Consider the following 57,671-nt stretch of genomic DNA (forward strand, 5'->3'; position numbering starts at 1 on the left):
TGGAGCAGTGGTAGCTCGTCGGGCTCATAACCCGAAGGTCATCAGTTCGAGTCTGGTCCCCGCTACTAAAAGAAGCCCAATCGAGAGATTGGGCTTTCTTAATTTAATAGCGTTATGTTTACAGTTTACGTGCTTTATTCTCCTGCTTATGATAAGATCTATATCGGATTCACTAGTGATTTAGAATCTAGGTTAAAAAGCCATAATGAGTTAGCAAAAAAAGGTTGGACTATTCGTTTTAGGCCTTGGGAACTCTAATGAAGTTTATTGTGATAAACCAAGTGCTATGCAACGTGAAAAGGAATTGAAAAGTTCTCGAGGACGAGTGTATATAAGGAGTCTTATTGATTCGGGCTCTAATCCGCCAGCTGGCGGACATCAGTTCGAGTCTGGTCCCCGCTACTAAAAGAAGCCCAATCGAGAGATTGGGCTTTCTTGTTTTAAGGTTATTGAGCAGGGGTTTACGTAAGGAAGATGGTGTTGTAATTCCGACTCTAATCCTTTATCTGATGGGCATCAGTTCGAATCTGGTCGCCATTACCAAAAAAAAAGCTTAATCGGAAGACTAGGCTTTTTTTGGCGGTCACATCTAAAGTTCGTTTTGGAACTAGTTTTATCATTTATCAATAAATAATTGTCTTAAATGGATTTATCCGCAGTTTTGTTGCTGTAACTTTTTGGTTGTTAATGCAAACGATTGTCTAATTTACGCAAACGTTTGATGTTAATGTAGAGTTCTTAATCCTGTAACATTAAGTTAATTTGGAGCCATAAAACTAGATTGTGGTATCTGACTAGTTTACCGAGTACCTTAAATTAAAATTTATGAAAAAATGTTTTTCAAAGCCTTTTTTTGTAGCTGGATTCTATCCAATTACATCGGCTTTAATGTTGGCTCTCATAACACCTGGTTCGACCCGAGCAAATGCCTTTGCCGCAGAGCTAAGTATTCGTGTTGAGGAAGGACAGCAAAAGATTACTGGTAAGATAACTTCCAGTGCAGGTCCTGTAAGTGGTGCAACAATTACAGTGAAAGAGAATTCAACGTTGACAACTTCTTCCGATCAGGATGGTAATTTTTCTATCTCGGCGGTAACGGGACAGACTTTGATTGTCACGGCGGTCGGCCACGAGAAGGTAGAACAGAAAATTGTGGGTGGAACGATTCTGATTACATTGTTAGAATCTAGTGAAGCATTAGAAGAAGTTGTGATTGTAGGCTACGGTGTGCAGAAAAAAGAAAGTCTGACTGGAGCGTTGCAGGTTGTTTCTGGAGAGAAACTTCGTGATGTCACTACGCCCAACGTAGAGAATATGTTGAACGGTAAAGTCTCCGGAGCTTTTGTGGCTCCAGGTTCTGGACGTCCGGGATCAGGTGGTGCTGTTGTGATTCGTGGGCAAGCAACCCTAGGAGGGAATAAGAATCCAATATGGGTCATTGATGGTGTTATTGTGGGATTTGGTGCTGGGGATTTGAATCCCGATGATATTGAGACAATGACAGTATTGAAAGATGCCGCTTCTACTGCGATCTACGGTTCACAAGGTGCGAATGGGGTGGTCGTTGTGACGACGAAACGTGCGAAATCAGGAACATCAGATATTACGCTCTCCACAAGAATGGGTTTTAATCAGTTGACAAATGGTAATCTACAAGTGATGAATGGTCAAGAGCTTTACGATTACTATGCTTCCTTTTCAAATGCAAATACAATAAAGTTCCCCCGTTGGAATGAAGAATTACGAAATAGTAATTTTGATTGGTGGGATTTAGCAACTCAAAATGGGTTTGTACAAAATCATAATATTTCTGTTTCCAGTGGAACGGAAAAGTTACGTTCTTATTTATCCGTAGGGATGTATGATGAAAAAGGGGCGGTAAAAGGGTATGATTATAAAAGATATAATGTTCGCCTTAATCAGGAATATAAGCCATTTGATTGGTTGACAATTAAACCTTCAATTGTTGGCTCACGCCGTGGTGTGGAAAATCGTGAGTATTCTGTAGGAGCTATGTATTCTAATCTGCCTTGGGATAGCCCTTATGATGCAAATGGTAACTTGGAGCCGCATCGTTCGAGCAACTGGGTGAATAGTGCAAGTACTAATTATTTGTACGATTTGCAATGGGATCATTCCTCTGGTGTCAAGTATGAATTAATGGGTAATTTGGACTTTGTCGTGAAATTGACGGATTGGTTGACCTTTAATTCCGTGAATAATTATCGCTATATAAATGATGCCAGTGCCGGTTATACCGATCCTAGATCCAATGGTGGGTTGAGTGTTCAAGGTCGGATTACAGATTATAGAGGTGAAGTGGCTAGACGTTATACGAATCAGATGTTGACAGTGAATAAGTCTTGGGGAAAGCACACCGTGTTTGCTGTCGGAGGATACGAGTTTAACGACTATTGGTCTAAGAGTTTAGATGTTTATGGTACCGGTTTTATTCCAGGGTTTGAAATTTTAGACGTGGTCAGCAAACCTGAAAGAACAAAAGGTAAAATTGAGGAATGGGCAATGCAGTCTGTTTTGTCAAAAGCGAACTACACGTACGATAATCGCTATTTGGTAGAAGCGTCGTTGCGTCGTGATGGAGCTTCTAATTTCGGAGATAATGCAAAATATGGTAATTTCTTCTCTTTTAGTGGGGGCTGGAATATGCATAATGAAAGTTGGTTTAATGCACCTTGGGTAAATACCTTAAAGCTGAGAGCTTCTTACGGTTCTAGTGGAAATAGACCTAGTCGACTTTATCCACAATATAATCTATATTCTGTTTCTGCGGGTTATGATGAAAATCCTGGTGCATTGATTTTCAGAATTGGGAATAAAGACCTGACTTGGGAAAAAACAATGACAACTGGTCTGGGGTTCGATGCGACATTTTTGAATAACCGCATCCGTACGACTTTTGATTATTATAATAAAAAGTCGGATGATATTTTGTACGATCGTACCATCAGTCTAATGACTGGAGTAGGCGCTATCTATCAGAATATTGGAGCGATGAATAATAAAGGGATTGAATTGTCTATTGGGGGAGATATAATCCGTACAAATGATTGGTTGTGGAGTTTAGACGTTAATCTAGGACATAATGTTAATAAGTTAGTTGACTTAATTCCGACAAGAAATGCGGATGGTTCTTATTCTACAAAACCTCTCTTTATTGGAGATGGGGCTAACATCGCGGGGTCTGCCCAATATGTGTTAGAGCCAGGTCGATCTGTGGATACGTATTATATGAAGGAATGGGCGGGGGTCAATCCAGAGAATGGGAAGCCAATGTGGTATATTGTGAAGAGAGATGCTGATGGTACAGAAACATCCAGAGAAACTACTTCGGACTACTCTAAAGCAACGAACGAAAAGCTTGGGAAATCCTCACCGAAGTTGTTTGGCGGTTTTTCTACTGCAGTGCAATATAAGCAATTTGACTTAGGCGCGACGTTTGGTTATTCTATAGGCGGACATTTCTACAATTATTCCCGTCAAGAATATGATTCAGATGGAACTTATACCGATCGTAACCAGATGAGATTAATGGATGGTTGGAAGCGTTGGGAGAAACCAGGAGATATAGCGACACATCCTGTAGCGAGTTATAATAATCAGGATAAGGGAAATCAGGTGTCTTCACGTTATATTGAGAAAAACGATTTTTTACGCTTACGTTCGTTGACTTTAGGCTATAATTTGAAGTTGAATCAGTATGGAATGAAAAATGTGCGTTTGTTCTTCTCGGGTGAGAATTTATTTGTTTTGACAAATTATTCGGGAGTTGATCCAGAACTTCCTGCAAATGATGGATCCGTGTTGTCGTCGACAGGACCAGCAGTATATCCTGCTACACGCAAATATATGTTTGGACTTAATGTTTCATTTTAAAAAGAAGAAAAAAATATGAAAAAGATATTTATAGCATTATTGGTCTCAGCCAGCTTTGCGTCTTGTGATATAGAGCGTTTACCATATGGCGAAATGGATTCAGAAACTATTGTAAAAGATCCTGAGGGTGTTTTAGAAGGGCTTATGAATGGAACCTATGCCCAGTTGAAGTCTTGGTCGGATCCTATGCATAGAGCTGGCGAGTATGCGGGGGATAATATGATGATTCGGGGATCTTCTACAGATGCTTTCTATGAATTTATATCCTATGCCCGTACGCCTAACAATGGACGTTTGTCTCAGTTTTGGGATGCGAGTTATAAAGCGATTGCACAGTCTTCAAACATCATAAAGATGATTAAAGAAGGACAAAGCCCTGAAATTGATAGTAAGCTGGGCGAATGTTACTATATTCGTGGGATGCTGTACTTTTATTTAGTACGCGCTTATGGAAGACCTTATTATCAAAGTCCAGAAACGAATTTAGGGGTGCCGATTGTAAATGGTACACCAGATAATGTATTGGATATGACGCTCCCAGACCGTTCTACGGTAAAGGTTACTTACGAACAGATTATAGCGGACTTGAAGCGGGCAGAAGAGTTGATTGCCGACGGAGAAAATCATATTAAGGCTAGCAAGGAAGCTGCCCAAGCGATGTTGTCCCGAGTGTATCTGTATATGAGTGGTACATATGATAATCCTAACAAAGAGTATGCGCAGTTGGCAGTTGATTATGCAGATAAAGTAATTGGTTCTGGAAAATACAGCCTATTGTCACGTGCTGACTTTATGAAGTATAATACATTTACGCCGGAAAACAATAACGAAACGATATTTGCCATCAAGCGGGTAGCTTCTGAGTTTTCAGGTTATGATCACTACTACGGTGTAGGTGGGATGTATGCGAATATAGGTGGTATGGGCTGGGGAGAGATGTATGCTAGCGCGAAATATATTGATTTATTGAACGAGACAGGGCGTAATGATTGGCGACCTGCGAAATATAAAATGGTAGATGCACGTGCAAGTTTTATCGAACCTACTTATGCAAAGGATGCAACTACTAATAATTATAGGGAAGTTTTTCGTTTTATTAAGGAGGATGGTGTAAATATATTAAACTATGTTCAGGCTAATATTACACGTAGCGGGAATACCATTACGTGTAAAGATGGAGACGATACTTATACCCTAACAGTGGTGGACGCGTCACAAGAGATTTACTCTATAAAATATAAAGATGGGAAGACCTACACAGGTGTAATTGATAATTTTATTTCTTTAAACCGTGTTTACCCTCAATTCTATATAACGAAATGCTCGCGTGAAGGAGAAGATACGCACCTGCACTCTCCGGTTATCAGCCGTTTGGGTGAGGTTTATTTAAATCGTGCCGAGGCTTATGCAAAATTAAATAATTATGGGGCAGCATTGACGGATCTGAATATTATCCGTACGAGATCCATTGTAGGTGGTGGCTACGCATCCCTTGATGCAAGTAACGCGAGTGCGCGAATAGATAAAGAGCGTCAGTTGGAATTGGCTTATCAAGCTGAACGTAGTTATGATGTGTTTAGAAATGGCAAGGAGTTGACTCGCCAATATCCAGGGCCTCATAAGCAGTTTGAAATAGTGAATCCGACAGATTTTAGGGTTATATATTTTATTCCACAATCTGCAATTAACACGTACCCAGGGCCGTTGACGCAAAACCCAACAAGTTAATTAGTCTTTAAAGATCAAATTACTTCAATTAGAGCTCCGCTGGTTTCCTGCGGAGCTCTATGTTTTAATGCGGTATAGAAAAGAATAATACCAGTGATTTTACGTAACTTTGTCGCTTCTATTTATTGTTTAATAAAAGATTAGTTGCCGAGAGGGTAACGCGCGAGAAAAAAATATATAAGATATGGCAAACATTGTTGCAATTGTAGGTCGCCCCAACGTAGGGAAGTCGACCTTGTTTAACCGCTTGACGGAGAGTCGCAAAGCGATAGTAGATGATTTTAGCGGCGTGACACGCGACCGTCATTATGAAGTGGCAGATTGGATCGGTAAAAAATTTACTGTAATCGATACTGGTGGTTTTGTCCACGGGTCCGACGATGTTTTTGAAGAAGCTATACGCGACCAGGTCCATATTGCTATCGAAGAAGCTTCGGTTATTATATTTATGGTAGATGTGACGACAGGAATTACGGATTTAGATGATGAGATAGCGGACCTATTACGCCGTACCTCCAAACCAGTATATGTTGTCGCTAATAAGGTGGATCATGCCAAATTACATCATGATTCAGCAGAGTTTTACGCTTTTGGTCTGGGTGAAATCTATAATGTGTCTTCGGCTACGGGTTCTGGTACTGGAGAACTGTTGGATGCAGTCGTTTCTAATTTTCCGGAGGAAGAAGAAGAAGAAGATACACCACTACCTAAAGTTGCAATTGTAGGTCGCCCTAATGTAGGGAAGTCATCTATGACCAACGCATTGCTGGGAGTAGATAGAAATATTGTTACAGATGTTGCGGGTACTACAAGGGATTCTATCCGAATTCACTACAATCAGTTTGGACATGAGTTTTTATTGATAGACACAGCTGGACTTCGACGTAAAAGTAAGGTAAGCGAAGATATTGAATTTTATTCGGTCATGCGGACGATCAAAGCTTTGGAGGATTCCGATGTTGTCGTTTTGATGTTGGATGCTAACGATGGGATAGAAGGACAGGATATTAATATCTTTCATTTAGCAGAGAAGAATAAAAAAGGAATTCTTATTGTGGTAAATAAATGGGATACCATCGAAAAAGACCACAAGACGATGAAAGAATTCGAGGCTAGAATTAAAGAGAAGATCGCTCCGTTTACAGATGTGCCTATCTTGTTTACTTCTGTTACAGAGAAGCAACGTATTTTTAGAGTTGTGGAAAAAGCAATGGAGGTCTTCCAGAATAAAACAAAGAAAATCCCTACGTCTAAATTGAATGATGTGATGTTGGAAATTATAGAGAACTATCCTCCTCCAGCGATCAAAGGGAAATATATTAAGATCAAGTATGCAACACAGTTGCCAGGTCGTAGTCCGATGTTTGCTTTTTTCTGTAACTTGCCTCAATATATCAAAGAACCTTACAAACGTTTTGTAGAAAACAAATTACGGGAACACTTTGATTTTAGTGGTGTTCCTATTCAAGTGTATTTCAGACAAAAATAATTAGATCACTCCATATATTATCTGTTCTATATGCAACACAATCTAGCGGTATACAATACCCTTACGCGCAAAAAGGAAAAGTTTGAACCTATTCATCCTAATCTTGTCGGTATGTATGTATGTGGACCTACTGTCTACTCGGATGTACATTTGGGAAATTGTAGAACTTTCGTGTCCTTTGACCTGATCTTTCGGTACCTTTTGCATTTAGGTTATAAAGTACGTTACGTACGTAATATCACTGATGCAGGGCACTTGGAGGGTGATAATGATGAGGGTGATGATAAATTCGCGAAGAAGGCCAAGCTTGAGCAATTGGAACCGATGGAGATTGTGCAGAAATATACGCTCGGATTCCACGATGTATTGCGGATGTTCAATACCTTGCCACCAAGTATAGAGCCAACTGCAACGGGGCATATATCCGAACAGATTGAGATGGTGAAGCAGATCATCGATAATGGATATGCTTATGAAGTAAATGGAACGGTGTATTTTGATGTGGATAAGTATGTCAAAGCGCATAACTATACGGTTCTGACCAACCGTAATTTGGAGGATATGTTAAATAATACCCGTGAACTGGGGGGGCAGGACGAGAAGCGTGGCCGATTGGATTTTGCGTTATGGATCAAGGCCAAACCCGAGCACATTATGAGATGGCCTGCACCATGGAGTGTGGGGTTTCCGGGTTGGCATATTGAATGTTCGGCGATGAGTCGCAAATACCTAGGAGATCAATTTGATATACATGGTGGGGGGATGGACCTAGCAGCGACACATCATACCAATGAAATCGCGCAATCCGAAGCTTGTAATCATGTTCAGCCGGCTAAATATTGGATGCATACGAATATGTTGACGGTAAATGGAGCACGTATGTCCAAATCAGCAGGAAATGGATTTCTACCCGGCGAATTATTTACAGGCAATCATCCCCTTCTTGAAAAGGGATATTCTCCAATGGCTGTTCGTTTCTTTATGTTACAAGCACATTATAGAAGCACATTGGACTTTTCAAATGAGGCGCTAGATGCTGCGGAAAAGGGATACAAAAGACTAATGTCCGCTATAGCGCTATTGGATAAAATTACGCCAGTCGGTAAGACGAAGATAGACGTGGATCTGGACGAGCTGCGGAAGCGTTGTCATGCTGCAATGGATGATGATTTTAACAGTCCGATATTAATAGCTGAGCTTTTTGATGCTGTTCGCCTTATTAATTCTATTTATGATGGCAAACAACAGGTTAACGCACAGACGTTGGATTCCATTAAGCAACTGATGCAAGAGTTTGTATTTGATATCATGGGGTTGAAAGATGATCAGATTGCTGGCGATAGTGAGAGCATGGATGACTTGATGGAGTTGGTGATTAATCTTCGAAATGAAGCTAAGCAAAATAAAGATTTTACCACCTCTGATCGTATTCGGCAGGAACTGTCTGCAATTGGAATTCAGTTGAAAGATAGTAAAGAAGGAACACTTTGGAATAAGATTTGATATTGTAGGTTCAAATTGTTTTAAATGAAGTATAATAGGTTTTTAACCAGCATATCCCTTAGTTGTTTGATGTTGCCGGCGCAGGTATTGTTTGCCCAATTGCCGGACAAGGTGGGAGGCTTGATAGCAGCCGATAGAAATGCGGCCACTATTTCTAGAACACAATCTCCCCATGCGGCATTTTCTTCAATTATAGATAAGGAGTCCGTCTTTTATGTGCCTTCGGCTGTAAACGCATTTAACTACCTAAATAATCGACCAAATATTCCGGACGTATTGTCTTGGGATCCTAATTTTGCTGTTGTTTCGAAGAGCTTGGAATGGGGTGTCACTTCTGGTAAGATGGAATTCCAAAAGGTCGGAGCAGTAAAGCGCAATGGTCAATACTTGACCATTTGGAAGCGTGGTAAAAAAGGAGACTGGAAAGTTGAGTTACGGGCCGAAGTGGAGAATTATGGTAAGAACGCGGCTAAAGAAATGTGGTACCACGAACCAGATGATTCTTGGTATCTCAAACACCGCTCGAAGGTGCGTCTTCAACAGCGAGAAGATGTCGTTATGTCTACGGATAAACTGTTCTCTACGGTGCTGAAAGCAAATAATGAGACCGCTTACTCCGAGTTTCTAGCTGATGACGTTCGTTTTTATTACCCTTGGCAAGAAGAAATTTCAGGCAAGAAGAATGTATTGTCTTTTCTCAAGAAACAACGGATAGACATCGTCACAGAACCTACTGATGTGGGGAGGGCTTATAGCGGAGAGTTTGCATATTCTTTGGGTACTGCAATGGTTCATTCCAAAGAAAAGGATGTTAAGTTTAACTACATACGGGTATGGCAGCTAAAAGATGATTATCAATGGCGGGTTATTCTAGAGATGTTGTTTGAGCGATAAGATCTAATAAATTATTAAAAAAAGAAGGGGAAAGTTTAACTTTCCCCTTCTTTTTTTAATTGCCTTTAGCAATTTTGTCTTTATCGTTGATCCAGACTTTTAGTTCATCACATGACATGAACTCTGGATTTATATCAATGTAAGTTGTTTCTCTTCGGGATTCAAACCATTCACTCAGGGTACGGTTTACTTTGTCCTGACGTGCAGCTTCTTTGATCTTGGCAAAGTCCTGATCCAAGTTCGCTTTATGGGGAGCTATTCTTGATTTAAGATAATATATGCGGTAAGATGTTTCGCCAGTTCTTTTATCTGTATACAAAGTAGCTTTAGAAATATCGCCCTCTTTTAGTGGGTCTATTGCATTAAATACCGCGACATCATCTAATTGATCGACTGGTATTAAAGTAGAACGATCTTCCATATTGGTTACTACACCGCCATTATATTTGGTTTCTTTATCATCCGAATATATCGATGCTGCGGTATTGAAGTTCATTTTCTTTAAGTCAACAATAAGATTGTAAATACTATCTATTTTGCCTTTAGCACGGTTGAGTGCAGCCTGAGTAGGTTTACTCTTAACAAGAATATGACGCACATTTACCTCTTCCCCACGTCTTTCTAGAACCTGAAGAAAATGGAATCCAAATTGTGTTTCGAATACAGGGGATATTTCTCCCGCTTTTAGTCTAAATGCTTGTGCTGAAAATTCCTTTACCCAAGCATCCCGCGTGTTGAAGCCTAATTCCCCACCATATGGAGCAGAGCCATCTTCAGAGTGAAAACGCGCAATGGTTCCGAAATCTGAACCATCTAGTATCTGCTTGCGATATCCTTCAGCTTTTGTGCGGAACTGTTCTTTTTCTTCTTTCGTCAAAACAGGGTTGATAACCAATTGCGCATATTCAATCTCTGTATTGAAATAAGGCAAGCTGTCTGCATTTAGACCTTGGAAATATTTTTTTACCTCTTGAGGTGTTACATCTACTTTAGAAACCAATTGTCCCTGCATTTTGTTTCCTTTTAATTGCTCGGCTACAGCTGGGCGCATTTCTTCTTTGTGTTGTAGGATAGACCGGTTTAAAAATTCTTCCAATCGCTCCTTGCCACCAGCTTTTTGAATCATCGAGCGGATACGGAAATTCAACTGATCGTCGATTTCACTTTCTGAGACTTCGACCGAGTCAATTACGGCTTGTTGCGCCAGTAGCTTTTGTGTTAACAATTGCTGAAGTATATAACATTTTATTTTGTCGTTAGGAGGGTTTCCTTGTGCTAGAAACTGCGTGTACTCCAATTCCAGATCCGACTGTAATATATGACTTGACCCTACGGTCGATATTACGCGGTCTACTAGTTTATCTTGTCCAATGACAGGTGAGAAGTATGTCGATAGAATAAGGAGTATCCCTAAGATTTTTTTCATGTTTGATTGTAGCTCAATATTTGTTTACAAAAATATCAGAATAATTTGTAAAAGTTGTATTTTTCACCTGAATAATCATTCTAAGGTTTTATATTCCAGCTTTGTCTGATGTTTTTTTACGAATATAGCTTTTTGGTGAGCGTAAACATGGTTTTTAACGAATTTTAACTTGACTGAAATATGTTTGATTTGAAGAAGATAGTATCATTTATGACTAGTTTATTAACTGTTGGTTTGTTTTCCACGGCTGTAGCACAGAAGACAACTCTTTACGTAGGCACGTATACTGGAAAAGGAGGAAGTGATGGCGTGCAGTGCTATGAGTTTGACGAGTCTAACGGACGTACAAGCTTTAAGTCAACCTTGAAAATGAGCAACCCATCTTTTTTGGTAAAAAATGGACAGGTATTATATGCTGTGAATGAGGATAATGAAGGAACGATTTCAGCGGTGGATTTGCAAACGGGAACTCTTTTAAATCAACTACCTACAAAAGGCGCACATCCTTGTCATGTTGCTATTAGCCCAAATTTGCCTGTTCTTGCAGTATCCAATTACTCTGGAGGCTCTCTTATATTATTCTCTATTAAGGAAGATGGAAGACTGAATCAACAGGAGGATTTTATTCAGTTTGAAGGGAGTAGTGTCAATACAGAAAGACAGTCAAAATCGCATATTCATTCCGCTTTTTTTTCAAAGGATGGGAAAAGACTTTTTGTATCTGATTTAGGTGCAGATTTGATTTATGTGTATGAAGTAAAAGAGAAGGCCGGGCGATTTACGTTGCATCGCATGGATGTGATTTCGGTGAAAAAAGGAGGGGGACCCAGACATGTTGTGGTTGCTGCTGATGCAAAGACTATTTATTCTGTATTAGAATTGACTGGAGAGTTGGCTGTATTCCAACAGAAAGATGGAGAATGGAAAAACACACAGACACTGCCTATCTATAAAACAGGTTTTGTGGGTGAGCATGGTGCCGCTGATATTAAAATCTCAGGAGATGGAAGGTACGTGTACGCTACAAACCGAGGCGATGCCAATGTGATAGTCTGTTATGACGTGCTAAAAGATAAATCTTTACGCGTCAAAGATGTTAGTTCTACGGCGGGGATCTCTCCTCGAAATTTAAATATTTCGAAAAGTGGCAAGTGGGTGTTTGTAACGAATCAGGTAAGCAATGCGATAACCGTTTTCAAACGCAATCCTAAAAAGGGTACGCTTCATGCGGTGGATTCTTCAATGATATCTGTGCAAAAGCCTGTTTGTGTCATTTATTAAATCTATTAACCAGAGGTTGATTCATTCACTAGCTGTGCATCTTAGTTGAATACCTTTATTCGGGTATGTCGTAATGCCCCAAGTAACGTACAATACTGTTTGCCCTTGAGTTGACGTAGTTCGACGGACGTCGCGCATCCCATTGTCTAGGATTTGGAAGAATTGCGATAATTAAAGCGGCTTCCTTCTTTGTTAAGCTTTTAGCTGATTTGTTGTAGTAATAATGCGACGCGGCTTCTGCCCCATAGACACCTTGTCCCATTTCAATAACATTAAGGTAGACTTCGAGGATACGTTTTTTACTCCATAGGATCTCGATGAGAAATGTAAAATAAGTCTCAAGACCTTTTCTTAGCCAAGAACGTTCTGGCCATAGAAATACATTTTTTGCGACTTGCTGACTAATCGTGCTTCCGCCGCGTAAGGGTTTCCCGGATTTATTTTTTTCTAGGGCCTGTTTGATGGCATTGGTGTCAAATCCATTGTGAGTCATAAAATGTGCATCTTCGCCGGCTAGGGCTGCTCTTTTTAAATTGTTTGATATCTCATCATAAGGCAGCCAAGCTTTTTCTATTTTAAAGCCTTTACCTTCGGACTGCCATTGAAAGCCTCTTTTTATCATCAGATAGGTAATAGGGGGATTTATAAATTTAAGACACAGTACCCAGAAAATGGTCAGGACAAAAAAACCTCCGATAATACGGATCGACCATTTTTTTAGTTGTGCCTTCCATTGTACTGGAACTGTTTTCTTCTTTTTGTAGTTGTTGCGTTTTATTGCCATGACCTAAACTGAATTTCGATGCAAACCTAAATAAAAACAGAGACCTTGCCAAATCCCCACAATTCTCTTATTTTTACACCTCAACAAAAAAAGATTCCCATTGGCAAAGGCAAAGAAAGAAACCCCTCTAATGCAGCAATACAATAGTATTAAGACGAAGTATCCTGGTGCATTATTACTATTCCGTGTAGGTGATTTTTATGAAACTTTTGGCGAGGATGCGATCAAAGCTTCCGGTATATTAGGTATTGTCTTAACTAAGCGTGGAAATGGTTCCGAATCCGAGACTGCGTTAGCTGGTTTTCCGCATCATTCTCTTGAAACTTACTTGCCGAAATTAGTGCGTGCGGGACAAAGGGTAGCGATATGTGATCAGCTAGAAGACCCTAAACAGACGAAAACAATCGTTAAGAGAGGGGTGACAGAGCTTGTCACACCGGGGGTATCTTACAACGACAATATCGTACAGCAAAAATCCAATAATTACCTAGCCTCTGTCTATATGGACAAAAGCTCGATTGGAATTTCTTTTTTAGATATTTCGACCGGAGAGTTCTTGGTAGCACAGGGAAATGCCAATTATATCGACAAGTTACTGCAGGGGTTTAAACCTACCGAAGTGATTATGCCCCGTAAGCAGGCTAAAGAATTTGTTTCGCAATTTGGTAGTCAGTATTATACCTACTCGCTGGAAGAGTGGCCGTATACTGGCGATTATGCCGAGGAAAGTTTGTTGAGACATTTTGAGGTAAAGTCATTGAAAGGATTTGGGATCGATCGCATGCCTACTGGGATAATTGCTGCCGGAGTCTCCTTGCACTACCTAAATGAAACTGAACACCGTAACTTACAACATATCACACATATTGCTCGGATTGAGGAAGATCGATATATGTGGTTGGATCGTTTTACGATTCGTAATTTAGAACTTATCGGTTCGGCAAATGAAAACGCTATTACGCTATCCGATGTATTAGATGAAACCGCGTCACCGATGGGGGCTCGTTTGTTGAAACGTTGGATTGTAATGCCATTAAAAGATAAAAAATCGATACAGGAACGGCTGAATGTTGTTGACTATTTTTATCAAAATCGGGAATTGCGCGATGAACTGGTACGCGAGATTAAGCAGGTCGGGGACTTGGAAAGATTGATCAGTAAGATCGGGTTGCAAAAGGCAAATCCACGAGAAATATCTCAGCTTAAGCGTTCTCTATATGCTGTAGAGAAATTAAAGACCCTGACTAATATTGACGCATCCGAATCTTTATCTATGATTTCGGAACAGTTGAATCCCTGCTCTATTATTAGGGACAAAATAGAGAAAACAATTCAGGCTGAGCCACCCGTTGCGTTAAATAAAGGGAACGTTATTGCGGATGGCATTGATGAAGATCTGGATAAATTACGTAAAGTTGCCTTTGGCGGCAAGGGCTACTTGCTGGAAATACAACGACGTGAATCTGAAGCTACCGGTATTCCATCCTTAAAGATAGCTTTTAATAATGTATTTGGTTACTACTTAGAGGTAACAAACACACACAAAGACAAAGTTCCGACATCTTGGATACGAAAACAGACTCTGGTAAATGCCGAACGATACATTACGGAAGAACTTAAAGAATACGAAGAACAGATTTTAGGAGCTGAAGAGAAAATACAGGCTATTGAAAACCGTATTTATGGCGAATTACTAATAGCCATAAGTGAATACATAAAGCCTATACAGCTGAATGCACAGTTGATTGCTAAATTGGATGTCTTGCTCAATTTTGCGGTCATTGCAGAGAAAAACTATTACATTAAGCCGGAGATCAGCGATACTAAGATTCTAGATATTAAAGGTGGGCGTCATCCTGTGATCGAACGTAATCTTCCTGTAGGGGAAGATTATATAACAAATGACACCTACTTGGACCCAGAGACACAGCAGATCATCATTATAACGGGACCCAATATGGCGGGTAAGTCAGCATTATTACGACAGACTGGCTTAATCGTTCTGATGGCTCAGATTGGAAGTTTTGTGCCAGCGAAGGAAGCGCATATTGGGCTGGTAGATAAAATTTTTACTCGTGTAGGAGCCTCTGATAACATCACATCAGGAGAGTCTACTTTTATGGTGGAGATGAATGAGACCGCGAGTATTATGAACAATCTATCTGACCGCAGTTTAATTTTGTTGGATGAAATAGGAAGAGGGACTAGTACTTACGATGGTATCTCTATTGCTTGGGCTATTGCCGAGTTTTTACATACACACCCATCCACACGAGCTAAGACGCTATTTGCTACGCATTATCATGAATTGAATGAGCTTAGTACATCTATGCCTCGGATCAAAAACTTTAACGTATCTGTCAAGGAGGTAAATAATAAAGTAATCTTTTTACGTAAACTGGTGCCAGGTGGTTCTGAACATAGTTTTGGTATACATGTCGCCAAGTTGGCCGGGATGCCTCCAAGATTAATTGGTCGGGCCAATGAGATTCTGAAGAGATTAGAGCAGGAGCGTACAGGAGGAGAAAAAATTAAAGACAGTATGCGGAAAATCCAAAAGCAGGCATATCAGTTACAAATGTTTGCCATCGATGATCCTATCTTGGAGAAAATAAGGGATATGTTGAATAATTTGGATGTCAATACGTTGACTCCAGTAGAGGCACTTATGAAATTGGATGAGATACAGCGGTTGTTGAAAAATTAGATAGTACATATTCAGGGGTAACTTTTGCAGTCTATGGGATCGGTGTTTAAGTTTAAAGAGTTTGAGGTGAACCAAGAGGGCTGTGCGATGAAGATCAACACGGATGGGGTTTTATTAGGGTCATTAGTAGAAGCAGCGTGCCCCGTTCGGATCCTTGATGTTGGTTCGGGGACGGGCGTGATAGCAATGATGTTGGCACAACGTTTTCCAGAAGCTCTCGTGGATGCTATAGATATCGATGAAGTAGCATTTTTTAGGAGCGAAGAAAATTTTCTAAAATCACAGTTTGCTGATCGTATGACTGCTTATTGTGGTGATTTCGAAACTCTGGAACCAAGCAATAGATATGATCTTATTGTGAGTAATCCACCCTTTTATATAAATACACTTCATAATCCGGATCAACGAAAGCGGTTAGCCCGTCATACCGATCTGGATTTTTTTAAACGATTAATACGATTCTCCAAAGAACGGTTGGTAGAAGGGGGTACATTACAGCTCATTTTGCCTGCGGATCTGAGTGATGAGATAAAAGTTTATACGGATTCGGAAGAACTAATACTAACCAGAACGGTAAATGTGCAGTCGTTTAGCGATACAGAGATTATCCGTAAAGTTTTGACTTTTAGCAAATCAGAAAATGACAACAAACAATGTAGTAACTTTGTGATTTACCATCAGAAGGGGATTTATTCAAAGGATTATAGGTCGGTTCTAAAGCCGTTTTTTCTGGCTTTTTGATAATTTGAGGATCAATAGAAATATATTATGAAGATAGGTCTCTTATCCGATACACACAGTTACTTGGACGAAGCCGTCTTCAAGCATTTTGAAAATTGTAATGAGGTCTGGCATGCAGGTGATTTTGGCAATGTAGCTATTATAGATCAGTTGAAATCGTTTAAACCTTTTAGAGGTGTCTATGGTAATATAGATGGAAAAGATGTTCGGGTAGAATGCCCAGAGCACTTACGTTTCGACTGTGAAGGCGTGGATGTTTGGATGACACATATCGGAGGGTACCCTGGGAGGTATGCCGCAGCAGTCAAACCAACAATTCTAGAAAAACCTCCCAAATTATTTATTTGCGGACATTCTCATATTTTAAAGGTTCAATATGATCCAAAGCTGTCTCTATTGCATTTAAACCCGGGTGCAGCAGGAAAACAAGGCTGGCATAAAGTGCGTACCTTGATGCGGTTTGAGCTTAATTTGGGTAAAATTGAGAATTTGGAAATAATAGAGTTGTTTAATCGGTAAATATTTTCATATTTTTGTTTTTTATAAAAATAAATTATGAAATCCTTAAAAACTTTAGGTCAGTTTATTATTGAAAAACAAACGGATTTTCCTTATGCAAAAGGAGAGTTATCCCGCTTGTTGCGTGACATTGGAATCGCAGCTAAGATTGTCAACCGTGAGGTCAACAAAGCTGGATTGGTCGATATTTTAGGTACAGTTGGAAACAATACCAACGTATTTGGAGAGAATCAAAAAAAGCTAGACGTTTATGCCGATGAACAATTTATAGCAGCGCTAAAGGACGGAGGAGAGTGTTGCTTCGTAGCTTCTGAAGAACAAGAAGAAGGGGTAGAGCTGACGGACGCTGGAGTTTCTAAAAATGCGAAGTATATTGTTTGTATAGATCCTTTGGATGGTAGTTCGAATATAGAGGTGAATGTCTCCGTGGGGACTATCTTCTCGATATATCGACGTATCAGCCAGGTAGGTGAGGCTTTGACTCAGGAAGACTTATTACAGACAGGCCTACGTCAGGTGGCAGCCGGTTACATCATCTATGGCTCGTCAACGATGTTAGTGTATACAACAGGTAAAGGAGTTAATGGATTTACATTGGATCCTTCTATAGGTGAGTTTTGTCTATCACACCCAAATATGAAGATTCCTACCCAAGGACATATTTATTCGGTGAATGAAGGGAACTATCTGAAGTTTCCACAAGGTGTCAAGAATTATATCAAATACTGTCAGGAGGAAGATGCCGCAAGCAACCGCCCCTATACATCGAGATATATCGGGTCTATGGTTGCAGATATTCATAGAAATCTTCTCTTGGGAGGAGTTTTTATCTATCCCCAGACATCGTTACAGCCTAAAGGTAAGTTAAGATTGATGTATGAATGTAATCCAATTGCTTTTATTATAGAACAAGCGGGAGGAAAGGCGACCACTGGGACGCAAAGGATACTGGAAATTATACCAGAGGAACTTCACCAGCGTGTGCCAGCTATATTAGGTAGTACCGATATGGTGAATAAAGTATTGGAGTTTATGGACAAATCATAAACTATCTCTTACTTCCATTAAAAAAGATTTCAATCGCTCTAGAGAATCAATAACACGTTGGTTCTCTTTTGCTTCTGTCTTATTCGTGCGTAAATAGTCTCTAGCACCTTGTAGGGTATAGCCTTTCTCTTTGACTAAGTTGAAGATGATTTTAAGATTAGCAATGTCATTTTGTGTAAATAACCTATTTCCCTTTTTATTCTTTTTGGGTTGAAGAATATCAAATTCACGTTCATAAAAACGGATTTGAGAGGCGTTCACGTCAAACATCTGGGTTACTTCGCCCATTGTATAATACAATTTGTTGATTTCGCGTTCTTTGTAAGGCATACTAAATAATCTGTTTTGAACCAGTAACAAACTTAGACAAAATGCTTGGCATTCACGAATACCTAATTAAAAAAAACAAGGTTTATTACGGTTATGTGGGGGCTATGGTTATCTTGATTGGTTTGTATATTTTTGTGTTATGAAATATTCATGTAGCAAAACCGCACAAACACGAATGAATATAATTTGGATATTCCATATGGCAGCTGAAAATCAAGTCATATACATATGAAAGGTAAAGTAATTGTTAGCTCGTTTCTCACCCGTTTGTTTTCAGCAGGAAGAGCGAGTGCTGTGACTATTTTCCCTTTCATTTTTGTGAAGACGAGGAAGCTACGAGAAGATGTGGTGTTGATTAATCATGAGCAGATACATATCGCCCAAGCGTTAGAATTGTTCGTATTCCCCTTCTATCTGCTTTATCTACTCGAATTCTTGATCCAGCTAGTGCGCCATAGAGATTTCCATCGTGCCTATAGGAATATAAGCTTTGAACGGGAAGCCTATTATAATGAGACGGATTTAGACTATATGAGGTATAGAAAGGTCTGGAGTTTCACCAGATATTATATTCAACAAAAAGGCTCTTAGAATTCTAAGAGCCTTTTTGTTAGGGGGTAATGTTTTATTTGACAAGTTTCAAAAATGTAGAAACCTTCTCTTTAAGTTGTCTACGATCGACGATGAAGTCTAAAAATCCATGCTCCAAAACAAATTCGGAAGTTTGGAAACCTTTAGGTAGATCTTTCTTGATAGTCTCTTTGATGACACGAGGTCCAGCAAACCCAATGAGTGCGCCAGGCTCAGCAATGTTAATATCTCCTAACATCGCATAAGACGCCGTAACACCACCTGTTGTTGGATCTGTCAAGAGGCAGATGTAAGGGAGTTTTGCTTGGCTCAAAAGAGCTAATTTCGCAGAGGTTTTTGCCATCTGCATTAATGAAAAAGCAGCTTCCATCATACGTGCTCCGCCTGATTTCGATATCAACATAAATGGTAGTTTATGTTCGATACAGTAATCAATAGAACGGGCTATTTTTTCACCTACAACAGACCCCATAGAACCACCGATGAAATTAAAGTCCATACAGGCAATCACAATATCTTGGCCATCTAGCTTGCCGTGTGCACTCCGAAGAGCATCTTTTAAGCCTGTTTTAGCTTGGCTTTCTACCAATCGTTCACTGTACGGCTTGCTGTCTACAAAATGTAAAGGGTCACCTGCAGTTAAATTAGGGAACAGTTCGGTAAAGACGTTGTCATCTAATAAAATAGAAAAATAAGCAGCAGATCCTATACGGATATGGTAACCGCAATATTGACAAACGTAATTGTTTTCAATTTGTTCTAAGTTTAAAAGAGGCTTTTTACAAGAGGGACATTTATTCCACATCCCATCGGGAGCTTCTTTTTTATTTTCTGTTGCGGTACTAATACCAGCTTTGTTTCGTTTAAACCAACTCATACATTCGTGTTAATTCGAACTGCAAATAAACGAAAAGAAAGTTAAAACTTAAAAGTTAATGATAGGTAATGTGATAATTGACCTAGAAATAGACCGGCTTAGCCGTAGGAAAGAACCGGGTATAAGGCACTTCAAGGGACTTTAACGGACTTGAGCAGACTTTAACGGACTAGCTGGTTTTTTTAGAATAAGATGTAGAAAGTTTTTGTAGAGTATACAGGAAGGTAAATTTTAGGCAAAAAAAATGGGTAAGCTCCCTTTATCGCACCGCTCAACCAAATACCCTTGCTTTGTTCCCAACCTGGGGGAGTCAATGGGAGCTGGTCGTAAAGGACTTACCCACCACAAAAGTAGGAAAAAAAACCATTTACAAAAAACTAAAATCCGTTTAAATCATACGATTCTGATAGTCAGCTGAAAAGAATTCTATTTTTTTGCTGTTAGAGTTATTTATGAGGAGGTAATACTGCAATATGCGTCAGCAAGTAACGATAACTGGAGTCTATAATAAACAGAATGTTGCTAGATTCATTAGATTAATTTAAATACTTTCCCTGGTAAAGAGAGTAGGTGTCCTTTTATTTCCATCTCCAATAAAATGATTGCTAATTTGCTTTGTGGCCAATCGCAGTAGTTTGCAATTTGATCTATTGTGCTCTGTTCAAGTTCTTGTTCGGCAAGAAAGCTATGTACTTTTTGTTCGTCACGACTTAAATCCGGAGGTGTGATAACGAGTTGTTTCTCAGTTTTACTAGGAGATTTTTCCCAATTCATTAGGTAGCACAGGTCATCGGTGTGGCGAATGAGGTGAGCTCTGTTTGTCTTTATCAAATAGTTGCATCCAGCAGAGTACTCCTGCTCTACAGAGCCTGGAAATGCACAAACATCCCTATTGTAGCTATTTGCTATCTCTGCGGTAATGAGCGCACCACCTTTCATCGCGGCTTCTATTACGATTGTGACATCGGACAGGCCAGCAATGATTCGGTTTCGCATCGGGAAATTTGGCCTATCTGGATTAGTGCCCGATGGGAATTCCGTTAGTAATCCGCCATTATCCAACATTCTAGATGCGATCTCCCGGTGAGTGGCGGGATAAATCCGGTCTAGGCCGTGTCCTAATATGCCTATTGTTGGGATTTGCTGGTTCACCGCATTTCGGTGCGCCAATACATCTATTCCGTAGGCTAGGCCGCTTATCACCTGTACGTTTAGTGTACGGAGTCCTTCGATCAATTGCTCGCATATACGTTTGCCATAATGAGTCGCATTGCGTGTCCCGACGATACTGACAGCCCGAGAAGGATTAAGCGTTGCATTGCCTTTGTAATACAGTAATATTGGTGCATCTTCACAGTTTTTGAGTCGACGTGGATATTTGTCGTCTTCTATCCAAATAGCCTCAATCTGATGTTTTTCGATGAATGCCAATTCGGATTCAGCTTCTTGGATATAATCTCGGGATAAGATGCTGTCAACGGCAGAAGGCCCGATGCCCGGAATGGATAGTAATTCTTTTTTCGAACTATTGAAAATAACATCTACTGACCCGCAGTGGTTCAAAAGGTTTCGGCTCAGTTTCGGGCCTATTCCCTTAATTTTTGTTAAGGCAATTTTATCTAGTATGTTCATAATCGGTACTTAAACTTAAGGAAATTCTATCGTATATCCAATATAATTCTTCCAAAGTATAAGGTGTTACTACATTGATATTGCTAACTTTGTGGTTTAAAAGTAGGGAATAATGGAAATGCAAGAGCCTTTTGATATTGAAATTGGAGATACTGTATACTCAGTTTTTCCAGATGAGAAAGATACTTATACTGTTTTTAAGGATGGTAAGGAGTACGTTCAGATTATTAGAGATACGGATACCCAGTGGTTGAAACTACATCCTGAAACCGGCTTGCCTATGTTTGGAATGGACGAAGAAGTTAACATTATTGGTAAACGAATTTCTGAGGAAATCGATAGTTAAGTTGATGGGGTATACTACATTAAAACAGGGCTGTTTTTTTGACGCAGCCCTGTTTGATATTTTCATTGTGAGGATATTACATTGGTACGTATACAACATACTTCGTGTCAAAAAAGTCTTCTTTAAAATACGATGATAGCGGATGTAATTCGGCCTTCAACTTAGATTCCTTTATTTCTTCTTTTAGATCGCCGCCTTTAAGATATAATATGCCATTTGGTATTCCATTTTTATCCTTCTTTTCAAATTTGTTTCTGATCCAAGGAGCGAAGTCAGCAAGTCTGGTCACAGCGCGAGAAACCACAAAATCATATTTGTAGTCCAATTGTTCTGCACGAATATGATCTGCTTCTACATTAGTTAGGCCGATTGCTTCAGCGACACCGCGTACAACTTTTATCTTTTTACCGATGGAATCAACAAGATGAAATTGGACTTCAGGGAATAGTATGGCTAACGGTATGCCTGGAAAACCACCCCCTGTCCCCACATCAAGGATTCGTGTGCCAGCGACAAACTCATGTGCAAATTTTGCTATACCCAATGAATGTAGCACATGTTTTAGGTATAGACTCTCTATATCTTTCCGGGACACAACGTTGATTTGGTCATTCCAAAAAGGATAAACTTCCTCCAGTTTGGCAAATTGTGCTTTCTGGGGTTCTGTAAGATTTGGAAAATATTTATATATAATATCTACTGTAGGATTCACGATTTTTATAAATTATAATATATGATGTAATACGATCTTTAAACAAAAAGGTTTTGAACTATTTCCAGGACCTTTGTTTCTTCCCTCTATTAAACAGACCATTGAGGCAGATGTAGAAGTAGAAGAAACAGTCTAACACGGGTAGCCAAAACAAGAGATCCGTGACTTGCAATTTACGGAAGATTGGACGGAACACAATAATTTGACACAAATAACGTAACAAAAAGGCTCCCAATGCCAAATACCATAATCCAGGAAACAATGCAACGCAAATAAGAAGTGTTGTGTAAAATAAGAATGCGGTTGCCAGTTGAGTGCCTAGCATACGCTGATGAGATTTTTTGTAAGCTATCGATGCACCAGAATGCCGTGCTTTTTGTTTGTAATAGGTTTTCCAGCTGTCTTTAGCAACAGAGTAAATATGTGCATCAGGGTGTATAGCGATATTTGCATTGTTCTTCGTTGCATTTTGATTGACAAATAGATCATCATCCCCCGATTTGATGTGCATGTGTGCATTAAAGCCTTTTCCCCTGAAGAATAAGCTCTTTAAGTAAGAGAGGTTTCTTCCTACTCCCATATAAGGATTCCTTTTTAATGCGTAAGAAAGATAGCTCATCGCAGTATGGGTTGTCTCAAAACGGATAAGTTTATTTAGAAAACCGCTGGTCTTAAAATATGGCGAATAGCCTAGCACAATTTCTTGAGATGTACTGTATGCTCCTCCTATTTCTTTTAGCCATAAAGTTGTTTGGGGCTGACAGTCCGCATCGGTCATTACCAAATGTTCATTTTTGGCAGCTTTGATCCCTAGCGTCAATGCAAATTTTTTGCTGTGCTTAAGTTGTATGTGCTCCTTGATCTCGACTACGCGAAGATGGGGATACTGCGCTTGGAAACTCTGTAATACCCATTTACTTTCGTCACTTGAACAGTCATCGACTACGATGACTTCATAATCGGGATAGTCTTGTTGCAGAATAGTAGGCAAGAACGTCTTTAGATTCTCTTGTTCGTTATGTGCACAAATTATTACTGATATCGAAGGAAGACTGTTTTCCCCCTGATAAGATTGCACCTTGTATCGGGCTAATTTGTTGTAAACAAATAGGATATAATAAAGCTGGAGTAATAGGAAAAGACCTAAAATTCCGTAAACGATATATACAATGTTGGGGCTGATATAACTGTACAGATTCATATGAAATGCCAAAGATAAGGCGTTCTTTTTAATACTTATAACATTATGCGTTAAGAATTGCTAATTAAATAGCAAAGGTGTCGTAGGCTCAAAATTTTATAGTATTTTTGCGGTGATTTAGATAGATATGAAATATTGATGTAGCAATGGCTACGCCAACAGAAATAAAAATACTTTGGATCCGTCAGCTGGCGGATAGCCTTTAAAAGGCAAATTATATACATATGAAATTTACGCTTCAAGCACAAGATAAACTTTCCCAGGCACGCGCAGGGGTAATGGAGACAGCACATGGGAAGATAGAGACCCCTATATTTATGCCGGTAGGTACTGCTGGGACAGTGAAAGCAGTTCATCAACATGAACTGGTGAATGATATTCAAGCCCAGATTATATTAGGTAACACTTATCATCTTTATTTGAGGCCCGGATTGGATGTGTTGAATAAAGCAGGTGGTTTGCACAAGTTTAACGGTTGGGACAAACCTATACTTACCGATTCAGGAGGGTATCAGGTATACTCGTTGACCGAAGTTCGAAAAATTAGAGAAGAGGGGGTGACTTTTCGCTCGCATGTTGATGGATCTAAACATTTGTTCACTCCTGAAAATGTTATGGATACACAGCGTGTTATAGGTGCTGATATAATCATGGCATTTGATGAATGTACACCTTATCCCTGTGATTATCAATATGCCCGTCGCTCTTTGGATATGACACACCGTTGGTTGAAGCGGTGTTGTAATCGTTTCGATAGCACGGAACCTTTGTACGGTTATGATCAGACGTTATTTCCTATCGTACAGGGATCTGTATATAAAGATCTGCGGGCAAAGTCTGCAGAGGTTATCGCTTCTTTCGAACGAGAGGGAAATGCAATAGGTGGGCTTTCGGTGGGAGAACCTGCTGATGAAATGTACGCCATGACAGAAGTGGTTACCGCTATATTACCTAAGGAAAAACCACGGTATTTAATGGGGGTAGGGACACCTATAAATATTCTAGAAAATATTGCATTAGGTATAGATATGTTCGATTGTGTAATGCCTACGCGTAATGCACGTAACGGTATGTTGTTTACACGTAACGGAATAATCAACATAAAGAATGAAAAGTGGAAAGCCGATTTTTCACCTATAGAGGCAGAGTCGGATTTGATGATGGATCAGTTTTATACAAAGGCTTATCTAAGACATTTAATTCGTTCTCAGGAAATTTTGGGTGCACAGATTGCTTCTCTGCATAATTTACATTTTTATCTTTGGTTGGTAAAGCAGGCGCGAGAAAAAATTATAGAAGGAACGTTCTACGATTGGAAAGAGAAAATGGTAAAAGTCCTGGGACAACGACTATAGATTTTTGACTTTTGCTTTTTTAATTTTTACTTTGAGAAATGAATATCATCGATCGTTACATCATCCGTAAATATTTAACTACCTTCCTATTCACGGTAGCTATTTTTATTGTGGTAATCGTGATTTTCGATGTGTCGGAAAAACTAGACGATTTTTTGAAGAACAAGGCTTCCTTTACGCAGGTTCTATTTCAGTATTATGCTTTGGGATCGGTACCGTTCTTCCTAAATATGCTTACACCGTTAATTAACTTTATTGCGGTGATTTTCTTTACTTCCAAGATGGCGGATCAGACAGAGATCGTACCTATACTAAATGGAGGAATGAGTTTTAATAGGCTACTACGTCCTTATATGATAGCTGCCACGTTGATTTTTACGTTCACGTTGCTCTCTAATCTGTATGTGCTGCCACTCACCAACAAAATGAAGGTGCAGTTTGAAAATGTCTATGTCAAACCTCATAAGATTAATACCAATACTTCTTCTACACATATGCAGATTGATAGTAATACGTATGTGTATATTGATAACTTCGATACACAAAGAGCTATAGGATACAATTTTGTGATGGAGAAGTTTGATGGATTGGAGTTGAAGGAAAAGCTGATGGCCGATCGTGTGGCCTGGGATTCTGTAGCTAACAAGTGGCGCATAGAAAATTATACAAATCGGATTATCACGGGCTTGAAAGAAGAGATGTTGAAGGGTGAAAAACGAGATACGACGTTGGATATGAGACCGCAGGATTTCGAAGTATACGAAAATATCTTTACCGCTATGGGGACCGAAGAGCTTAATGAGCGTATACGTAAGGAAGAGACCCGTGGTACAGGAATGATGACCGACCTGCTATTGGAAAAATATAAACGCATCGTACATCCTTTTTCTGCATTTATACTGACATTAATGGGTGTGGCACTCTCCTCTAAGAAAGTACGAGGAGGAATTGGTTTAAGTCTTGGTATTGGAATTGGTTTAAGTTTTGGCTTCTTAGTTTTTAATCAATTCTCAACCATGTTTGCCTTAAAGGGAGGATTACCTCCTTTGTTTTCCGTGTTAATACCTAGTTTGACTTTTTTGATACTGGCTCTTATCTTGCTGAAAAAGGCACCTAAATAAAATCATATACAATCGATATGCAATTTACTGTTCGCCATCGCAACTTGCTGATTCTGCATTTTACGGTACTGATTTGGGGATTCACTGGTGTGCTAGGTGATTTGATCACTGTTTCGGCTCTTCATTTGGTATGGTATAGGGTGTTGATTGCTGCCCTGACATTATTTGTCTACCTTAGAATGAAAGGGCAAATTGTTCTTATTCCTTGGGGAAAGATGTTAAAGTTTATAGGTGTAGGGGTAATTGTGGGGGTGCATTGGGTTTCCTTTTTTCACGCAATTAAGATTTCTACGGTTTCTGTAACTTTAGTAACCCTATCTTCGTTGACATTATTTACTGCTATCCTAGAACCTATATTTAATCGTAAATCTATCGCTATAGGTGATGTCATCGTAGGGCTGGTCATTATTTTTGGGATATATCTTATCTTTAAGTTTGAATTCCAATATTGGCAAGGGATTCTTTTTGGGTTATTAGCAGCACTTTGTGCTAGTTTTTTCTCCATACTTAACTCCAAGATGGTGAAGAAAGATAGTCCTACAATAATTACTTTCTACGAGATGATAGGAGCCTTTATTGGCGTTTCTGTCATCATGTTATTTTCAAAACAGTTTAATGAAGAAATGATTCTTTCTTCTTCAGACTGGGTTTACTTGTTATTGTTGGGGAGCGTCTGTACGGCTTTTGCCTATGTGCTTGGCGTTGCAGTGATGAAGGAGCTAAGCGCATTTACGGTTGCGCTCACCACGAACCTCGAACCTGTATATGGGATACTGCTGGCTATTTTGATATTGGGACACAAAGAGACTATGAGTACAGGGTTTTACTTTGGCGCAGTAATTATACTAGGTGCAGTGTTTTTGTATCCATTATTGAAGTCTGGCCTCGAAAAATCTAGAAATAGAAAGCTATTACGCAAAGAGGAAGGGGTTAGATGATTTATCTTGTTTCTTTCTCACAATCTGCAATCTGACCCTTTGGCTTGTCCCCGTCATTAGTTTGTTTGTTTACCTCTTCATTTTTGAGTTGGTGTGTTTCTTTATCGTATTGTCCAGCTAACTCATCCACGATAGTTCCTTTCCACAGCGGTGTCCCTGTAAAATAGGCAGCTCGGCCTATCATATGTGCTGCAATAGGAGAAGTGATTATCAAGAAAAAAATAATAGCGATGGCCTTTGTACTAACGGATATATCGGGGAATAAGATAGCTGCACAGAGCAACAGTAAGCCTACGCCTAGTGTTGCTGCCTTAACAGTAACCGATAGCCTGAGGTAGAAATCAGGCATTCTCAAAATTCCTAATGAGGCAAAGAAAATAGCTAAAGCTCCTATTGTGCTTAGTATAGCAATTAATATATCAATCATCTTCTTTTTTTTCTATATAAAATGAAAAGGCTACTGTACTTAAAAATGCGATAAGAGCAAGTATAATAGCAACATCTAGTAGTACTTTTTGGTTGGACCTTATTGTGAAAATCGTAATGATTCCAATCCCAATCGTGATTATCAGATCTAATGCTATGACACGGTCTACCACCTTGGGACCTTTGACCAAGCGGATAAATACTAAAATCACCGATATCGTTAGGATCGGTAGTATAAAATAGTCGAAGTATGCTGCCAATGTCATCTTAAAGCTTCTAATAGTCTGCGTTCTAATCCTGTCTTTGTGTCTTGAACAAACTTTTTGGGGTCGTCCAAATACATCACATGTATATACATGGTTTTTCTATCCTCACTAATATCTAGAATCAAAGTCCCTGGTGTCAACGAAATCATCATAGACAAAATATTGATCTCCATTTCCGTCTGTGCATTCAGTGGGTATCTTACCACCCCAGGACGCATAAAATAACGTGGCGTCATTACGTCGTAAGCAACCTGAATATTCGCTTTGATCATTTGATATAAAAAATAGAACACAAAGCTAACAATACGAGGGACCTTATAAAAGTAGCGACGGTCACCGTCATTACGGCTCATGATCCATAGGATAGCAAATCCCAGTAAAAAACCAAATACAAAATTGGTATAATACATCGAACCTGTAAGCGCCACCCAAATGAAGGAAAGCAAAAGGTTCATTAAAAATTGCTTAATCATACACCTAGTTTTGTTTACCTAATACCGCATCTACATAAGGTTGCGTGTTAATTAATTGATCTGTGATCTTATCAACCAATTGAATGACTGTTTCCGAATTCAGACCGATATATAAAGTGGCTAAGCCCAGTATCCCTATTGGTAAAACAAGAAGTATCTTACGAACCAAGGGGAGAGGCTCAAATTTATTTTCTATAGTTACATCCTCAGGTACATTTTTCCAAAATACCTCAGCCCACATTTTCGCAATCACATAAAGCGTGACAAAGCTACCTACGATGAGTGCACCGATGAAAAAATATTGTGTTTGTGTAAAAGCCTCCTCGAACAAAAATATTTTTGGCCAAAATCCAGATAGAGGAGGGATTCCTACAAGTGAGAACAGGACAATGGCTATGAGCAAAGACAATTTAGGATATTCGCCATAAAGTCCACCATTTTTTTTCATATCCATACTGCCTCGAAGTTGTCCGACCAAACCAGCGATTAAAAACATATTGGTTTTGACAAGGATATCATGGAACAAGTAGAATATGGTTCCCATAAGGGCAACTTTGGTAAACATGCCGATCCCGCCTATCATAAAACCGATGTGACATACGATCAGATAAGAGAAGAGACGTCGAATGTTTGTTTTGATCAATGCACCAAAACTTCCTGTCAGTATCGTAAAGATAGCTAGCCATACCAAGAGATCTTTTGTAAACTGATCCGGAATGAAGATTAAACTGAATACGCGGATCATAGCATAGATACCTACTTTTGTGAGTAGACCTCCAAATGTAGCGGCTACTGCAGAAGGTGGTGTATGATACGATGAGGGTAACCAATAATACAAGGGAAATACGGCTGATTTTATTCCAAAACCCAGTAAGAAGAAACAGGCCGTGATGCCGACGAGATGCGGGTTTTGCACGGCTTGGATCTTTAAGGAAAGGTCTGCCATATTCAGAGCTCCGGTCATGCCGTATAAGATACCAATACCCGTAAGAAAGAAGGTCGATGCCAGTATATTCATCGCCATATATTTTACCGCTCCTTCGAGTTGTGTCTTACGACCTCCTAGCGTCATGAGTACAAATGAGGAAATGATGATGACCTCGAACCAGACGTATAGATTGAAAATATCTCCTGTCAGAAAAGCACCATTTAGTCCCATGACCAAAAAGTGAAAGATAGGAAAGTAACCGTAGTTCATCCGCTGTCTATTCAAACCTGTTGATGAGAATAGAGAGACGGCTAGGGCAGCAAGAGATGTAATAAGAACCAGCGAACTGCTGAGTAGGTCTGCTACAAATACAATTCCAAATGGTGACTCCCAGTTGGAAGCGTTGAGTGTTAAGATGCCCTGTTCATTTACTCTAATCAATAAGCGCAGAGCGAGAAGGACCGCCAAAAAACTTCCAATTACGCTCATAAAGCGCTGAGTAACGGTCTTTCTCCATGCAATAAGTTGTAGGATGGCCGTAAACAGGTGGATGAAAACTGGAGCTAATATGTGGTTGTCTATCATATATCTTCTTCCTCTGGGGTATTTAAATCATCTAAATCGTCCGAATCTACAAGCGCGTAAACTCTTTTTAATAATACAATTGCAAAGGCCGTTAAAGCAAAGCTGATAACGATAGCCGTGAGGATTAAAGCTTGGGGAATAGGATCGGCAAATACATCCTGAAAAAGCTTTGCATCTTCGTCGATTACCGGTGGCTTACCTTTTGTAATCCCCGCTAGTAAAAAAATCAAAATGTTAGCTCCACTGCCCAGCAGCATGATGCCTAGGAGAAGCTTAACCATACTTCTTCGGAGGATGAGATAGACCCCTGCCGCGTATAGTAAACCTATTAATATGATAAGCAATAGTTCCATTAGCTATTTTCCTCCTCGTTATTTAGGGCTATCGTAAATAAAATTGTCAAGACCACACCTATTACGACCAAATAGACGCCAAGGTCAAAAAAGAGTGCTGAGCCAACCATTCCGATTACCGGGATGGGATGCTCAAACCACAATCCAGTCATTGGGGGTAAGCCAAATACCATTGGTATGACCATGCTCAGTGTCGATAAGCTTAGTCCTATCGGAATCAGAGATAATGGTTTTCTTTTTAAAAGTTTCATGGTCTGTGCTGTTCCATTAGCAAAGCTATGTAATACGAACGCTATGGATGCCACTAGCCCTCCGACAAAGCCTCCTCCAGGATAATAGTGTCCTCGTAATAGAAGGAAGAAGGAGAATAGTAGCAATATAGGCAACAGATATTTTGTTGCAGACTGTAACATTGGACTTTTCATATGTGCATAACTATCTTTGATGATCCGTCAGTTGGCGGACTCATGGGTGTTTGTGCTTCACTAAACATTTATTCTCTTTCGGATGATTTTAAGCGTAATCGAATTAAACTATATACCCCCAAAGCTGCAATACTCAATACAACAGTCTCAAACATCGTATCGATACCTCTAAAATCTACTAAAATTATGTTTACTACATTTTTGCCTTTGGCAAGCAGATAAGCATTTTCTCCGTAAAAATTAGAAATATCTCTAGATATAGGTTCAGACCAGGCTTTTAGCGCAATTAGGGATAAGGTCAGACCAAAACCTAAGGATACTAATGCATCGCGATAGAGTATTTTTTTGCTAGCAAAATTGATGAACCCCGGGAGTTTGTACAGAACGAGTACAAATAATACGGTTGAAAGAGTATCAATGGTGAATTGGGTCATCGCTAGATCAGGGGCACTGTAGATTACGAATATCAAACAGATACAGTATCCGATGACACTCATTGACACAACCGACGTCAGTCTCGATGGGGTTGTGACAATAATATACAAAGCACCAATCAATACAGCGACGATGACGACTTCATAAATGTCGGGATAGGTTAGTGTCCATAAATCTAATTTTATGGGACCGCTGACCCAGAGTTTATAAGCAAGCAATGCCTCTGCGAATAATATAATCTTTAGGTGGTACGACCTTAGGTATCCGTTGTGAAACAGATTGGTAAACCAATTGGCAAAACGTACAATATCGTTTGCATATCCCGTTATGATACGTTGTGGCGATATATTGTCAAACCTAGCCAACTGTTGAAGTTTAGATTGGCTGGGTTTATTCAATAAATAAACAATACTACCCAGGAGGAGTGTGGCAATACTTAATATTAAAATTATGTTGAAATGCCAGATCTGTAGATTTTTTGTGAAAAATGTCGCAGCAACGGCACTAGCGGCAGGGATACTTAAATAGGTGCCTGCGAATGACGGCAATACGCCAAAGACTATTCCCAATAACGCCAATAACAGCGGGGGGATCCATAAGGATTTGCTGGGTAGATGTACGTGTTCAAATTGGCTGGGCAGCTTTCCAACGAATGGTTTGATACCAGCCATAAATCCAGCCGCAACTAAACCGATGTTGGTTGCGATAGCTAGGCCTGTAAGTACCCATATATAATCATTCCACGGACTGTGAAGTGTCGCTTCATAAACCAGATCTTTACCGATAAAACCAAAAGTAAAAGGTAGTCCTGCACTGGAGAGGGCCGCCAGCACGGCCGCGAGAGCTACTGGAGGCATTACGGTTTTTAGACCCGATAATATGGTGATGTCACGTGTTCCCGTTTCATGATCTATGATACCTGTGACCATGAATAGTGTAGCCTTATACAATGCATGGGCTAAGAGAAAGACCATGGCAGCGATGAATGCCTCTTGCGTTCCGATTCCTATTAAAAAAGTCAATATGCCAAGCGCAGATATGGTCGAATATGCCAGTATTCCTTTTAGGTCAATTCGGAAAAGAGCATGTACAGACGCGTAAAGCATCGTAATTCCGCCAATAACCATTAACGTGTAGTTCCAATAATCTGTACCTCCCAGTATAGGGGTAAAACGGGCCAAGAGATAAATCCCAGCTTTAACCATAGTTGCTGAATGTAGATAAGCAGAAACAGGAGTAGGTGCTTTCATGGCACCTGGTAGCCAAAAATGAAAAGGAAACTGTGCAGACTTCGTAAAAGCTCCTATAAATAAAAGCCCAATGACTAGTGGATATAAGGAGTGGTTTAAAATAAGTTCTTTGCTATTGATCATTTCAGAAATACTGTAAGTACCTGAAATATTTCCGAGAAGAATTAATGACGCTAATAAGAAAAATCCTCCTAATCCTGTGATACTAAGAGCTGTGAGAGCACTTTTTCGGGACTCTGCGCTGTCGTTGTTGAAACCAATTAGAAAGAAAGAAGAAATACTAGTGAGTTCCCAGAAAATAAAAAGTAAAATGATATTGTCCGAAAGAACAACACCCAACATCGCCGACATAAAAAGGAGTAGGTATCCAAAAAAGCGATCGAAATAGATGTGACCTTTTAGGTATGATCTACCATAGATGAAAATTGCTGAGCCGATACCGGTGATTAATAAAGCGAATAAAAGGGAAAGACCATCCAATTTGAAGTCAAAATTAACCCCTAATGAAGGAACCCAATTAATGTGTTGTAACTGCTGGTTGCCACCAGATATTAAGGGGATGTGTCCCGCAAAAAATAAAAATAAAACCGTAGGCAAAATAGGGAGGATGAAACTCCATTTAGATTTTAAATATTTGCCTATGAAGACAACCGAACATGCTGAAATTAATCCCGATAATATAGTTAATAGCATCTATCTTTTTTGTGAAAATGTCTATTTATTGATTTCTTTTAATCGATGTCATCTAACCCCTCCAATAGGAATTCCTATAGATATCATCAAGAACTTTCATGTCTTTGCTCTTACCGAAAGGGGCCTGAAAGCTTATACGTACTTAATGGAAAGTCATAAAAATAGTAAAAAAACGGCTATTTTTTTAGGTTTTTTTGAAGAAAATGTAGGAAGAATAGTAAAAAGGGGACCAATATAGGCCCCCTACTTTGGTTATTTTTTAAAGTCTTTAGCACCTTCGATGATAGCCTGCACTACAGTTGGGTCCTGTAATGTCGAGGTGTCACCTAAGCTGGACAATTCGCCTTCAGCCACTTTGCGCAGTATGCGACGCATTATTTTGCCTGATCTCGTTTTTGGTAGATCAGTTACAAACTGAATGATATCTGGTTTAGCAATTGCTCCAATCAGACGGGTCACTGTCTGTAAAATATCTTGACGTGTTTTTTCAGCGTCGATATGATGATTTGCGATGACATATGCATATATACCCTGCCCTTTTACTGGATGCGGATAGCCTACAATAGCAGATTCAACAACATCTGCATGCATGTTTATCGCATTTTCGACTTCAGCAGTCCCGATACGGTGACCAGATACGTTTAATACATCATCTACTCTTCCTGTGATACGATAATATCCTTCTGGGCTGCGGTAACAACCATCGCCGGTAAAGTACATGTCTTTGTAAGTAGCAAAATAGGTCTGTCTGCAACGTTCGTGATCACCCCAGGTTGTCCGAAGCATCCCCGGCCAAGGAAACTTAATACATAGATTCCCGGAAACATCATTTCCTTCTATCTCTTTGCCGTTTTCATCCATCAAGCAGGGCTGTACTCCTGGTAATGGTAGCATGGCATAGCCTGGGATCTGTGGACTTACACCTGCAATAGGAGTAATTAAGTGACCACCATTTTCCGTTTGCCACCATGTATCAGCAATAGGGCATTTACCTTTTCCGACTTTTTCGTTGTACCAGTTCCAGGCTTCCTCATTGATAGGCTCACCAACAGATCCTAATACACGAAGTGATGAAAGATCTTTGTTGTCAACATAGCTGTCTCCAAACGCCATCAAAGAGCGTATCGCGGTAGGGGCCGTATACAAAATGTTTACCTTGTACTTGTCTACGATATCCCAATATCTTCCTGCATCCGGGAAGGTTGGTATTCCTTCAAACATTAAGGAAGTAGCACCTTGGGATAATGGGCCATACACAATATAACTGTGGCCTGTAATCCAGCCTATATCTGCTGTACAAAAGTAAACTTCACCTGGTTTGTATTGAAACGTATTGGCAAAAGTATAGCCGGTATAGATCATATAGCCTGCTGTAGTGTGCACTACACCTTTTGGCTTGCCTGTGGATCCGGATGTGTACAAAATGAATAACGTATCTTCTGCGTCCATTTCTTCGGCCGGACACGCTGGGTTGCCCTGGGTCTCGACTTTCTTAATCTCGTCTTCCCACCATACATCTCGACCTTTTATCATGGAGATAGGTGTACGGGTTCGCGTTAATACTATTACTTTTTCTACAGATTGGCATTGCATCAGTGCGTCATCTACAATTGATTTAAGTTCTAAGACTTTGTTGCCACGGAATCCCCCGTCTGAAGTGATAACTAGTTTGCACTCCGCATCGTTGATACGGTCAGCGATTGATTGTGCAGAGAATCCTCCAAATACAACAGAGTGAATAGCACCAATACGAGCACAAGCCAAGACAGCAATAACCAATTCGGGTACCATTGGTAGATAGATACACACGCGGTCGCCTTTGCGTACATTGTTGTTTTTTAATACTGTCGCAAACTGCTCTACTTTACTCAATAGTTGTTTGTAGGTTAGAATACGATGTGATTCTGATGGATCGTTGGGCTCCCATATAATAGCGGGAGTATCTCCGTTTTTGTAGATATGACGGTCTAGGCAATTTTCTGTGATATTCAGTTTTCCACCTTCAAACCATTTAATGCTTGGCTCTGTGAAGTTCCAATTAAGCACATTAGTCCATTTTCTCTTCCAGAAAAAATTTTCAGCTATTTCCCCCCAAAATTGCTCTGGATTGTCGACGCTTCTCTTATAAGCATCCTGATACTCCTCAAAGTTTTTAATTTGAAAACTCATTTCTTACTTGTAATTTTTAGTATAGGTCTATATTATATTTACTTTTGTTATTCAAAACAGCCAGTTATTTATTGATAACTGTAAAAGAGCCTGTTGTAAGGCTAATTTAATTTTTTTTGCTCTTAAAAACTAATTTTTATCACAACAAGCAATAGAATTTGTTCTGTAAATTAGCGTAAAGAAAAGGGATGAATCAATTCAAGACAATCTACCATTTTGTTATTTTTAGTAATCTTCTGATTGCTATGGCGGCAATTGCACAATGCCTGCTGACTTATGTTGTTTTGGAGCAAGATTCTAACTGGTATGTCATAGGGATCGAAGGGGGAGCTACCCTGTTGTTGTATAATTTTAGTTTGTTCCTATCCAAACCGAAAGAACCACAAAAGTCTCCTTATCTGCGGACGAGGTGGGTTTTTGGTCATGAAGGTTTATTTTGGATGAATAATCTTGTCGCTGCATTACTTCTTATTTTTTGTTTGTGGCATGTGCATTTTTATACGTGGATATTTTTAGGCTTTGTAGGATTGGTGAGTGTTGCTTATAGTTTACCTATTTTACGTATTGGAGGGAGATCCGGCGGTCTACGTCAGGTTCCTGGACTTAAGCTTTTTCATATAGCGGTTGTCTGGTCGTTGAGTAGCGTTGGACTTCCTGTGATAGAGATGTGGGGCGCTGGGGTACCGATGGATTGGCCGGTGGCTAATGCGCTGGGTTTGTTGAAAATACTATTTTTGCTTATATGTACTTTGCCATTTGATATCAGAGATATGGAACAAGACTCCTATTACCATTTGAAGACTATTCCACATCTAATCGGGGAGAAGAAAGCGAAACTGCTATGTTATTTTTTAATTGTCATTCACATTTTACTGTTGTATTTTTCGCCCTTTGATCCAGCTATCAAAGGGGGGATTATACTAACCGATGTCCTTATTGCAATTGCACTACATTTCATCCTGTTTCGCAAAAAGGCAGGCTATCACCAGGTGTACCTGTTGGATATAGCGTTATTGGCTCAATATTTCTGTGTGTTAATTTTTGTTTAGAGTTTCCGTTATTTTGTCAGCAAGAATTGCAGACAATTTATAATAACTCTCGAAAGTCCAACCTGCGACATGCGGACTTAGTAAGACATTGTCTCGACTGATAAGGTTGAGGTACCAATCTTGATGGGATAGTGCTGGAAATTTCTCAACAGGTAGCACGTCAAATGCCGCTCCAAGGATTTTTCCATTGTCAAGATATTTTAAAACAGAAGGAATATTAACAATTCCGCCACGAGCTCCCATCAAAAAGAATAAGGGTTTCCGAAAATGAAAAAGGTACTCATCGTCAACCAGCCCTTTGGTCTCGCGAGTCAGTGGAATATGAAAACTTAATACATCAGCCTGTTTAACAATTTCTTCCATAGAAGCTTCGGTGGCATACTCATCTGAAAATCCAGTTTTGTACTTGTCATAAGCCAATATCTTGACACCAAATCCAGATAGTTTTTTTGCCATGGCCTGACCATTGTTGCCATAGCCAATAAGTGCCACCGTACGGCCCATGAGCTCAAAACCCCGGTTCTCTTCTCTAAGCCACTCGCCTTGCCTGATTTCGCTATCGCCGCGATTTAAGTTGTTCATTAAGTTAAGAAGCATACCAATCATGTGTTCGCCTACAGCATCTCGATTCCCTTCGTTGGCGGAGATTAAAGTAATCCCTTTTGCCGTGGCATATTCCTCATCAATATTGTCCATACCAGCTCCTGCTCGTCCAATTAATTGAAGTTGAGGGGCTAAATCAATGAATTTTTGATCAACCTGAAATTTGGATCGTATGATCAATCCTTCATATTGAGGAATCAATTGTTCTGCCTCTTCCCTTTTGATATCCGGTTGGTAGTCGTACAGGATGTTTGACAGGTCCAGTTTTTCTAGTAATACCTCGTGTATATCGTCTACAATAAGAATTTTCATAGGTGTTTTTTAATTGTTTTCCTTCATAAAATCTTTGGAAAGTAGCTTGGATAAACTATACTGTTTGACACGGTTAGGGAGGGCTTTGGCCAAGGTGTTACGAATGGCGATGGACCAAGGGTGCTCCCATTGGGCTACTTCTCCAATTTGTCTTGAAGTTTCGGTGATATAATGCGTTCGCGCCAATCGCCTCTTTTCAAAAGATTGAAAGGCATCAATCGTTGTTTTGTTCTTTTTTAATTCATCGGTGAGTACAGCCACATCTTCAATAGCTTGGCAAGCACCTTGTCCCATGTTTGGAGTGGTAGCATGTCCGGCATCGCCAATGATCAAAATGTTGTGGTAGGCTAGATGGTTTAATGGTTTAATGTCAATGATATCGCTCCAAATAAGGTCCTCATTGTTTGTTCCTTGAAGTATTCTTGGAATAGGATCATGGTAGCCGATAAATCTGTTGTACAGATCCACTACCGTAGTGTTTTTTAAGTACGAATCGTTGGGTTTTCCATTGACGCAGGCATACCAATAAATTCGATTGCCAACCAATGGGGTGACGCCAAATCGGCCAGCCTTTCCCCAGGTTTCAAAACCTGTACTTAATTTGATTTTGGAATTATCGATAGTAGCTCTCCAGCAGGTATATCCGGCAAAGCGAGGTGTTGATGACGGTACTAGTTGTTGTCTTAATAAAGATTTGACTCCATCTGCGATCAAAAGATATTTTGCGGTATGGACAGTCCCGTCCTCAAAAAAGACACGAACCAAATTAGATTCCTGTTCTAATTTTACAGCTCGCCTGCCAAGTAGAATCTTCTCTGTTGGGATTTTAGATAATAAGTGCTGGTGTAAATCTGCGCGGTGTATAGCGAAGTTTTTTTGGTTATACCGACTTGATATCCGGTTTGTGTCTGGTTTGAAAAGAATATCGCCCTTTTCACTAAGGATATGGTAGTTGTCCAGGTAATAGCCTATCTTTTCGATTTCTTCTTTTAAACCTAATAAATCAAGGGCTTGCATGGCATTGGCCGCGAGTCCAAAGCCAGCTCCTATACCGCGAAGTACCTGACGTTGCTCAACTAATACAAATTCACGATTAATAGATTGAAGTGCAATAGCGGTTGTTAGACCTGCCACCCCTCCGCCTATAATCAGAAATTCGCTGTCGGTAATCATTTTCTTCTATCTCGCGTTGAATATTTCGTTAGTAAGCTGAACGAAATCGGCTACAGTAAGACGTTCGGCCCGTAATTCGTATAGTGGATTATCGCTCATTTTATCTTTGACGACCACTGCAGAAAGGGCATTTCGCAATGTTTTTCGACGCTGATTGAATCCCGCCTTTACTACTTTCCAAAATAGTTGTTCATCGCAGTCTAATTTTTCTACTTCATTGCGTGTCATACGCATGACGCCCGAAAGTACTTTGGGAGGAGGATTGAAGGCTCCAGCTTTGACCGTGAAAAGATACTCTACTTTATAGTACGCTTGTAAAAAGACGCTAAGGATTCCATATTCTTTACTACCTGGCTTAGCGACACAGCGCTCAGCAACTTCTTTCTGAAACATACCGGCCATTTGGATGACACGCTGTCTCTCGTCTAGAATTTTAAAAAGAATTTGGGAGGAGATATTATATGGGAAATTACCTATAATAGCCATTTTGTCTCCAAAATATTTGGAGAAATCTAGGGCAAGGAAATCACCATGGATCAAACGGTCTCCCAGTTCACTATACTTTTCTGCTAAAAATTCAATGGATTCGTCGTCTACATCAATTAGGTAAGTGTCGTATGCTGTTTTTTGTAAAAGAAAATCAGAGAGAACCCCCATACCTGGACCAACTTCTAATACTTGTGTGAAACCTAATGATGGGTCCAAGGCTTCAACGATTCGCTGTGCGGCATTCTTGTCGTTTAGAAAATGTTGTCCAAGGTGTTTTTTAGCGCGTACGGTACTCATGTGAAATGTCAAAAAGTGAAAAGTCTCAAAGACCAAAAGTACAAAAAACGTCATGAATGTTTAGAATAAAGATTCTGTAACAACTGTGTTTTGTGGATAAAAGGTATAATTTCGACTCTAGAGTATTTTTCATTGCCTAATTTTTGTTACTTTTGAGTATAAAATGCTTTAATGTAATGAGTGAAAAATTGAAAGTAGGTATTAGTGTTGGCGATTTGAATGGGGTAGGAATGGAAGTGATTATCAAATCTTTGTTGGATAGTCGCGTTTTAGAATATTTTACACCTATTGTTTACGGTAATACCAAAAATGCTTCATTTCATCGTAAAGCAAATAACATTAATGACTTTAGTTTTAATGTTATACAAAGTGCTGATCAAGCTAACCCAAAGCGTGCCAATATTATTAATTGTTGGCAAGAAGATGTTAAAATAACATTAGGTGAGGAAAATGAAATTGGGGGAAAGTATGCGTTTCTCTCGTTGGAGAAAGCCGTCGAAGACCTTAATGCAGGAAAGATAGATGCCTTAGTGACAGCGCCAATAAATAAGCACAATATACAACAAGAGGGATTTCGGTTCCCGGGACATACGGAATATCTTCAAGAGAAGTCCGGTTCCGAGGATGTACTTATGTTTATGCTTTGCGACGATCTTCGTGTAGGTGTAGTGACAGGACACGTCCCTATCAAAGATGTCGCCGCACAGATTACGGAAGAGGGGATACTAAAAAAATTAAGATTAATGAATGCCAGTCTTAAAAAGGATTTTTGGATTCAAAAGCCAAAAATTGCTGTTTTAGGACTGAACCCACATGCGGGTGATAATGGCGTAATTGGGGTCGAGGATGATGAAATCATTCGACCGGTTATTACAAAAGCAAATGCAGAAGGCATACTTTGTTTTGGCCCTTACCCTGCCGATGGCTTCTTTGCATCTGATGCTTATCAGAAGTTTGATGCAGTACTTGCTATGTATCACGATCAAGGACTTATTCCATTTAAGCACATCGCGGATCGTAAGGGGGTTAATTACACGGCTGGCCTTCCTATAGTAAGAACATCTCCTGATCATGGTACTGGATATGACATTGCAGGTCGGAACATGGCCTCGCATGAGTCTTTTTTGGAAGCTATTTTTACAGCAGTACATATTGTAAAGAATAGGAGAGAGCAGGTTGAGTTAAGCGCAAATCCTTTGGCATTCCGTAAGCTTTCCAGAGATAGAGATTAACCTTGTCATTGAATTAACTCTGTTTATCTTTTAGAATATTCTTTTAAAATAAGTACTTTTGTGACTTGTTAGACTTCTAGGTCTGTATGCGCAAGCTATGATAGAACAATTGCAACACCCTATATTTTCCATTATTAGAGATTTGGCCGATAAAACGGATACAGCATGCTATGTAATTGGCGGCTATGTTCGCGACCGGATTATGGGGCGACCTTTTAAATATGATGTAGATATTTTGGTGATTGGCTCCGGGATTGAGTTTGCGACCCTGTTAGGGGAACAGTTGAACACTAAAGTTGTGTTATATAAGTCTTTCGGTACAGCTATGCTGGTATACGAGGGACTGGATGTTGAATTTGTAGGTGCCCGAAAAGAATCGTATCGAAGGGATTCGCGCAAACCAATTGTTGAAGACGGTACCCTCGCTGATGATCAAAATCGACGCGATTTTACGATCAATGCAATGGCTTATTCTTTAAATGGGGCTTCTTTTGGAGAGCTCCTTGACCCTTTTGATGGGCTTGGTGATTTAGAAAGACGTATTATTCGTACACCCTTGGACCCTACGGAAACTTTTTCTGACGATCCTTTGCGCATGATGAGGGCCATACGATTTGCAACGCAATTGAATTTCAAGATCGATGTTAGGGCCATACAAGCCATTGTCGATAACAAAGAGCGGATCAAAATCATATCCAAGGAGCGGATTACGGATGAACTTAATAAGATTATCTTAGCACCGAAACCTTCTATTGGATTTCGTTATCTTTTTGATACGGGATTGTTAGAACTCATATTCCCTGTGATGTGCCAATTGCATGGCGTGGAGATTGTGGAAGGACGAGGTCATAAAGATAATTTTTACCACACTTTGGAAGTTTTGGATAATGTAGCCGAACTTTCTGATGATTTGTGGTTGCGATGGGCGGCTATTATGCACGATATTGCTAAGCCTGCAACCAAGAGATTTGACAAAAAAGTCGGATGGACTTTTCACGGCCATGAAGACAAGGGTGCTCGTATGGTACCTAAGCTCTTTGCGGAGTTAAAATTACCGCTGAATGAGAAAATGAAGTTTGTCCAGAAATTGGTACAACTCCATCTTAGACCTATCGTATTGGCACAAGATATTGTTAGTGATTCAGCGGTACGTCGCTTATTATTTGAAGCAGGAGATGACATTGATGCGTTAATGCTACTTTGTCACGCTGATGTAACGACGAAAAACGAGTTTAAAAAGAAGAAATACCGAGACAATTTTGAGCTGGTTAAACAGAAATTAAAGGACGTTGAGGAACGAGATCACCTGCGAAACTGGCAGCCGCCAGTGACGGGAGAAGATATCATGCATGTCTTTGGATTAGGACCCGGAAAGCAGGTCGGTATCATTAAGAATGCAATCCGAGAAGCTATTTTAGAAGGTGACATTCCTAATGAGAGAGAGGCTGCTTATGAATTTATGGTGGCTCGAGCCAAGATACTTAACTTAGAACCAAAGCAAAGATTGTCCATAGGGACATCGAAATAATTTATATTTTTACACTTGGATAAGCGCTGGCTTATTTTCAATTTTGATATATGGCAATTTATAGATTTAGAGTAACGTTTGAAGATTATGAAGATGTATATCGGGACATAGATATGCCTTCAAAAAGTACATTCATGGAGTTGCACCAAGAGATTCATAAGAGCACAGGGTATCAAACGGATACTTCTTCCTCTTTTTATGTGAGTAACGACCAGTGGAAAAAAGGCACTGAAATTGCATTAAAGCCCGCACAACGTAAAGTCGATGCTGGTGTACTTTTAATGGAAAACATACGATTGAGTAAATTTATTGATGATCCACATCAGAAATTTTACTACATCTATAATTTTGATCGGCCTTATGATTTTCACGTCGAATTGGTAAAGATCTTAAAAGAAGAAGAAGGGAAGGAATACCCGGCAATTTTTAAATCTGTGGGACAGGCCCCTAAAATGATTGCTGCAGCTAATTTTCCAGTTTCTACAGAGACGGAGGACGATGATGACTATGTAGAAGAGGTTGAAGGTGCTGAAGAATACGGTGTAGATGAGGATGATGATTATGAAACTATGGATGGCGACGATGAGGAAGGGGATGACGATACTGAAAAAGAAGAATTCGGATCTCAAGATGAGGACTATTAGTCGGTTGTCTTAATAATGTGTTGATAGCGATTACAGTGGATAATCAGAAGAAAAAGACTTTGGTCGTAGTGGTAGGTCCTACAGCTGTAGGGAAGACAGCTACGGCTATTTTTTTAGCTCAACATTTCAAGACAGAAATCTTATCCGCTGATTCTAGGCAGTTTTATAAAGAGATGACCATTGGTACTGCCAAGCCAAGCCTAGAAGAGTTGGGGGCAGCTGTTCATCATTTTATTGATTCTCATTCCGTACACGAAGAGTATTCGGCAGGGGATTATGAAAGAGAAGCTTTGAGCTTATTAAATAGATTATTTGAGACACATGATGTAGTGATAGCTGTAGGTGGGTCAGGGCTTTTTGTCCGCGCACTTACTGAAGGTCTAGACGATCTGCCCAAAGCGCCTGAAGGTATTCGTGGACAGCTAAACGCATTGTTTGAAGAACAAGGGCTTTCGGTCTTAAAGCAGCGTCTCCAAGAAGTGGATCCAGGTTATTATTCGATAGCAGATATAGATAATCCACAGCGTGTTATTAGAGCTTTGGAAGTTTATGAAGCTACAGGTAAGCCTATGTCGTATTACCAGAAGAGGAACTTTTCCCAAAGACCTTTTGATGTGATCACGGTTGGTCTGAATGTCGAGCGAAGTAAATTGTACGATCGGATTAACCTACGTGTAGAGCAAATGATTGAGATGGGATTAGAAGAAGAGGTAAAATCATTGATGGCTTATCGTCATAAACCAGCCTTACTTACGGTAGGTTATGCAGAAATGTTTGATTTTTTTGAACATAAAATCTCATTTGAGGAAGCGGTTGATAAAATAAAGCAAAATTCAAGACGTTATGCCAAGCGGCAGATTACCTGGTTCAAGAAATATGGTGGTACAACATGGTTTGAACCGGAGGATAAGGACGCTATTATTACATTTATCGAGGCAAGGGTGTAAAGATAAAGAGCAAAGATTTCGAAATCTTTGCTCTTTGTTTTTCTATTTAAACGATAAAGTTCCAGCCAAAAGGATCTTCGATTTTACCGTAACGTAGCTGATTTAAATAATCCAGTACTTTCAATGAGAATTCTCGCCCTTCTACCGGAGGTAAAGTATAATTGTTGCCTTCAAATCCGATACGATCTATATGTGTAATTGTTGCAGCGGTACCAGCGGCGAAAGCTTCCGTTACTGTACCATTCTGGATGCCATCGATCAATTCCTGAACGGATACTCTTCGCTGTTCTGTTTTGTAACCCCATTTGTCGGCCAACTCCATGATGGTTCGTCGTGTTACACCATGTAAGATAGTATCTCCATGTGGCGTAATGATCGTGTCTCCAATACGGAAAATCAAATTGGCGGTTCCTGCCTCTTCAATATATTTATGCTCTGCAGCATCTGTCCACATTATTTGATCATAACCTTCGTCATTAGCCAACTGGGTAGGGTATAAAGAAAGCGCATAGTTACCCGCATTTTTCGAGAACCCAACACCACCTTCAGCAGCCCGTGTATAATGTGTTTCTACTTTTAACGATATAGGTTTGCTGTAATAAGCACCTACCGGACAAGTGATAATGATAAATTTGTATGATATAGAAGGGTGTACACCAAGTGCTGCTTCCGTAGCAAACATAAATGGACGTATGTATAAGGCTGTTCCCTCTTTTGATGGAATCCAATTACGATCAATATCTAATAGTTTCTTCAATCCATCCAAGAATATATGTTCAGGAACTTCGGGCATTTGTAAGCGTGCTGCCGATTTATTGAAACGTTCCCAGTTTTTGTCCGGGCGGAAGATACTCACCGTACCATCCTCAAATTTATAACCCTTAATTCCTTCGAATATAGCCTGTCCGTAGTGTAATGCAGACATAGAAGGGCTGACAGCGATATCGCCATAAGGCACAATGCTTATCTCTGTCCATTCTCCATTATTGTATTCGGCCACGAGCATGTGGTCTGACATAATCTGTCCGAATTTTAAATTGTTAAAGTCTACTTGCGAGAGTCTTGATTCTTTAGTTGGCTCTACGCGAATTGAAATTTGATCTGCCGCGCTCATATCAATGATATAGTTTTTGAAAGTCGCAAGTTAGGAAAAAAAAACGTTGATTTTTTTCATTTAATGGGTAACAAATAACAAATCGAGATTATATATCAATAACAAAGTGAATCCTAAAGGAGGAAAAACAGATTGTAAACTAAAAATAAAAGAATATGAAAAGACTTTTACTCGCATTAATGTTATTCGGAATTACATTTCTAGCAAATGTTCAAGGGCAGGAGAAAGGAGACCTGCAAATTGGTGTTCAGGGAGGGGCAAGCTTTCCCATTAAGAAATACAAAGAGATTGGCGAAGTTAAGACTGGTTTTTACTCGGGATTGTTTGTCGACAAGTATTTCAATGGAAATAGATTTGGATTAGGAATCGATGCACGGTATATACGTAATGATATATCCAAAATGGATAGCTTTTATTTTGAAAATGGGAGTATCTCTACCAAGTATAAGAATGATGATTGGTTTGAGGATTACCTTTTCACTTTAGGTCCAACTTATAAAGTTACCAAGAATAGGTTTCATGCCGAAGCGTATGTACGTGGAGGAGTCATGATACAGTATTTCCCAGAGTATGTACGTACACTGAGTTATTCAGATACCAGAGGTAGCTATGATTATCCAATTAAATCTACTGATAATGACTCTACAAACAAGGCAAATAGTTGGGCAGGGCTTGGTGGGCTGCGATTCAATTATAGGATAGGGTCTAATTTTGCTGTATTTGCGCATATTGATTATGTACAAACCTTTGGTGCCAAGTTTGGCGGTAAAGCGAGTAAATTTACCGTAAAGCAGAGTGTAGAAACAGCTAATCCTATTGTGTCAACAACCACGATTAAAGGATACTTAGACCATTATGAGGAGGTTCCGGTCGTACGTCACACATTCCATCAAACCATACAGGCCGGGGTGGGAGTTAAATACATGTTTGGAAAATCCAAACCAGTTGAAGGTCCTTTGATCGCGCCAGACAAGCCAAGATACGATGAAGTTGTTCAGTCTAAAATGGAGTCAAAAGATCTACAGATTATGGTACGGGATAAACAGACTAATTTGGCGTTGAGTGGAGTCGTCGTGTCTATTGATGGTCCAGATATAAAGGAGAAATCAACAACGGATGCCGACGGGTTGGCAACCAAGTTGACCGCGGTCAAAAATGGAACATACGAAGTGATGGGAGAGAAAAATGGAATAAGGACTCCGTTGTTGATCTTGACGGACGCTGATTTTAATACGAACAGCAAAGTAATCTTTAAGGAAATATTTCATGACGATCCGCGGTTTACACTGATTGGAGAGACGTTTGACTGTGCGGTGGAACGTAATCTATCAAATATTAATACAGTGTTGACTAATAGTGGCAATAGAATCAACTCAAGTCAAATATCCGATGCTGAGGGTAAGTTTATTTATCAGTTGGATCCTCAAGCGGATTTTACCGTTGTAGCCAATCAACAGGGACGATATTCGCAAACCGAGTTGGTCACTACAAAGGGATTAGATCGTAGTCAAACATTGTACGTTACGTTAAAATTAGGAGTATGCGATTTGGAAAAAGATGGGAGTTGGGTGTTGAAAAATATCTTGTATGATTTTGATAAAAGTAACATTCGTTCCGACGCAGCATTGGTCTTGGATAATGTAGTCACCATAATGAAGCAGAACCCAAGCCTGCGCATAGAACTTTCAAGTCATACCGATAGTCGGGGCGACGGTGTTTATAACCAAAAGCTTTCTCAACGTCGAGCAGATGCCGCTGTCGCATATTTAGTCGACAATGGAATTGCGAAGGATAGATTAATTGCTAAAGGCTATGGAGAATCCAAATTATTGAATAATTGTGGAAACGGTGTTGAATGTTCTGAAGAAATGCATCAAGAAAATAGAAGGACTGAAATCAAAGTGTTGGCATATATGAAGTAGCAGATATGAAATTCCGATAAACCGGAGTAAGGAGCTAGTCGGTTTATCGGAACAAATTAATGACAACTGAAAATCAAACCGATCCGTCAACTGACGGATCACGAAATATTTATACACCTATGAAATATCCATGTAGCAGAGACTACACAAACACGAATGAATAAAAAATGGATATTCCATATGACAACTGAAAATCAAATTTTATACATATGAAAGAGAAGATTGAAGAAGAAGTTTGGTATCGCGACGAAGATTATAAGCAAATTAGTCTATTAAGTTTTATTGCAGGTTTTTTTGTCTTTATTTTCAAACGTTTTGTAAAACCATAGCCTCACAGGATATTGGATCGCTAGTGCGAGAAGTGCTAGCGACCCGATAATAAAATAAGGTAGGTTTGATCGTTTTTTCAAGCCTACTTTATTTCCGATTCCAGTATAGTTGATATTGGCCCAATACCAAGGGTTTTGTTGAACCGACCCTACAGATTTTAAGTATGTTCGTTTTGCTTCTGCCAGTGCGCTAATCGGATCTTCGTTTTCAAAGAGGTGTTTGTAAAATGACGTAGTTATGTTTAGCATGGTTTCATCATTTGCAAACCAAAATGTTGATACAACTGAAGGCACATTTTTACTCAAAAATACCCGTTGTATACTCTCTGTACCTTCTGAGGGAAGGGGGCGACCGTGTCCCGTATTACATGCAGAAAGGAATACCAGCGGTGTATTCATTTCATAGAACCGGAGTTGGTTGGTAGAAATTGGTTGATCCAGGTATATAATCGGTGCAGTTGTCGTATCCAGTATGGTATGTGCTGCGATATGAATTACATTGGATCGTGCGAATTGTTCACGTATTATAGTATCGGTTTGTTTTCTAGGGCTGATTTTATTTACAACGTATCGCTTGGCTATATTTTGTACTTCTTGTTGAACAAACTGGAGATCAGGGAGAGGTTTGGGATAAACAGAACGGTACATCAATGCTATGTCAGATTTAGTCTGGGGCTTAGCCGTTAAAAAGTTAAATAGTAGAAAGGAATTTAAATAAGCAAAATTATGAGTCTTCACTAAAAAATCATTGTTATATAGCGCATCAAAAGGAAAGCCGTACAGTTGTCCATCCAAGGATACGAAAATATTGCGCTGTGCATCTGTGATGTTTGGAAGGAGTTCTTCTGTCAAATATTGTGCTTCAAGATTATATTCCTGCGGGTTGCGATTGTAATTATTGGGACTGCTTCCAAAGTATTTATCTTTGAAAACAAGGAGACGTGCCAAAGGTTCTGCTGTATTTGTTCTTTTGAACTGGAGATTTTGTCTTGATTTATGGATAATACTTATGCTGCTATCATTGTGGATGAAGTACGTGTAGAAGTCACTATTAGGTTTGTTCAATTGCTTGAGGAAATCAGCTTTTTGTGGTTCAAATCGTATCGTTTCAAAATACTTTTCTGATAACTGAAATTCTATCATAACTTGCTGTATCCGCTTAGATAGTTTTCTTTTGTCATTTTGATCTGTAGATGTGTCTATCTGATGATAGAGCCCTCGAATAGTCTGGATTCCCTTTTTTGTTTCTTCAGAAGCCCCTATCCAATCTTCGGATCGGTTAATTTCATTAATTAATAGCCGCGCTTTGCTTAGTTCGATACACCAAAGAAGTTGTTGAACCACGGCTGTCTGTCGGCTTATATTTTGATTACTTAACACCAGCGAAATCAGATTTTCAATGGTCTCTTTGTTCAGGATATTGTTGCGTAACTGGTCTTTGGGACTGACGATGAGTTGTTGCGTTCGAAAGTCGTTTTCAATAGCCCACTCGTAATAATACAGTGCAGAGTCAATCTGACGTTGTTGTCCAAAGATGTTGGCTTTGCCTAAAAGAGCTTGGGTAAAGGTGTAGTCTAGGATATATGCCTTTTTTTGAGAACTAAAATAGCGGAGTGTTTGATCGTATGTTTCTAAAGCAGTATTGTGTGCTTCCTTTTTGAACAAAATATTTCCTTTATTTAATGTTAGTTTAGCTTTAAGTCTATTTTGGTCATTAGGGAATTTTCTTTTTACGAGTTCGATGGCTCGATCGTGGTATGTATTATCTTGCATCAGGTCTCCTTTAAGTGCTATGGCCGAAATATACCAAAGTAAGGTGTCTCCGATTAAATTGTTCTTTTCAAAGTTAGAAATAGCAAGGTTGTTGTAATAAATACTCTCCTTTTTATGTTGTTGTGCTCCGTATGCAGATGCAAGCGTATTGTACAGTAATGCTTTTGATAGACTGTTACTGGGCTTAATTAATGCTTGGTGCAACACGTTTTTGGCACTATCTAATTCGGAGTTGTATAGGTAAGCATTGGCTAGATTGTTACTCAGTCCTACAATTTCATGATCGACTGATGTTTGTTTTAGTGCTGTCTTTAGTAATGCTATTGATTTTTGTGTGTCATTAATCCGAATGTACAAATTGGCTATTGGCTTTATTAGTTCCGTATTTATGTTATCCACCTCCACTTTATTCGACTTCACATAGTCATAAGCCCTTTCGTAATACTTGATACTTTCGAAATTATCGCCATGTTGAAGAAGTTCGTATCCCATAAATATAAGACCGTAGGCGTACATTTGTTTTTGGTAAGGACTCTCGGGACTCTTCGGTAAATTATTAAGAAATGAATCTGGATTGTTGACATATAACTCTGGATGTTCGTAAGCGACGGCCTCAAAAGCCTCAAAGATAGAATCCGACTGATACTCACTAAAGCCTGGTTCTGGTTTTTTGAGACTATCGGGATTAGTTCTGTTACAAGCAATCAGCAGAAATAGGCCTAAAGAGAACCACAAATATTTCATGTGTTAAAAACGAAATATACCATAGATCCCACCATTCCATTGTTGTTGTTTGTCATAGGCAAATCGTAATCCAAGTGCTGGACCTAAATTTACACTCCCGATATTGATATCGAGAAAAGGATTTATCTTAATTGCGCTGTTTGTTTTAGGTAAGTCTTTGGGTTCGCTCATCTGGGCGATTTCCATCACCCCATTCGCCCCCATACGTTCGAGATAATATGTCGTCTGTCCAGAAACTTTGGTATTAAAGTCTTTTCGGGCACTTGCGCCTGCTCCTATTGAAATGAAAGGGTTGAAATTATAACGGATCTGTATGGGGACCTGTAGTGTTAGGTATTCCCGGTTTTCGAAATCGCTGACCGCATTGTAGACAAAATAGTTGGTTTTTCCATCAATAAGATAAGGATGTTCTCCTTTTTCATCTCTGCGAGGAAAATGACTGTCTCTTTTGAAATAACTAGTATACAACTCTATTTGCCAGTAAGGTTTGCGATAGGGAGCGGTCGGAGCGATCCCGAATCCGATTTGATAACCCGTCTTAAATTTATGGCTGAGCTCATTCTCTTTTGGTGTGCCGAAAGTACTTGTAGCTCCTATTGTGATAAATGGGGATAGCGTACGTAAGAACCGTGTGGTAGCGGTATTGGTTTTGATCGGAGGGTTGTTGTCAAAATAGATATTGGTGTATGCGTCAAATGACTTGTTCTTAAGTTTTTTTTGTGTTTCCACTTCAAAAAGAATAAATCCCTTTGTGCTATCCATATCTGTAATGTCTTTTGCTGCTGTACCGGGTAGCGATATATCTTTAAAATGGAAAATGAGGGTGCCATCATCCTTTACATAATAGCGGTAACATCCCTTGCTATTTTCGGTTTCACAGCTGTCACATTTGGGGTATAAGGCTTTTAATTGAAAAGAGTTTTTAACAATCTCATCAGGGATGCGCATCTCTAACCGAACATTCTTCGCGTCGCCTTCACCATCATTTTGAAACTGTACTTTGTAGGTCATACTTTTACGCTTCTTTTGAAATCGGTAATTCATGCGTGCAGGCTTTATAGACATTTTGTTGGGGTCATGAGATTTTACAACAGGGATATCTACTTGGTGGACATTCGCTAGGCCATCTTCTGGTATGAATATACCAGTAATGGTGACAATGGCATTCGTGTCTACCAACATATCTTCGGTTACGTCTAGATTAATCAAGGAAAATTGTTGATCTCCACTTGAGGGATCAACATCGTAGGCTGTTAAAGAGTTATAGGTGTTATAAAGGTCTTTGAAATAGTTGATAGCTTGTTGTTGGTTTTGAAAGGTTGAAACCTCTTTGATACCGTAGTCTGGAGAGCCTGTCTTGGTGAATGTAGACTGCTTTACGCTGGCCCACATACTTGATAGTGTTTCAGTTTTTATCAAGCTATCGATGTTTTCCCGATAATAGGTGCTTTGGTGGGCGAATTGAAAACCGTTAAGTCCTGCAATCTTTTCATTGGAGAGTAGATACACTTTACCTTTCTTTCCTGCGTTTTGTACACCAAGGACTAATGCTATATCTTCCCCAGGTTTAGCATCGGATAACTTGAAAATTTGAAATACACCATTAGAAGCAAAGAAATTTTGCTCAAAACTGTTAGGTGAAAGATGCGCCAATGCGGATTCAGGAACTGTACTTTTAATTTTCCGTTTAGGGCGTTTAGGTTTTGGCCCGTCATCGTAATTGTTTATGGCATAAAGTGATACTTCGTATTCACCAGACTTAGCATATTGATGTATGGGCTCTGCTTGTGTACTGAAGTGACCATCGCCAAAATCCCATAGGTACTTGTAATAAGGAGCTCTCCCACCGGGGACCTGTATTAGCGGCCTTAAAGTAGGTTTGAATAATACCCCATTCGAAAGTTGTTGAAAATCTATTTTACTTTCAAAGGTGTCTATTTGTGCAATCGTGCTGTCTTTTTGCGCAGAGGCGTAGGAGATATTCAGTATGAAATATCCATACAGCAGTAGCCGTATAAATACGAATGAATGTGATTTGGATATTCCATATGACCATTGAAAATTAATTTTTTGACATATGAAAAGTAGGGTAATAATCCAACGTATTTTCATCATAATCTTACCTTAAGGTATAATAGGGCTGTTAATGTTAAATAAACATAATTAAATTTCTTTGTATATGCAATATACCTACCTTCATTACGATCAAGGTACCGTACCTCTGGTTCAAAATCATGATAATTTTATTATACCCGAAATATTTTTAAATTTACAGCGTAATGGCCAATTAAATGCACATAGACCAAGTATATATTCAGTATCTCAAGGATAATGACAGTAAAGGTATACAGCTTATATATAATAAATATGCAAAGCAAATTGTTACCCTGATCATACAAAATAGTGGAACTGAAGATGACGGATATGATATTTTACAAGAATCTTTGGTGGATATTTACCATATGGCGCGGGACAGGGACTTCGTGTTAACAACAAGCTTTTTGGCATTTTTAAGTTTGGTGTGTAAGCGTAAGTGGTTGAACGTCTTGAAAAAAAGACAACGTATGCTGGTAACAAATAGCGAAAATGATTTATTATATGTGGAGGACAGATCATATGGGGAGTGGGAAGAGCTGTTATTACAGATTGATAGAGAGAATTATGTAATGACGGTATTGGATACCATGGGACAAAGTTGTCAAGATATAATACGACGATGTATGGTGGAGAAACATCAGGAAAAAATAGCCGAATCCTTGGGGATTAGTTATGCTTATTTGCGTAAGAAAAAAAGTGAATGTATGTCGACCCTAGTAAAAAAGGTTAGAGAAAGTAATATTTTCAAAAGTTTAAAGTAATGGAGAACCATTCGGAGAAAATACAGGATTATATTGAGGGACTGCTAGATGGAGAGGAATTGATGCGGTTTGAAGCCCGGCTTGCTGTCGACAAGGAGCTTAGAAATATGGTTGCACTACAACGCGAAGTATATGAGATTCTAAATCGGAGAGTGCCAGTGCAGGAAGACTCCTTAAAGAAAACGTTGGCTGAAGTGAATGCGCGCTATAGAGAAGGCTCAAAATCATCGACAACCGGTATCAAGAGATGGTTTCCTGTGGTGGCAGCAGCTTGTATTCTTTTAGTGGGATCACTTTTTTTCTTTAAAGGGTCTAATGAACCGTATGAGCTGCCCTTAATGCGTTCAGAAATTGTTCGTGGAGAGTTAGAAAATACTTCCTATGAGAAGGCTGTGACAGCTTTTAATGAGGGACAATATACCGTTGCAGAAGAGTTGTTGTCTGTTTTATTTGAGCGTGATCCCGAGCAGATACAATATCAGTATTATTTAGGATTGAGTTATATAGGTGCAAAAAAATGGGTAAATGCTGTTGATCTATTATCTCCGATAGCGAGTGGCCCATCGGTGTTTGCATTAGAATCTAATTACTATTTGGCTATTGCTTATTACGAAAAGGGTGATTTTGATAATGCCAAGATGTGTTTGAATAAAATTCCTGCAGAAGGAGATCTGGGTGAAAAGGCGGCTAAATTACGGGAAAAGATGGATTAGGAATTGCGCATTACCTCCAAGAGTGTGTCCAGGTATTCCCTATTATTCGACAAGCGAGGGACTTTGTTTTGTCCGCCTAATTTGCCTCTAGACTTCATCCAGTTGTAAAACGTCGATGTAGGAGCGCTATGGATAATTGGCTTGTTCAACGCCATGTTTTTATAACGCTTAGCATCGTAATCGGAATTTATTTCACGGAGTTTCTGATCAAGTATTTCGCAGAACTTTTGAAAATCAGATGGTTTTTTCTCAAATTCGATCACCCATTCATGTGCACCAGCTTCATTTTCTTTAAAGTATACCGGTCCTGCGGTATAGTCTCTGATGCTGGCATCTGTCTCACGACAGGCAGCCTGAAGTGCTTGCTCGGCGTTGTCCACGATTACTTCCTCACCAAAAGTATTGATGTATTGCTTTGTTCTTCCTGAAATCTGAAAGCGATAAGGAGAAAGTGAAGTGAAGCGGATCGTATCTCCAATTTTATAGCGCCATAATCCAGCGTTGGTAGATATAATCAGCGCATAATTTTTTCCCAATTCTACTTCATCCAGATTTAAAGTCTTTGGATCATCCTCCTCCAGGTGTTCCATGGGTAAAAACTCATAATAGATACCATAGTCCAACATGAGCAATAGGTCTTCAGAATCTGATTGATCCTGTAGCCCGAAATACCCTTCAGAAGCATTATAGTTTTCTAAATAGTACATTTCTTCTGAAGGAATCAGTTGTTTAAACTGCTCGCGGTAGGGTTTGAAGCTAACACCACCATGTCCATAAAATTCTAGATTAGGCCATACCTCTAAGAGATTGTCCTTTTTGGTGATTTCTAAGATTCTGTTGGCCATGACAATGTTCCAGGTTGGAACTCCCGCTAAACTTGTCACATCCTCTTTAATTGTAATTTGTGCTATTTGTTCAATTTTTTCTTCAAAATTAGGGTTTAAAGTCACATCTAGATTTGGTGTTCGTTTAAATTCGGCCCAAAAGGGGAGGTTCCGAATTAGTATGGACGATAAATCACCATAATAAGAGTCTGGACTGAAGTTGTTAATTTGAGACGATCCACCGATAACAACTGATTTACCTGTGAAAAGCTTGTTGTCGGGCTTATTGTGGCAATAAATAGACAGCATATCCTTACCGCCTTGATAATGACACTCCTCCAACGCTTCCATACTTACAGGGATGAATTTGCTCCGGTCTGAAGTAGTTCCCGATGACTTGGCAAACCATTTTATGTCTGAAGGCCATAGAATATTTTGCTCGCCCTTTATCATACGGTCTATGTACCCTTTGATATCGTCGTAATCACTAATTGGAACCCTTTTTTTATATTCTTCCGGTGTGAGGATGCTTTTATAATCGTATTTTTTGCCCCATTCGGTGGCCTCTGCTGCCGATATCAAGTTTTGAAACCATTCTTCTTGCACATCGTGTGGATATTTCATGAATAGCTCGATCTGATGTATGCGCTTTTTCATGATCCATGTGAAGATAGAATTCAATAGTTCCATAGTTCTTGTTATTACAGGTTATAGTTTTTTACGCCTTAGGACGAAGTTTTGGCCCAGGTAGAATTTTCGCGCCATCTCGCTATCTGCTATTTCTTCGGGAGTACCTGTGAGCATGATTTTGCCCTCGGTCAGGAGATAAGCACGATCCGTGATAGAGAGTGTTTCCTGCACATTGTGGTCGGTGATTAACACGCCGATATTTTTGGCTTTTAATTTGGCAACGATAGTTTGGATTTCTTCAACAGCTATCGGGTCTACCCCTGCAAAAGGTTCGTCCAATAGGATGAAATGTGGATTGGCAGCAAGCGCTCTTGCGATCTCTGTACGTCGACGCTCTCCCCCGGAGAGTAGATCGCCGCGGTTTTTACGGACACGGTGCAGACTGAATTCGGTTAATAATTCTTCTAGTCTTGCTTTTCGCTCTTCCTTATTTGGGTGGTGAATTTCTAATACAGCTAGAATATTGTCCTCTACGGATAGTTTTCTAAAGACAGAGGCCTCTTGGGCTAGGTACCCGATACCCTTCTGAGCGCGTTGATACATGGCATCTTTAGTTATTTCTTCATCGTTAAGGAACACATGACCATCATTAGGCTTGATTAACCCGACAATCATATAAAATGAAGTTGTCTTTCCCGCTCCATTGGGGCCTAAAAGACCAACAATTTCACCTTGCTCTACATGGAAAGAAACATCGTTTACTACTGTACGTTGTTTGTACTTCTTGATTAAATGTTCAGCTCTTAGTATCATTCTGCTAAGTCAAAAGTCAAAAGTAAAAATTAAAAAGCAAAAAGATAGATAAAACTCTCCGCTGCTTTAGAGTGATTGCTTTAATAACGGATTCCTTTGATGTTTAACTGAAGGTTCTTTTTGCCTCTCCAGTTGTTTTCTTCGATGCTATAGCAAATATCAAAAGGTTTCTTGCTATTAAGGTGATTGATGTGTTCGGCTAATCCAAAGGCGATACAGTCAAAACTAGGAGATCCTTCTTGGAGGCTCGTAAATTTTAAATGATTAGACCCGACGATGTAAGCACTGCCGTGGATCTGCACGTTTTTGGAGATAAATATAGGAGCTTCATTCTGAGGTCCAAAGGGTTCAAATTGCTTAAGAATGCGGTAAAACTTGTTGTCGATATCTTTAAGTTCAATTTCTGCATCGATAGATACTTCCTGTTGCAGCATTTCAGGTTTGATCGACCGTTGTACAACTTCTTCAAAACGAGCCTGAAAGAGGGAGATGTTTTTTTCCTGCATGGTTAATCCAGCAGCGTACTTGTGCCCACCAAATTGGTCTAGTAAGTCGCTACATTCACTAAGCGCTTCGTATAGGTCAAATCCGACTACAGAACGCGCGGACCCTGCTATATGGCCATTCGTTTCGGTGAGAATAATGGTGGGGCGATAGTATCTTTCTGTTAGTCTAGAAGCAACTATTCCTATCACACCTTTGTGCCAATCAGATTTATAGAGTACCGTTGATTTTTTTAGTTTATCACTTTCGCTATTTTCAATAATAGCCAGTGCTTCTTCGGTTATCCTCAGATCAAAATCCTTTCGGAGATTATTCTGATCGTCCACCATTGCAGAGTAGTTGGAGGCTTCGTCTTTTGATTTTGATATCAAAAGATTGACTGCCCCTTTAGCATGGTCTATCCGGCCAGCAGCGTTTATTCTGGGGCCGATCTGAAATACAATATCGTTAATTGAGAAAATCCCAGTTCTATTGGAAGAAAGATCTATTAGGGCCTGTAATCCTACGGAAGGATTTGTGTTTAGTTTTTTTAGCCCAAAGTGTGTCAATATCCTGTTTTCACCGGTAATCGGAACAATATCAGAAGCTATACTTACCGCGACTAGATCGAGGTATTGGTAGGCTTCATCCATATTCATTTCATTCTTTTTTATAAATGCCTGGATGATTTTAAATCCTATTCCACATCCTGATAATTCTTTATAAGGATAGGGACAGTCTACACGCTTTGGATCCAATACAGCACAGGCATCAGGAATGGTGTCGCCTGGAAGATGGTGGTCTCCAATAATAAAATCTACTCCACGTGTGTTGGCATAGTCAACTTTATCTAAAGCTTTGATTCCGCAATCTAAAGCAATAATTAACGAAAAATCATTGTCGGCAGCGTAATCGATACCTTGCGTAGAGATACCGTATCCCTCAGCATATCTATCGGGAATATAATACTCAATACGGGAGTGAAAAGCACGGAAAAAGCTGTAAACAACGGCAACCGCTGTTGTTCCATCTACGTCATAGTCTCCATAGATCAGGATCTTTTCATTATTGCCTATAGCTCTTTCGATTCGGGAAATAGCAATATCCATATCCTTCATCAAGAAAGGATCCGGTAATTCCTCGAGCGAAGGTCTGAAAAAGGCTTTGGATTGCTCAAAGGTGTCGATGCCCCGATTAACCAATAGCCTAGCAACAATAGGCGTTACACCCAGTTCAGATTGTATTTTACTAATTTTGTTGCTGTCATTTTTTGGTTTTAGGACCCACCTTTTTTGCATATCTTTGCACTATATTTTGTATGTAAATATACATTTTCTAGGTGCTTTTACCTAATGTTGATTATTGTATTTAGTGGTTTGTACGCCTAACTGTCATATTTACAAGATTATAAAAGATGATACAAGCATATTCCCTTTTTGAAGGTTCATTCTCTGTCGACGGAACAAAGAAATTCATTCCGTTTGATCCATTAAAGGATGACCCTAAGAGCCGTCCGGGTTCTTTATTCGTTCATGTTCACCCCTTCTTGATTGTTGCAGGCTGTGGTTTAATCTTGTGTGATACAGGCTTAGGGTACCGCACTGCCGAGGATGAACTGTTGATCCATCATAATATTCGTAAATTAGGGTTTGAACCCGGCGATGTCAAGTATGTATTGATGTCTCATCTCCACAAAGATCATACTGGAGGTATGGTAGATTTCAAAGATGGTGTCGGTCGTATTGCCTTTCCAGATGCAGAGTATATCGTACAACGAGGAGAATGGGAAAATGCATATAGTTCGGAGTCGGATTCTTATCGTACAGAGGTGTTTGACGTGTTACAACGTAGTGGTAACTTGACATTAGTAGAAGGAGAGGGTAGTGTAGACCACGAAATTCGTTATGAAATCAATGGTGGACATACTGAGTTTCATCAAGCTTTTCATATTGAGACTGGGGGCGAGCATTTCTTCTTCGGTGGAGATGTCCTTCCGGAGCCAGAGGAACTGTTTAAAAACTTTATTGCTAAATATGACTATGATGGTCGTGCAGCTCGTGATCGTCGTATAGAAT

49 protein-coding genes and 1 other RNA gene (1 of these 50 running past the window's edge) are annotated in these 57,671 nt (G+C 39.6%); 25 read left to right on the top strand and 25 right to left on the bottom strand.

Annotation, left to right across the window (positions count from 1 at the left end; all coding sequences use genetic code 11):
- Window positions 1-114: 114 nt before the first annotated feature.
- From B5X76_RS22215 to B5X76_RS02475, 6 genes are all read left to right on the top strand, one after another.
- Window positions 115-258: a GIY-YIG nuclease family protein gene (locus tag B5X76_RS22215; protein WP_245800917.1), complete on the top strand. Its 144-nt coding sequence runs from the start codon at window positions 115-117 to the stop codon at window positions 256-258.
- A 567-nt stretch (window positions 259-825) separates the two neighbouring features.
- Window positions 826-3,894 (top strand): SusC/RagA family TonB-linked outer membrane protein, encoded by a 3,069-nt coding sequence (locus B5X76_RS02455; protein ID WP_079640897.1) that lies wholly within the window; start codon window positions 826-828, stop codon window positions 3,892-3,894.
- A gap of 15 nt (window positions 3,895-3,909) precedes the next feature.
- Window positions 3,910-5,622, top strand: a complete 1,713-nt coding sequence (locus B5X76_RS02460; RefSeq protein WP_079640899.1) for a RagB/SusD family nutrient uptake outer membrane protein — start codon at window positions 3,910-3,912, stop codon at window positions 5,620-5,622.
- A 184-nt stretch (window positions 5,623-5,806) separates the two neighbouring features.
- Window positions 5,807-7,111 (top strand): ribosome biogenesis GTPase Der, encoded by a 1,305-nt coding sequence (der, locus tag B5X76_RS02465; protein ID WP_079640901.1) that lies wholly within the window; start codon window positions 5,807-5,809, stop codon window positions 7,109-7,111.
- Between the two features lie 30 nt (window positions 7,112-7,141).
- Window positions 7,142-8,614 carry a cysteine--tRNA ligase gene (gene cysS / locus B5X76_RS02470; protein ID WP_079640903.1) on the top strand — a complete coding sequence of 491 codons (1,473 nt, stop codon included), beginning with the start codon at window positions 7,142-7,144 and terminating at the stop codon, window positions 8,612-8,614.
- Between the two features lie 24 nt (window positions 8,615-8,638).
- A complete protein-coding gene (locus B5X76_RS02475) occupies window positions 8,639-9,508 on the top strand; it encodes a DUF4440 domain-containing protein (RefSeq protein WP_079640905.1) in 870 nt (289 codons plus the stop codon).
- A 55-nt stretch (window positions 9,509-9,563) separates the two neighbouring features.
- On the opposite strand, the gene B5X76_RS02480 is transcribed toward B5X76_RS02475, so the two are convergent.
- Window positions 9,564-10,934 (bottom strand): peptidylprolyl isomerase, encoded by a 1,371-nt coding sequence (locus B5X76_RS02480; protein ID WP_079640907.1) that lies wholly within the window; start codon window positions 10,932-10,934, stop codon window positions 9,564-9,566.
- Window positions 10,935-11,144: 210 nt separating this feature from the next.
- Here B5X76_RS02480 and B5X76_RS02485 point away from each other — a divergent pair, with 210 nt between their 5' ends.
- The gene (locus B5X76_RS02485; protein WP_176140971.1) at window positions 11,145-12,215 is read left to right on the top strand and encodes a lactonase family protein; all 1,071 of its coding nucleotides are present in this window, start codon (window positions 11,145-11,147) and stop codon (window positions 12,213-12,215) included.
- A 55-nt stretch (window positions 12,216-12,270) separates the two neighbouring features.
- Here the strand turns inward: B5X76_RS02485 and mtgA are convergent, their stop codons facing one another.
- Window positions 12,271-12,999 carry a monofunctional biosynthetic peptidoglycan transglycosylase gene (gene mtgA / locus B5X76_RS02490; protein WP_079640911.1) on the bottom strand — a complete coding sequence of 243 codons (729 nt, stop codon included), beginning with the start codon at window positions 12,997-12,999 and terminating at the stop codon, window positions 12,271-12,273.
- Between the two features lie 100 nt (window positions 13,000-13,099).
- On the opposite strand from mtgA, the gene mutS reads away from it, so the two are divergent.
- The 4 genes from mutS to fbp are packed head-to-tail and all read left to right on the top strand — an operon-like array spanning window position 13,100 to window position 18,013.
- Complete coding sequence (gene mutS, locus B5X76_RS02495) at window positions 13,100-15,706, top strand: DNA mismatch repair protein MutS (protein WP_079640913.1); 2,607 nt, start codon at window positions 13,100-13,102, stop codon at window positions 15,704-15,706.
- 33 nt (window positions 15,707-15,739) lie between these two features.
- The gene (locus B5X76_RS02500; protein WP_079640915.1) at window positions 15,740-16,447 is read left to right on the top strand and encodes a tRNA1(Val) (adenine(37)-N6)-methyltransferase; all 708 of its coding nucleotides are present in this window, start codon (window positions 15,740-15,742) and stop codon (window positions 16,445-16,447) included.
- A 24-nt stretch (window positions 16,448-16,471) separates the two neighbouring features.
- Window positions 16,472-16,966: a metallophosphoesterase family protein gene (locus B5X76_RS02505; protein WP_079640917.1), complete on the top strand. Its 495-nt coding sequence runs from the start codon at window positions 16,472-16,474 to the stop codon at window positions 16,964-16,966.
- 36 nt (window positions 16,967-17,002) lie between these two features.
- On the top strand, window positions 17,003-18,013 hold the full coding sequence (gene fbp / locus B5X76_RS02510) for a class 1 fructose-bisphosphatase (protein WP_079640919.1): 1,011 nt from the start codon (window positions 17,003-17,005) through the stop codon (window positions 18,011-18,013).
- Here fbp and B5X76_RS02515 read toward each other — a convergent pair.
- Window positions 18,008-18,343, bottom strand: a complete 336-nt coding sequence (locus B5X76_RS02515; protein ID WP_079640921.1) for a MerR family transcriptional regulator — start codon at window positions 18,341-18,343, stop codon at window positions 18,008-18,010. The genes fbp and B5X76_RS02515 overlap by 6 nt on opposite strands.
- 228 nt (window positions 18,344-18,571) lie before the next feature.
- Here B5X76_RS02515 and B5X76_RS02520 point away from each other — a divergent pair, with 228 nt between their 5' ends.
- On the top strand, window positions 18,572-18,934 hold the full coding sequence (locus tag B5X76_RS02520) for a hypothetical protein (RefSeq protein WP_139375184.1): 363 nt from the start codon (window positions 18,572-18,574) through the stop codon (window positions 18,932-18,934).
- A gap of 34 nt (window positions 18,935-18,968) precedes the next feature.
- Here B5X76_RS02520 and accD read toward each other — a convergent pair whose 3' ends face one another.
- From accD to dprA, 3 genes are all read right to left on the bottom strand, one after another.
- Window positions 18,969-19,811 (bottom strand): acetyl-CoA carboxylase, carboxyltransferase subunit beta, encoded by an 843-nt coding sequence (accD, locus tag B5X76_RS02525; protein ID WP_079640923.1) that lies wholly within the window; start codon window positions 19,809-19,811, stop codon window positions 18,969-18,971.
- A gap of 243 nt (window positions 19,812-20,054) precedes the next feature.
- Window positions 20,055-20,152, bottom strand: an RNA gene (gene ffs / locus B5X76_RS02530) — signal recognition particle sRNA small type.
- 190 nt (window positions 20,153-20,342) lie between these two features.
- Window positions 20,343-21,443: a DNA-processing protein DprA gene (gene dprA / locus B5X76_RS02535; RefSeq protein WP_079640925.1), complete on the bottom strand. Its 1,101-nt coding sequence runs from the start codon at window positions 21,441-21,443 to the stop codon at window positions 20,343-20,345.
- 112 nt (window positions 21,444-21,555) lie between these two features.
- On the opposite strand from dprA, the gene B5X76_RS02540 reads away from it, so the two are divergent.
- Window positions 21,556-21,789 carry a hypothetical protein gene (locus B5X76_RS02540; RefSeq protein WP_079640927.1) on the top strand — a complete coding sequence of 78 codons (234 nt, stop codon included), beginning with the start codon at window positions 21,556-21,558 and terminating at the stop codon, window positions 21,787-21,789.
- Window positions 21,790-21,865: 76 nt separating this feature from the next.
- Here B5X76_RS02540 and rsmG read toward each other — a convergent pair whose 3' ends face one another.
- Window positions 21,866-22,501, bottom strand: a complete 636-nt coding sequence (gene rsmG, locus B5X76_RS02545; RefSeq protein ID WP_079640929.1) for a 16S rRNA (guanine(527)-N(7))-methyltransferase RsmG — start codon at window positions 22,499-22,501, stop codon at window positions 21,866-21,868.
- A 58-nt stretch (window positions 22,502-22,559) separates the two neighbouring features.
- Complete coding sequence (locus B5X76_RS02550; protein ID WP_079640931.1) at window positions 22,560-23,702, bottom strand: glycosyltransferase; 1,143 nt, start codon at window positions 23,700-23,702, stop codon at window positions 22,560-22,562.
- A gap of 224 nt (window positions 23,703-23,926) precedes the next feature.
- On the opposite strand from B5X76_RS02550, the gene tgt reads away from it, so the two are divergent.
- The 3 genes from tgt to B5X76_RS02565 are packed head-to-tail and all read left to right on the top strand — an operon-like array spanning window position 23,927 to window position 27,116.
- Window positions 23,927-25,057 carry a tRNA guanosine(34) transglycosylase Tgt gene (tgt, locus tag B5X76_RS02555; protein WP_079640933.1) on the top strand — a complete coding sequence of 377 codons (1,131 nt, stop codon included), beginning with the start codon at window positions 23,927-23,929 and terminating at the stop codon, window positions 25,055-25,057.
- A 38-nt stretch (window positions 25,058-25,095) separates the two neighbouring features.
- Window positions 25,096-26,178 (top strand): LptF/LptG family permease, encoded by a 1,083-nt coding sequence (locus tag B5X76_RS02560; protein WP_079640935.1) that lies wholly within the window; start codon window positions 25,096-25,098, stop codon window positions 26,176-26,178.
- A 17-nt stretch (window positions 26,179-26,195) separates the two neighbouring features.
- The gene (locus tag B5X76_RS02565; RefSeq protein ID WP_079640937.1) at window positions 26,196-27,116 is read left to right on the top strand and encodes a DMT family transporter; all 921 of its coding nucleotides are present in this window, start codon (window positions 26,196-26,198) and stop codon (window positions 27,114-27,116) included.
- A 1-nt stretch (window position 27,117) separates the two neighbouring features.
- Here the strand turns inward: B5X76_RS02565 and mnhG are convergent, their stop codons facing one another.
- The 8 genes from mnhG to acs all read right to left on the bottom strand — a co-directional run bounded on the left by mnhG (window position 27,118) and on the right by acs (window position 35,119).
- Window positions 27,118-27,543 (bottom strand): monovalent cation/H(+) antiporter subunit G, encoded by a 426-nt coding sequence (gene mnhG, locus B5X76_RS02570; RefSeq protein ID WP_079640939.1) that lies wholly within the window; start codon window positions 27,541-27,543, stop codon window positions 27,118-27,120.
- Window positions 27,536-27,808: a monovalent cation/H+ antiporter complex subunit F gene (locus B5X76_RS02575; protein WP_079640941.1), complete on the bottom strand. Its 273-nt coding sequence runs from the start codon at window positions 27,806-27,808 to the stop codon at window positions 27,536-27,538. Before B5X76_RS02575 ends, mnhG begins: the two co-directional genes overlap by 8 nt.
- Window positions 27,805-28,281 (bottom strand): Na+/H+ antiporter subunit E, encoded by a 477-nt coding sequence (locus B5X76_RS02580; protein WP_079640943.1) that lies wholly within the window; start codon window positions 28,279-28,281, stop codon window positions 27,805-27,807. The genes B5X76_RS02575 and B5X76_RS02580 overlap by 4 nt, the downstream gene beginning before the upstream one ends.
- A gap of 4 nt (window positions 28,282-28,285) precedes the next feature.
- Window positions 28,286-29,794 carry a proton-conducting transporter transmembrane domain-containing protein gene (locus tag B5X76_RS02585; RefSeq protein WP_079640945.1) on the bottom strand — a complete coding sequence of 503 codons (1,509 nt, stop codon included), beginning with the start codon at window positions 29,792-29,794 and terminating at the stop codon, window positions 28,286-28,288.
- On the bottom strand, window positions 29,791-30,147 hold the full coding sequence (locus tag B5X76_RS02590; RefSeq protein ID WP_021068689.1) for a Na+/H+ antiporter subunit C: 357 nt from the start codon (window positions 30,145-30,147) through the stop codon (window positions 29,791-29,793). Before B5X76_RS02590 ends, B5X76_RS02585 begins: the two co-directional genes overlap by 4 nt.
- Window positions 30,147-30,572: a Na+/H+ antiporter subunit B gene (locus B5X76_RS02595; RefSeq protein WP_079640947.1), complete on the bottom strand. Its 426-nt coding sequence runs from the start codon at window positions 30,570-30,572 to the stop codon at window positions 30,147-30,149. The genes B5X76_RS02590 and B5X76_RS02595 overlap by 1 nt, the downstream gene beginning before the upstream one ends.
- Before the next feature lie 68 nt (window positions 30,573-30,640).
- Complete coding sequence (locus B5X76_RS02600) at window positions 30,641-32,950, bottom strand: putative monovalent cation/H+ antiporter subunit A (RefSeq protein WP_079640949.1); 2,310 nt, start codon at window positions 32,948-32,950, stop codon at window positions 30,641-30,643.
- Window positions 32,951-33,202: 252 nt separating this feature from the next.
- Window positions 33,203-35,119, bottom strand: coding sequence for an acetate--CoA ligase (gene acs / locus B5X76_RS02610; protein WP_079640952.1), 1,917 nt, complete (start codon window positions 35,117-35,119; stop codon window positions 33,203-33,205).
- A gap of 188 nt (window positions 35,120-35,307) precedes the next feature.
- Between acs and B5X76_RS02615 the strand changes: the two genes are divergently transcribed.
- Complete coding sequence (locus B5X76_RS02615; RefSeq protein ID WP_079640954.1) at window positions 35,308-36,168, top strand: UbiA prenyltransferase family protein; 861 nt, start codon at window positions 35,308-35,310, stop codon at window positions 36,166-36,168.
- Here the strand turns inward: B5X76_RS02615 and B5X76_RS02620 are convergent.
- From B5X76_RS02620 to rsmA, 3 genes are read right to left on the bottom strand one after another with little or no spacing between them, the layout of a single operon-like run.
- Window positions 36,154-37,083: an NAD(P)-dependent oxidoreductase gene (locus B5X76_RS02620; RefSeq protein WP_079640956.1), complete on the bottom strand. Its 930-nt coding sequence runs from the start codon at window positions 37,081-37,083 to the stop codon at window positions 36,154-36,156. The genes B5X76_RS02615 and B5X76_RS02620 overlap by 15 nt on opposite strands.
- 9 nt (window positions 37,084-37,092) lie before the next feature.
- A complete protein-coding gene (locus tag B5X76_RS02625; RefSeq protein ID WP_079640957.1) occupies window positions 37,093-38,256 on the bottom strand; it encodes an FAD-dependent monooxygenase in 1,164 nt (387 codons plus the stop codon).
- Window positions 38,257-38,262: 6 nt separating this feature from the next.
- Window positions 38,263-39,042, bottom strand: a complete 780-nt coding sequence (rsmA, locus tag B5X76_RS02630; protein WP_079641587.1) for a 16S rRNA (adenine(1518)-N(6)/adenine(1519)-N(6))-dimethyltransferase RsmA — start codon at window positions 39,040-39,042, stop codon at window positions 38,263-38,265.
- A gap of 176 nt (window positions 39,043-39,218) precedes the next feature.
- On the opposite strand from rsmA, the gene pdxA reads away from it, so the two are divergent.
- From pdxA to miaA, 4 genes are all read left to right on the top strand, one after another.
- Complete coding sequence (gene pdxA / locus B5X76_RS02635; protein WP_079640959.1) at window positions 39,219-40,274, top strand: 4-hydroxythreonine-4-phosphate dehydrogenase PdxA; 1,056 nt, start codon at window positions 39,219-39,221, stop codon at window positions 40,272-40,274.
- A gap of 97 nt (window positions 40,275-40,371) precedes the next feature.
- Window positions 40,372-41,802, top strand: coding sequence for a CCA tRNA nucleotidyltransferase (locus B5X76_RS02640; protein ID WP_079640960.1), 1,431 nt, complete (start codon window positions 40,372-40,374; stop codon window positions 41,800-41,802).
- 50 nt (window positions 41,803-41,852) lie between these two features.
- Window positions 41,853-42,446, top strand: coding sequence for an IS1096 element passenger TnpR family protein (locus tag B5X76_RS02645; protein WP_079640962.1), 594 nt, complete (start codon window positions 41,853-41,855; stop codon window positions 42,444-42,446).
- A 17-nt stretch (window positions 42,447-42,463) separates the two neighbouring features.
- A complete protein-coding gene (miaA, locus tag B5X76_RS02650) occupies window positions 42,464-43,393 on the top strand; it encodes a tRNA (adenosine(37)-N6)-dimethylallyltransferase MiaA (protein ID WP_245800919.1) in 930 nt (309 codons plus the stop codon).
- 46 nt (window positions 43,394-43,439) lie between these two features.
- On the opposite strand, the gene B5X76_RS02655 is transcribed toward miaA, so the two are convergent.
- Window positions 43,440-44,507: a branched-chain amino acid aminotransferase gene (locus B5X76_RS02655; RefSeq protein WP_079640964.1), complete on the bottom strand. Its 1,068-nt coding sequence runs from the start codon at window positions 44,505-44,507 to the stop codon at window positions 43,440-43,442.
- Window positions 44,508-44,662: 155 nt separating this feature from the next.
- Here B5X76_RS02655 and B5X76_RS02660 point away from each other — a divergent pair, with 155 nt between their 5' ends.
- The gene (locus B5X76_RS02660) at window positions 44,663-46,429 is read left to right on the top strand and encodes an OmpA family protein (RefSeq protein ID WP_079640965.1); all 1,767 of its coding nucleotides are present in this window, start codon (window positions 44,663-44,665) and stop codon (window positions 46,427-46,429) included.
- Between the two features lie 272 nt (window positions 46,430-46,701).
- On the opposite strand, the gene B5X76_RS02665 is transcribed toward B5X76_RS02660, so the two are convergent.
- Together B5X76_RS02665 and B5X76_RS02670 are read right to left on the bottom strand one after the other, a co-directional pair.
- Window positions 46,702-49,275 (bottom strand): CHAT domain-containing protein, encoded by a 2,574-nt coding sequence (locus B5X76_RS02665; protein WP_079640967.1) that lies wholly within the window; start codon window positions 49,273-49,275, stop codon window positions 46,702-46,704.
- Window positions 49,276-49,278: 3 nt separating this feature from the next.
- Window positions 49,279-51,390: a PKD domain-containing protein gene (locus B5X76_RS02670; protein ID WP_079640969.1), complete on the bottom strand. Its 2,112-nt coding sequence runs from the start codon at window positions 51,388-51,390 to the stop codon at window positions 49,279-49,281.
- A gap of 176 nt (window positions 51,391-51,566) precedes the next feature.
- Here B5X76_RS02670 and B5X76_RS02675 point away from each other — a divergent pair, with 176 nt between their 5' ends.
- Both B5X76_RS02675 and B5X76_RS02680 read left to right on the top strand, forming a co-directional pair.
- On the top strand, window positions 51,567-52,133 hold the full coding sequence (locus B5X76_RS02675) for an RNA polymerase sigma factor (RefSeq protein WP_079640971.1): 567 nt from the start codon (window positions 51,567-51,569) through the stop codon (window positions 52,131-52,133).
- On the top strand, window positions 52,133-52,846 hold the full coding sequence (locus B5X76_RS02680; RefSeq protein ID WP_079640973.1) for a tetratricopeptide repeat protein: 714 nt from the start codon (window positions 52,133-52,135) through the stop codon (window positions 52,844-52,846). The genes B5X76_RS02675 and B5X76_RS02680 overlap by 1 nt, the downstream gene beginning before the upstream one ends.
- Here B5X76_RS02680 and B5X76_RS02685 read toward each other — a convergent pair.
- The 3 genes from B5X76_RS02685 to recJ all read right to left on the bottom strand — a co-directional run bounded on the left by B5X76_RS02685 (window position 52,843) and on the right by recJ (window position 56,894).
- Window positions 52,843-54,360, bottom strand: a complete 1,518-nt coding sequence (locus B5X76_RS02685) for a GH3 auxin-responsive promoter family protein (RefSeq protein WP_079640975.1) — start codon at window positions 54,358-54,360, stop codon at window positions 52,843-52,845. The genes B5X76_RS02680 and B5X76_RS02685 overlap by 4 nt on opposite strands.
- Before the next feature lie 18 nt (window positions 54,361-54,378).
- Complete coding sequence (gene lptB / locus B5X76_RS02690; RefSeq protein ID WP_079640977.1) at window positions 54,379-55,113, bottom strand: LPS export ABC transporter ATP-binding protein; 735 nt, start codon at window positions 55,111-55,113, stop codon at window positions 54,379-54,381.
- 80 nt (window positions 55,114-55,193) lie between these two features.
- On the bottom strand, window positions 55,194-56,894 hold the full coding sequence (gene recJ / locus B5X76_RS02695) for a single-stranded-DNA-specific exonuclease RecJ (protein ID WP_079640979.1): 1,701 nt from the start codon (window positions 56,892-56,894) through the stop codon (window positions 55,194-55,196).
- 116 nt (window positions 56,895-57,010) lie between these two features.
- Between recJ and B5X76_RS02700 the strand changes: the two genes are divergently transcribed.
- Window positions 57,011-57,671 carry the 5' portion of an MBL fold metallo-hydrolase gene (locus B5X76_RS02700; protein WP_079640981.1) on the top strand. Its footprint extends 128 nt past the window's final position, so the window shows 661 of its 789 coding nt (coding positions 1-661); it begins with the start codon at window positions 57,011-57,013; the stop codon falls past the right edge of the window.

This window comes from Sphingobacterium nematocida, from assembly GCF_900168125.1.
GTDB classification, from domain to species: domain Bacteria; phylum Bacteroidota; class Bacteroidia; order Sphingobacteriales; family Sphingobacteriaceae; genus Sphingobacterium; species Sphingobacterium nematocida.

What these genes read in the sequence shown, in the direction of transcription:
- B5X76_RS02565 (WP_079640937.1), top strand. Translation starts at nt 26,196, where the DNA reads ATGCAATTTACTGTTCGCCATCGCAACTTGCTGATTCTGCATTTTACG.
- B5X76_RS02580 (WP_079640943.1), bottom strand. Translation starts at nt 28,281, where the DNA reads ATGATTAAGCAATTTTTAATGAACCTTTTGCTTTCCTTCATTTGGGTG.
- B5X76_RS22215 (WP_245800917.1), top strand. Translation starts at nt 115, where the DNA reads ATGTTTACAGTTTACGTGCTTTATTCTCCTGCTTATGATAAGATCTAT.
- B5X76_RS02600 (WP_079640949.1), bottom strand. Translation starts at nt 32,950, where the DNA reads ATGCTATTAACTATATTATCGGGATTAATTTCAGCATGTTCGGTTGTC.
- B5X76_RS02685 (WP_079640975.1), bottom strand. Translation starts at nt 54,360, where the DNA reads ATGGAACTATTGAATTCTATCTTCACATGGATCATGAAAAAGCGCATA.
- B5X76_RS02515 (WP_079640921.1), bottom strand. Translation starts at nt 18,343, where the DNA reads ATGCCTTACAAAGAACGCGAAATCAACAAATTGTATTATACAATGGGC.
- cysS (WP_079640903.1), top strand. Translation starts at nt 7,142, where the DNA reads ATGCAACACAATCTAGCGGTATACAATACCCTTACGCGCAAAAAGGAA.
- B5X76_RS02500 (WP_079640915.1), top strand. Translation starts at nt 15,740, where the DNA reads ATGGGATCGGTGTTTAAGTTTAAAGAGTTTGAGGTGAACCAAGAGGGC.
- B5X76_RS02550 (WP_079640931.1), bottom strand. Translation starts at nt 23,702, where the DNA reads ATGAATCTGTACAGTTATATCAGCCCCAACATTGTATATATCGTTTAC.
- B5X76_RS02475 (WP_079640905.1), top strand. Translation starts at nt 8,639, where the DNA reads ATGAAGTATAATAGGTTTTTAACCAGCATATCCCTTAGTTGTTTGATG.
- B5X76_RS02585 (WP_079640945.1), bottom strand. Translation starts at nt 29,794, where the DNA reads ATGATAGACAACCACATATTAGCTCCAGTTTTCATCCACCTGTTTACG.
- mnhG (WP_079640939.1), bottom strand. Translation starts at nt 27,543, where the DNA reads ATGATTGATATATTAATTGCTATACTAAGCACAATAGGAGCTTTAGCT.
- B5X76_RS02620 (WP_079640956.1), bottom strand. Translation starts at nt 37,083, where the DNA reads ATGAAAATTCTTATTGTAGACGATATACACGAGGTATTACTAGAAAAA.
- B5X76_RS02485 (WP_176140971.1), top strand. Translation starts at nt 11,145, where the DNA reads ATGACTAGTTTATTAACTGTTGGTTTGTTTTCCACGGCTGTAGCACAG.
- rsmA (WP_079641587.1), bottom strand. Translation starts at nt 39,042, where the DNA reads ATGAGTACCGTACGCGCTAAAAAACACCTTGGACAACATTTTCTAAAC.
- acs (WP_079640952.1), bottom strand. Translation starts at nt 35,119, where the DNA reads ATGAGTTTTCAAATTAAAAACTTTGAGGAGTATCAGGATGCTTATAAG.
- B5X76_RS02595 (WP_079640947.1), bottom strand. Translation starts at nt 30,572, where the DNA reads ATGAAAAGTCCAATGTTACAGTCTGCAACAAAATATCTGTTGCCTATA.
- fbp (WP_079640919.1), top strand. Translation starts at nt 17,003, where the DNA reads ATGAAATCCTTAAAAACTTTAGGTCAGTTTATTATTGAAAAACAAACG.
- B5X76_RS02670 (WP_079640969.1), bottom strand. Translation starts at nt 51,390, where the DNA reads ATGATGAAAATACGTTGGATTATTACCCTACTTTTCATATGTCAAAAA.
- B5X76_RS02675 (WP_079640971.1), top strand. Translation starts at nt 51,567, where the DNA reads ATGCACATAGACCAAGTATATATTCAGTATCTCAAGGATAATGACAGT.
- B5X76_RS02615 (WP_079640954.1), top strand. Translation starts at nt 35,308, where the DNA reads ATGAATCAATTCAAGACAATCTACCATTTTGTTATTTTTAGTAATCTT.
- B5X76_RS02590 (WP_021068689.1), bottom strand. Translation starts at nt 30,147, where the DNA reads ATGGAACTATTGCTTATCATATTAATAGGTTTACTATACGCGGCAGGG.
- B5X76_RS02540 (WP_079640927.1), top strand. Translation starts at nt 21,556, where the DNA reads ATGGAAATGCAAGAGCCTTTTGATATTGAAATTGGAGATACTGTATAC.
- B5X76_RS02645 (WP_079640962.1), top strand. Translation starts at nt 41,853, where the DNA reads ATGGCAATTTATAGATTTAGAGTAACGTTTGAAGATTATGAAGATGTA.
- accD (WP_079640923.1), bottom strand. Translation starts at nt 19,811, where the DNA reads ATGAGTTGGTTTAAACGAAACAAAGCTGGTATTAGTACCGCAACAGAA.
- lptB (WP_079640977.1), bottom strand. Translation starts at nt 55,113, where the DNA reads ATGATACTAAGAGCTGAACATTTAATCAAGAAGTACAAACAACGTACA.
- tgt (WP_079640933.1), top strand. Translation starts at nt 23,927, where the DNA reads ATGAAATTTACGCTTCAAGCACAAGATAAACTTTCCCAGGCACGCGCA.
- B5X76_RS02460 (WP_079640899.1), top strand. Translation starts at nt 3,910, where the DNA reads ATGAAAAAGATATTTATAGCATTATTGGTCTCAGCCAGCTTTGCGTCT.
- B5X76_RS02625 (WP_079640957.1), bottom strand. Translation starts at nt 38,256, where the DNA reads ATGATTACCGACAGCGAATTTCTGATTATAGGCGGAGGGGTGGCAGGT.
- B5X76_RS02665 (WP_079640967.1), bottom strand. Translation starts at nt 49,275, where the DNA reads ATGAAATATTTGTGGTTCTCTTTAGGCCTATTTCTGCTGATTGCTTGT.
- B5X76_RS02560 (WP_079640935.1), top strand. Translation starts at nt 25,096, where the DNA reads ATGAATATCATCGATCGTTACATCATCCGTAAATATTTAACTACCTTC.
- dprA (WP_079640925.1), bottom strand. Translation starts at nt 21,443, where the DNA reads ATGAACATACTAGATAAAATTGCCTTAACAAAAATTAAGGGAATAGGC.
- B5X76_RS02575 (WP_079640941.1), bottom strand. Translation starts at nt 27,808, where the DNA reads ATGACATTGGCAGCATACTTCGACTATTTTATACTACCGATCCTAACG.
- der (WP_079640901.1), top strand. Translation starts at nt 5,807, where the DNA reads ATGGCAAACATTGTTGCAATTGTAGGTCGCCCCAACGTAGGGAAGTCG.
- B5X76_RS02660 (WP_079640965.1), top strand. Translation starts at nt 44,663, where the DNA reads ATGAAAAGACTTTTACTCGCATTAATGTTATTCGGAATTACATTTCTA.
- B5X76_RS02455 (WP_079640897.1), top strand. Translation starts at nt 826, where the DNA reads ATGAAAAAATGTTTTTCAAAGCCTTTTTTTGTAGCTGGATTCTATCCA.
- B5X76_RS02655 (WP_079640964.1), bottom strand. Translation starts at nt 44,507, where the DNA reads ATGAGCGCGGCAGATCAAATTTCAATTCGCGTAGAGCCAACTAAAGAA.
- B5X76_RS02520 (WP_139375184.1), top strand. Translation starts at nt 18,572, where the DNA reads ATGAAAGGTAAAGTAATTGTTAGCTCGTTTCTCACCCGTTTGTTTTCA.
- B5X76_RS02480 (WP_079640907.1), bottom strand. Translation starts at nt 10,934, where the DNA reads ATGAAAAAAATCTTAGGGATACTCCTTATTCTATCGACATACTTCTCA.
- B5X76_RS02680 (WP_079640973.1), top strand. Translation starts at nt 52,133, where the DNA reads ATGGAGAACCATTCGGAGAAAATACAGGATTATATTGAGGGACTGCTA.
- pdxA (WP_079640959.1), top strand. Translation starts at nt 39,219, where the DNA reads ATGAGTGAAAAATTGAAAGTAGGTATTAGTGTTGGCGATTTGAATGGG.
- B5X76_RS02640 (WP_079640960.1), top strand. Translation starts at nt 40,372, where the DNA reads ATGATAGAACAATTGCAACACCCTATATTTTCCATTATTAGAGATTTG.
- mtgA (WP_079640911.1), bottom strand. Translation starts at nt 12,999, where the DNA reads ATGGCAATAAAACGCAACAACTACAAAAAGAAGAAAACAGTTCCAGTA.
- recJ (WP_079640979.1), bottom strand. Translation starts at nt 56,894, where the DNA reads ATGCAAAAAAGGTGGGTCCTAAAACCAAAAAATGACAGCAACAAAATT.